The following is a 57,671-nucleotide window of genomic DNA, read 5'->3' on the forward strand; positions in this document are numbered from 1 at the left end:
GTTTCGCGCTACGAGGAGGGCGAGTTACTACTGCTCGGCCCCAATGTGCCACACCTGAGCTACGGGTACGGCCAGGACGACACATTTGAGGAAGTAGGGGTCCTGTTCTCGCCTCAGCTCATCGATTGGGCGCCGGGCGCCTGGCCCGAGCTGGACCCGGTCCGCGCCCTGCTGGCCCGCGCCGCCACGGGGCTCGTCTTTGCAGCCACGGTGCGGCACACCGTGGGGCGACAGGTACAGCGTCTACGGTCCCTGCCGCCCTGGGAGCGGCTGCTGTCGCTGCTTGATATTCTGCAGCAGCTAGCTCTGTGCCCGGAACCCGCATATACTGCCTTGGCCGCTGGCCCGCCCGTTACGGCTTCTCCGGTCGCGCAGGAGCGGCTCAACAGGGTGCTCGCGCTATTGCACCAGCGCCTGAGCGGCCCGGTTAGCGTCCCCGAATTAGCGGCGGAGGCCGCCTTGTCGGTGCCGGCGTTCTGCCGGTTTTTCAAGAAGATGACCCAGCGCACGGTCACTGAGTTCGTAAATGAATGCCGGGTGCAGCAGGCTTGCCGACTGCTACGAGGTACCGATTCCATTACAGAAATCGCGCACGCCAGTGGCTTCCAGAACCTATCCTATTTCAACCGCATGTTTCGACAACTAATGAGTATGAGCCCTTCTGCTTATCGCCGAACCATAGCTGGACCGGGTTGTCTTACGCCCTAGTTATCAAAACGCGGTGGCCCACGATTTTGAGCATTCCCACCCCACCGGAGTCAGCTCTAGCACCTACGTCTTTTCATTGAACGAGGGCTCCCGCTCTAAGAAAGGACATAACTTGGCTTTAGGTAGTTCTTCGAGCGCAATCAGGTCGCCTTTGTGGATGCGCTGGGTAAGAGGTATTTCCTTATCGGTTGACGCCAAACTCGATATAATAGCCTCCTAGAGATGCACGCATTCAAGTAATAGAAAATAGGTAATGCTCCGAAAGGTGCACCTCTACACCAACGGGAGTGCGCAGTGGAAATGGGCCTGGGCTACCACGAAGGGCGCTACACCCAGCAGGGCGATACCCTATGTCTAATCTATCAGGAGGGCCAGCTTCCGAAACTGCCCGCTTGCTGCTCACGCCTCGTTATCTAGTGACCCTGCCTTCCCCAGAATATCTCTGGTCTACCAGTCTAGGCCGGCAATAGGTGACAGTGGTACCAAAAACGACCCTTTTCGTGTATTGGTCGAGCCAGCGCGTTTATTGCTGTACGAACCGGTCAGTCCTTACTTTGCTTGTTGTCCTAGGGTGTATCCACTGTACCCCTGCGAACCGTCCCACGTCGGAAGCGCCTACCACTGGCCCCGCGTCCCCACCTGCGTTACGTCGCACGTACTGGGCGCTAGACCACGAGGTAACCCAACGTGATACTCTGTTGCCTGGGCCTGACCCCTACCACGTGCGCATAGTAACGAGCTGTTTAAACGACAGTGCCGTTATCAACCCCTCACGGAGGATGCCGGCCCTATACTGGACACCTCGCACAAGCTGTTACCTAACGATGGATGTAGCTTCTCCTTGGGAGGTGGAATCCGGGCTACGCATTAAGGAAAAATCCCCATACTGCAAGAAACTCCTCTGGCGAGGGCTATCAAAAGTTGCGTAAAGTGGCGTAAGAGACGTCCCATAGCTTGAGCAGTTGAAGGTAGAACCAGGTAAGCGCAATATTAACATATGGCCGGTATATAGCGAGGACACTGCGGCAGCATAACTCCGCGAAGGAGTTAGGTCTTTAGTGTGGAGTTAGCATCAATAAGCCAGTTAATTATCAATATCTTTCTCCGGATGGCACGTCAGTACTAGCACTCAGACAGGGCATGTGGATGATGAGTAAAGACTCCACCAAACGTGCCGACGAGTTGGTGGCCCTGCAGATAGATCTTAAACTCGGTCTTACGCTCCCCGACACAGTGGAAATGTATGCCGATGGGAAGCGAGTGTCTAGTCGGCGGAGCCATCCGAGGCCGGCACGCGCAGGTATTTTGGTCAGCAAAGTCTACCCCCAAAACGCTTCTCGCCAATGCGTGGCTAAGACATACTTCGCCTATCTTCAGGGTATGAAGCCCTTCTTCGTAATTGCCTTGACCTTAGTTACTACTGCATTGGCTACGAGTTGCAGCCAGTCAGGTGCCGCTGCTCCTGCGAAGGCAGTGGCCCCGGCGAAGGTTGCCGCATTCACCAAAGATTTTGATACCTGGTATCACTACACCTACTACCACCTGCTCCTCTCGCGCGATTTTCAGGCCCGGGATACACTTGGGCAGCCACTAGCTAAACGCGCGTTTCTCGACCAACTTGCCACGGGTAAAGTGTTGGCATTAGTCAACGGCACGGACCAGCAACTGCCGATTTATCAGCTGTGCGCTTTTCCCGCCGGTCATGACCCGGCTATTCGCGCCACGAGCCAGCAGCTGGCCGCAGAGGCGCTCAGTAGCTACAAGCGGGAAGGCCAAGTACTACCTGATTTCAATTTTGTTGACTTAAACGGCGTCACCTACACGAAGGCTAGTACCAAAGGCAAGCTAGTGGTGCTCAAGTTCTGGTACATTGGCTGCGTGGCCTGCGTGGAAGAGTTTCCAGCAATCAATGCCCAGGTGGCCAAGTACCAACGGTCAGACGTGCTGTTTGTAAGTTTAGCCATGAACAAGCCGCAGGACTTACGTAAATTTTTGCAGGACCGAGAGGTGAAGTTCGCGGTCGTGCCCACCAGCAAAGCTTACCTAGTTGATACGTTGCAGGTCCTGCAATACCCCACGCATTTTATCCTAGGGCGGGACGGCAAGATTGTCAAAGCTACTACGCGGGCGAGTGACCTAGCTGTGGCATTGCAAAAGGCGGTGCAGGGCCCCTGACAAGACCGGTCTAGTCGGCCTTAACGTCTGGAGTACCTTGGCTCCGAAAGATGCACCTTACGGGTCCGACATCTACCACCAACTAACGCAAGAAAGTGAGAAGTATACATCTGTAGGCCCGTTTTGAGTATCGGCTGCGATAATGTTAGCGCTTCCGCAACTCGGCTACGCAACCGCTCTACCTAGTTCTACCTAGCTGCCCACCTCCGAAAGCCAGCCGACGGGTGGACACTGAACTCAGTTCCTCACCAGTAGGCGCCCCGCCAGAGCGTAGATGTAGCACTGCCCATCCGGGTAGAAGCCATAGCAGCCGAAAGTATAATCAATGGGCAGCGCCTCTTCTTGCCACGACCAGCGCCCGTCGACCAGTCGTCCATGAAAAAATTTATAGGCATTCAGGTACGCCTTGGCAGAGCTCAGCACCACGTAGGCATTGGCCCGCGAGACGTATACGGCTTCGGCCATCAAGGGCTCCGACTGCTTAAAAACTCCCACTTCTTGGTAGCGGCCGCTGACCCCGTCGCGCGCCACTAGCCGGACCCTGCCCGCTTCTGGAGCAGTTAGAAACCACAGATTACCTGCTGTATCGGCAAAAGAGGTGCTAGCGTGAAAGGTACGCAACGGCTCTATAGTTGTGTCAAAGCTAGTCGCGTCCACCAAAGCCAAGCGGTCCGCGTCAGTGGGCTGCTCGGCCGACGCTAGCAGGAACGCTAGGCTATTGCCGCCAGCGGGGGCGGCTGCCACAAAGCGCGGCAGCGCGTGCTGAAATGCGCGCCAAGTTTTGCCCCCATCCCGCGTTTTGAATAGCACGTTGCTGCCGTTGGCATTTTCGCGGTAGCCTACGGCATAGCCAATATCGCCCACTAGGAGCAGGCTTTTGAGGCCCTCGGCTACTTGCCCTAGTTCCTGCCAGTTAGCGCCCGCATCGTCGGAGCGGTAGATAACTGACCGCTCTTGGCCGGAAGCCCCTACCAATTTAAGCGCATAGGTGCGCGGGCCGACCTGCTGGGCCCAGACAAAACGGCCCCGGCCAAACTGTTGCGCCTGCCAGGAGTTGCCGTGGTCTACCGAGCGTTGAATGAGGGCTTGCTCCTGGGCTGCTACTTTTTGGGCAGTGAGGGGCCCGGCCGGCCATTGGCTGCCCAGTAGCAGACCCGTAGTGCTGGTGGGTAGGAGCAAGGCGCTGAAGTCGTCTTGGCTATCGACTAGCCCGCTGCCTTGCACCACGCGCCAGGCCGGATTGGACATTGTGCAGCTCAGCAGCAGCGACATAACCCCAGCAAGGGAGGTAGCCCTGATGCACCAAGGTCGCGAACACATAGGGGTAGCGGTTGTAAGAAAGAGGATAAATGTATCGGAAAACAACCGGTTGCCGCAGTGGTGGTTACGCCTGCTATGGTCAACTAATTTAGGGGTAGCCCTAGGCCTACCAGTTATACGCTCAATTACGCCCTGGCTCTTCGCGCAAGCATAGTCGGAACGCGCACCATGCTTTCTAAAGAAGGAGCTGATGCAACCCATTGCCGAACCGTTTACGCTTATCTAACTTGACCACCTTATCTTCCGCAGCTTTTCCCCAATCTGCTTCTTCTTGTGGTTACTCGCTACCTTTTACTAGCCGCTTTGCTGACGGGCGGAGGGCTCAATGATTCCGCTCAAGCAGCCCTTACCCAACTCGGCAGCATCGCTGTGCCTACCTATGGCACCACCCTGGCTGTTAGTAATACCACCGCCTACGTACTTACCGCCGCTGCCGGCGTGCAGCACCTGCTAACCTATGATGTGAGCAATGCAGCAGCGCCGCAACTGCTTAGCTCCCTAGTGCTTGATACCGGCGGCGTACCTGCTCGCCATGCAGTGGTTAATGGCACAATGCTCTATGTTAGCACCTTTCCAAGGTTAAATACCTATCCGAGCTCTCCTGCTATACTCACCATCGATGTGAGTAACCCCTCCCGACCAGTCGTGCGCAGCACCACTTATCTAGTGGGGGGCACCGACTTGTTTCTCGCCGCTAGAGGCAATTATCTCTATGCTGTGCTTGACCAAGTACCCACACTTTACATCTACGAAGGCATTCCAGACGGGATAACGCTCTCTTCCATGAATCTACCTTATTCACTCAGTGGCTTGGTCGGGCTGAGTATTAATGGTACCACGGGCTACGTGCAATATGCGAATCCCGCTTTCTCGACACTCGACTTAACCGTACCAAAGCGGCCCGTCAGTTCGCCGGGCACGACGCCAGGCACGATAATGGCCGCCAATGGCACGCGGGCATATGGCCTGCAACAGCCCACTTATGCCGCCAGCGTTCCCAGTAATACCTTATACATTTACGACACCAGCAGCCCGCTAGCCCCCACGCTGGTGCGCTCGCTGCCGGGTACGTTTGGTACGCGCGTAGCGGCGGGCGAGCAATGTGTCTTCACTATCGGGGCGACTAGTCCCTTCGTAGCAGCAGTTGCCAGCAGCAGTGTGCCGCTGCGTGGTTATTACTTACCAGCTGGCGCCGCGTCAGCGGCCCTAGAAGCGGTGGCTGTAACGACACAAGGAGCCAATGACCTAGCCGTCGTCGGCACGAAGGCATATGTGCTCACCGACACCAACTTGGCCATCTATACCTTCCCCTCAACCGTTACCGCAACCCGCGGGCCGGCTGCCCTTGCCCCACTGCCACTTTACCCGAATCCCGCCCATGGCTTGCTCACCTTGCCGAAGCTAGCGGCGGGTACGCTCGTTTCGCTTTACGATGTAACGGGACGCTGCTGTCTTCAGGCTCCACTTTCCGCCAGCCGTTCTCTCGACATTAGCGCGCTCCCCGCCGGGCTCTACCAAGTGCGCGCCGCCGACGCTAGTAGCAAGCTGCTTGTGGAGTAAATATCCTGCTACGAGTAGCCTGACGCCAAGACCAGCTCAAGAAGGTGCACCTTTCTGAGGCATCAGTTTTGAAGTATGTAGTTGTAGCAGGCGGGTTTCCAAATAAACTATGCCTGCATAAGCTAGCAAAGAAGGGCAGGCTTTCTGAGGCGTTAGTCGGAATCACTAAACGATGTCCTTGCCTGCTTTGCTTGATTGCGTAGACCATTTCCTAAGAGACGACCTGTCAGAAGGCAGTTTGCGTGCTACTGCAGTCCCCAGGTTTTGTTGGGAGTACTTCCCATTTCCAACTCAAGCGTGCCCCCGGCGAGGAGCTGCTGGTGGGTGAGCCAACATTTACCATAAGGAACACCATTCAATTTGGCCGATTGAATATACTTATTTGCGCGTGAGTTGTGGCGAGCGCGAATGGTGAATGGGCGACTCGACGTCTGCAGGATTACGTTGCTGAATAGTGGACTACTGATTTCGTAACGCGGCTCGCCGGGACATACCGGGTGCAGGCCGCTGGCGGCGAGTACATACCAAGCCGATAGCTGCCCTACATCATCATTGCCCACCAGGCCTTCCACCGAATTGTGGTAAGCATTTTCACAAATGGTGCGGGACCACTGCTGGGTGAGCCACGGTGTGCCCAGCCGATTGAAGAGAAAAGGCACATGATGGACCGGCTCATTGGCGTGGTTGTAATAGCTGTTCCACATAAAGCTGGCCGGCGTTTGCTCGAAGAACGCTGTTAAATCGGCGAGAACTTTCGCCCGCCCGCCCATGAGCCGGACCATACCCGGTACGTCGTGCGGCACAAACCACCCTTGTTGGTAGGGGTTGCTTTCCACCGTGCCATAGCCATCGGCGAGCCGCCCTTTCGCCGGCCAGGCCCGCCACGTTCCATCGGCCTGGCGAGGCCGAAACCAGCCGTGTTGCGGGTCGAAGATGGTGCGATAGGTCAAGGCGCGCCGCGCATATTTCTGCTGGTCTTGGGGCTGGTGCAAGCTATCGGCCAGCTGGGCCAGGCACCACTCGCCATAGGCCAGTTCTAGAGTCTGGGAAATATCGAGGGCGTGTAGCGTGTCGAGGTTGCCGGTGCGCTCACAGGTAGCTCTGGCCAGCTGGTAAGCTTTGGGTACATCAAAGCTGCGGATACCTTTGTTATAGGCATCGGCGATGACCGACACGGCGGGGTTGCCAATCATGCAGCCGCTATAGGCGTTTAGCAGCTCCCACCGTTCTAAGTACCCCTGCTTGCTTTCCTCGGCCAACGAAACTAGCGAATTAATCATGTCGCTTACCACCGAGGGGTTGATGATAGTTTGCAGTGGAAACTCACTGCGGTACACGTCCCAGCCGCTGAACACCGACCGCTTGGTAAACTGCTCGGCTTGGTGGGCCTGGCCGTCGCCGCCGGGGTAGTGGCCATCCACGTCGGTGATGGTGCGAGGGTCGAGCAGGCTGTGGTACAAGGCCGTGTAGAAGATGGTGCGCTGCTCGGGACTGCCGCCCGCCACCGTGATTTTGGCCAGCGCCTGGTCCCAGCGCGCCGTGGCTTGCCGCCGCAGGCCGGCAAAGTCCCAGTTGGGCATCTCCTGCTGCCGGTTGTTGCGCGCTCCTTCCACGCTCACGAATGAAATACCCGACTTGAGCAGCACCACTTCGTTGGGGGTAGTGGCAAACTCCGTGTAAAAGCCTACGTGGGGGCCCTGCACCTCCTGCGCTTGCGGTAGGAGCTGCGCTTTAGCAATTAGAGCATCATAGCCCGCGCTTTCGATAGCTTCTCTTTTGCGGGATTGGGTGGCCGGGATGTCGGCTCGCCAGGCCCCGTAGCGGCGTAAGGGCTTACTGAACTGGGCCGAGAAATATACGGTGTATGCTGCGTGGCCGTCGCCATTGCCCCAGCCGCCGCCCTCGGGGGTGCATTTCATCCAGCCTTCAATGGTGTAGGGGTCTACGACCTTGACGTACTGCCAGGTGGAGGTGCCGCCAACGCGCCGGGCTAAATCGAACTGAATGCGCGCCTGCTGATGGGCAGGAAAGGTGAATTTGAGCATACCGCTGTGCGGCGCCGCCGTCGCCTCGGCTCGGATGCCATAGTCGGTGAGGGTAGCCGCATAGTAGCCGGCCTGGGCCTGCTCTGTTTTCTTATCGTAGCGCGAGCGGTAGCCCTTGCCCACCGCAGGATGCCGGCCCGAGGTGACTTGGAGCGGGCCCGTGGTGGGCGTCACGAGCAAGTTGCCTAGGTCGCCGTACCAGCCTACCCCACTCATCTGGGTGAAGGCAAAGCCTTCGATATAGGCATCTTCGTCGCTATACCCACTGCCGTTATCACCCCCCGTGATGGTGTTGGGGCTTACCTGCACCATGCCGAAGGGGGTAGTGGCGCCAGGAAACGTCTTGCCCAGCCCATGGTAGACGCCGGCCCTGGCCTCGCTGGTACTAGCCCCGATAAAAGGATTTACGTAGTGAGCCAGGGACTGAGCGTGTGCTAAGAGGCCGTTACCTAGCAGCCAGATACTAAAGATTTGGAACGCAGCAATTACTTTTTTTCTCATAAAGAACTTGCTAGGCAATACAATAAACTGGGTAGGCTGGGCCCGCACTTCATCTATATGCAGGCAGGCCAGCAGTGTTAATGGCTAGCCGGACCCTGGCCACCGCTAAGCCTGACACGAAGTGAAGGTAGGGCCAACGCAACTCAAAGATTAAGGTATCCAGCAAATGCCTTGTGTGGTTGGCGCTGGATGAGCGGCACGATGAACACCCATTCATTAACCAGTTGAGTAGAAAAGGAGGCTTTATCGGATTCCTTACCGTTGGTAAGCGTTTGTTTACATTGCCTAGTAGCTACCTGCGATGAGTCTAGGCTACGACACGCAGGTCGAGGCTTGTTGCGCCTCTACTCGCACAATCGTGCATAATAAACTTTGCTGAGTGGCTATTCGCGAGCTCTATTTTTCAGACTGAGTTCCGAAAAATAGAGCTCACCCTAGGTATGATTTGTGGCATATCACTGACAATAAGAGCAATACAATTTTGTGGATAGCTGGCACCGCTTTGGCCTTTACCGGGCCAAACGTACTGCCATGTTAGACAAACCATTCAAAGTATTTCTGGTCGACGACGACCCCTTCTGTCGCCAACTGATGGAGCAGGCCATTCGTGGCCTTGACTTCCAAGACGTTCATTCTTTCGACAATGGTGCGGCGTGCCTAGATGCGCTCATTGACGAGCCCGATATCATTTTTCTGGACCAGATGATGGGCAGCGTGTCGGGCACCGATGCGCTTAAGGCTATCAAGCGCTTCAATCCCGACATCTACGTGGTACTCGTGAGTGGGCAGCAGCAGGTGCAGGTAGCTGTAGACTCGCTCAAGTATGGCGCTTTCGACTACGTGGTGAAAGACGAGCAACTCCTCGACCGCATTACCGCCGTGCTTACCAAGATAGGGCAGGTACAGGAGCTATTAGCTAGTCGCCAGAAGACAAAATCGAAGTTTTTATCCCTGTTCTCTTTATAATACAGATAGTTACTGCGTGCTGTTGCGTGTGCTGCTGTTATCCGTTATCTAATGAAAAAAATGTTATTCCCGTCGTGGTCGCTGCGCTTGATGACCCTACTGGTGCTGGGTTTACTGAGTAGTTGCACCCAAAATCTGTTCATGACGAAGAAACCCCTGGCTACACCCGCTACGCTGGCCGTGGGGCCCGATTACCAGTACCGCCTACGAAAAGACGATAAACTAAGTATAAGTGTCTTCGACCACGAAGAGCTAAGCGTAGGCTCTATTTATGGCCACTACAGCGTGAATGAAACTGAAGGCAAGTGGGAGCTGGTAGATGCTACCGGCGGCTTGAATGTACCTAGGGTAGGCAATTTTCATGTGGAAGGCCTCACGGTGCCCGAGGCGGAAGACCAGCTTGAAAAGCTGATGGCCAAGTGGATTGTGAATCCACAGATTACGCTGAAAGTACTGAACCTGCAAACCACGGTGCTCGGCGAGGTGAACCTACCCGGCAACCAGCGCCTCGAAAAGGAGCGCAACACGCTGATTGAAGTGCTCGGCAAAGCCGGTGACTTTGGGGTGTATGCCGACAAGCGCCACGTGAAAGTGATGCGTCAGAATGCTGCCGGCACTTACGCAACAGAAATCAACCTCATGAAAATGAGTGGCTTCGAACGCGACAACCTCGTTATTCTGCCCGGCGATGTGGTGTACGTGCCCAGCAAAAACGGCAAGCAGTTCGACCGCAAGTCGCCCTCCATACTAGGGGTGGCTTCCATTATCAGCACCTTCTTTATCGCTATTCGCTTCCTTCAGCAATAAGTTACCAATGAACGAATTAAAGCAAAACCTGCGCGCCTTGCGGCCGCTGTGGACGGGCCTACCTATCGTAGCAGTGTGCACGGGCCTAGGCCTAACTGCCGCCTGGCAATACCTACGGTATGCTACGCCGATGTACGAGAGCACGGCTAAAATCAAGCTAGCTGACGTGAACGAGGGCGTACTCAATACAACGCTGCTTAAGAACCTAGACGCGTTTTCGGGCGACAACCGCACCAGCGCCGAAGTAGAGCTGGTGCGCTCGCCGCTGCTGCTGGGCCGGGCACTCGACCACCTCAACTTCGACCTGAGCACTTACCGGGTCGGCAAGGTGCGCACCACTGAGCTCTACCGCGCTAGCCCTTTTACGGCCGATGTGAAGCTGACCAACCCGAAGTGGACCGAAGAGCCATTTGATTTGCGCATCGACGTGGCGGGCGGTGTACAGTTGATGGCACCCTCGGGCGAAGTAGCCGAGGGGCGTCTTGGCCAGGTGCTACGCTTGAACGGGGCGGAGGTCCGCATCGGCCGCAACGACTCGTTGCTGAAAGCGCGCCCTGACATAGCGTTGGCCGACCATTACCGCCTCGTGCGGCACGACCGCGGCCGGCTGATTGAGGACATCGCCAACCGCCTCGACGTAACCAGCACCGACCGCAATGTACCCGTGCTCCGCATCAGCTTTCAGAGCACGGTGCCGCAGAAGTCGGCTGACCTAGTGAACGCACTATCGGCAGTTTACTTAGATGACTACTTGGCTACCAAGTATAAAGTGGTGAACACGGCAGCCGAGACAATTGGCGAGCGCATCAAGGATGTGAAGCGGACGCTGGCTCACTCGGAAGACACTGTAGAGCAGTACCGCGACCTCAAGCGCATCGTCAACATCAAGCAGGAAACCGATACTGACCTGCACAAAGTAGCGGAGCTGAAGACGCAGCGCTCGAACCTCGATATGAGTCTGGCAGCTGCCAACGACCTCTACCGCTACATGAGCGATGGCAAGCGCAATGCCTTGGAGATGGCCCCGAACTTCGAGGCGTTCAACGACATGCTCTCCACGGATATTATCAAGAAAATCAAGGACCTGCAAGCTGAAAAGCACGATTTGCTGCTACGCTTCACGCCCGAAGATGAAAAGGTAAAAACCGTGGACCTAAAGCTAGCCGACCTCAACAGCTACTTGCTCGAAAGCATCAAAAACACGCGTAATAACCTAACCATCAAGCGCCGCGAGCTGGACCGAGCCATTGCACAGGCCCAGGGGGCTTTTGTAGGCTTGCCCACCCGCGAGAAGAACTTGACCATCTTGCAGCGCGACTTCCAACTCAACGAGAAGCTCTACACCTTCCTGCGCGAGAAGGAGACGGAGGCCGAGATTGCAAAGTCCTCCCCTACCTCCTACCACCGCGTTATCGCCGCAGGCCTGGTGCCCGTGGAGCCCACGTCACCGCACCGCACGTTTGTACTAGTGCTATCAGGCTTTTTAGGAATGCTGTTGGGGGTGCTGCTCGTGTACCTACTCTCCATTATCCGCTCGACGCCCGGCGACGCCGATGGTGTACAGAAGGAAACGCGTACGCCGCTGGCAGCCATCATTCCGCACCTAGGGCGCGGGTTGGCGGGCCGATTGGCCTTCTTCACGCAGCTGGCTACCCGTCTAGCGCTTAAGGGCATGCTAGCGCCGGGCACCAAGCTGGTAGTGAGTGCTTTCACTGACCAGGAAGGCCAAACCTTCTTCTTCGAACACCTGCGCCAGGCGCTGGCCGCCAAGGGCTTGAAGCTGCGTGCGCTTACCCTGCGCGACGCCCAGTCGCCTAACCCCGACGCGCAACCCGACGAGATTTTGCTGGTGCAAAACCTGCCCCTTGACCAGGACAGCCATGCCCTAGCCGTGATGAGCGGGGCCGCCGTGAACCTCGTCGTGATTGACAGCCGCACCACACCGACTAGCCGCCTGCCCGAGCTCGATTTGCTCATTAACGAATTTGGCCTGCCTAATGTGCAGCTGTGCCTGAATCGGGCGGGCTACGCGCCTGGTCCGTTGCAGCTACTGGGCCTACGCCTGCGCCGCCTCTTCACGGTGCGCCGGGCCGCCCGCCCGGTGGCCGAGCCGCTGGCCTTACCCCTAGGGGGCCTAGACCTCCAGTCGTGAACCACGCCCTGACCTTGCCGCCCTGGACCCAGCGTCTGGGGCGGCTTGCGGTGGCCCCGCGCTACTGGGTGGTAGCTGGCCAGGCCACCGTGAGTGCCACCAATTTTTTGACTAATATCTTCATTGCCAAGCTATGCGGCTTGGCTACGTTTGGCGAGTACAGCGCGTGGCAGCTGGTGCTGCTGCTGGCACTGGCTGTGCAGGGTGCCGCCATCACCCAGCCCATGCAAGTGGTGCTGGGTACGCTGTCGGCCCGGCAGCGGGTAGCTTATGGGCAATTGGTGCTGGGCTTGCAGGTGGCCTTTGGCGGGCTAGCTGTAGCAGCCACGGCCCTAGGGGCCAACCTATTGCCGCAAGCGGCTACCGTGCTACCAGCCTTTGTGGTGCTGCTGGCCGCCGCGGGCGGGCAAGACACGCTACGCAAGCTGCTGCTAGCTGAAGGCAAAGTGCAGGCCGCGCTGGCGAGCGACGTACTGTCGGCGGGCGGCCAAGTGCTGGTGCTGCTGGTGCTGGCTTTGCGCCCGGCGCCGACCACGCTGACCGAAGTGATGTGGGCCATCGGCCTGACTACCGTGCCGGCGCTACTGGTAGGCGTCAAAGCCTTAGGAACATGGCCTGCACTGAGCCTGAATGCCTGGCGGCGCTATGGGCGGCGGCACTGGCGGCAGGCCCGCTGGCTGCTGCCCACTGCCCTGCTGCAATGGGGCTCGGCCAACGTGCTGCTGGTATTTGCTGGCTGGGTAGGCTCGCCGGCTATGCTGGGCGTGTTGCGCCTAGCTCAAACGGCGATGGGTATCTTCAACCTAGGTCTGCAAGCAGTCGAAAACTACGCCCTGCCGCGCCTGAGCCAGAGCTTCCATCATGCGCCGGCCGAGTTTGCCGCGCAGCGGGCAGCGTTGACCAAAAAGATGCTGCTGGCCGCTGGCCCATTGCTGGCCTTGTTGGCCGCAGCCGCTGGTCCTTTGATTGCCCAGTTTGGGCCGGCAGGCGGGGCGCAGTACACCGCCTTACTGCGCTGGTGCTGCGTGCTCTACGTGGTTATTCTGCTGGTTTATCCGCTTCGCCTGACGGTGCGGCTGCTGGCCGATTCGCGGCATTATTTCGGTGGCTACGTGCTCAGCATCGGGGCCTCGCTGCTGAGTGTGCGCTGGCTCACGGCGCACTACCAAGCCAGCGGCGTGGTGCTGGGTTGGCTACTGGCCCAGCTGGTACTCGGCGCTTACTGGGTGGTGGCCGTGCAGTGGCGCCGTCGCGTGCACCCTGGCCTTCCGCTCACAATGTAGCGGGCGCCAAACGGAGTATTGCTCCGTATTTATATTAGTTATCTATATGAAAATCATTCATTTAATACTAGGCAAAGCCAACCCCGAGCGCATGAACGGCGTGAATAAAGTCGTGCATGCGCTGGCTACCCAGCAGCAACGCGCCGGGGCCGACGTGGCGGTGTGGGGCATCACGGCTGACCTCAGCGACAACTACCCGGCGCGCGAGTTTGCCACTAGGCTCTTTTTGGCGCAGCGCAATCCGTTTAGCTTGGCTACGGAGCTGCGCGCGGCGCTACGCCAGCAGGCTAGCTCACCCACGGTAGTGCACTTGCACGGAGCGTTTATCCCGGTGTATTTCTCGGCGGCGCGGCTGCTCACTAGCCTAGGCATTCCGTATGTGCTCACGCCCCACGGCAGCTACAGCCCAGCCGCCATGCGCAAGAGCGGCTTCACCAAGCAAGTGTACGGGCGGGTGTTTGAAAGCTACTTGCTGCGCCGCGCCGCCCGGGTGCACTGCCTAGGCCAGAGTGAGATAACGGGGGTGCAGCGCCTCAATGCCAAGCTACCCACCGCGCTGCTGCCCTACGGCTTTGAGCCGCCGCAGCCGGTAGCTGTGGCCACGCCGGCCGCACCGGGCCGCTTCCGGGTCGGCTTCTGCGGGCGGCTCGATGACCACCACAAAGGCCTCGAATGTCTGCTGGCGGGCTTTACTGAGTTCGCCCGCCAAGTGCCCGAAGCCGAGCTCTGGGTAATCGGCGATGGCCCCGACCGCGACCAGGTAACCCAGTGGGCCGCTGCGGCACCAGCCGGCTCAGTACAGCTACTGGGCAGCCGCTACGGCGACGAGAAAATTGGTCTACTTGGTCAACTCGACGTGTTTGCCCACACCTCGCACTACGAAGGCTTGCCCACTGCCGTGCTCGAAGCCGTGGCCCTAGGGGTACCCTGCGTCGTAACCGAGGCCACAAACCTGGGTAGCTACGTGCGCGAGTACGGCTGCGGCGAGGTGCTAGCTACGGCTACCCCTGGCCTGTTGGTGGAAGCCCTGCACCGGCTGCACGCCCGCTGGCAAGCTACGGCCGGTGGGCGCGAGCTAGCCCCGCAATGCCGCCAGATGGTGGGCACGGCCTTCCACTGGCCGGCGCTGCTACCGGCCTATGAGCAGATGTACCGGCAGGCCCTGGCAGCCTAGCAAGCAAGATACTGCGACCGCCTAGCGACCTAGACAACAACTTTATTAGGTAGATATTTATGCAGCAATCCATTATACCCAAACCCCACCAAGCTTTCCTGCGCCTGATGAGCGTGCTACTCACGCTTATTGTGCTCATCAAGCTGGCCGGATTTTTCACCTGGAACGAGGACGTGGGCGTGACGCGCATCCTGAAGCTGGTGAGCCGGCTGGCTATGACGGCGGCGGCCTACGGGGCCTACCGGCTGGTGCTCAAGCGCGGCGCCGTGGACTCGTTTCGCTGGCACAATAGCTGGTCGCCGCTGCTTTACGGAGCCTACCTAGGGCTAGGGCTGGTGTCGCTGCTATGGTCCACTAACCCTGGGTACTCGCTGTTGCAGTGGCTCATGGACCTGGAAACGTTGGTGTTTGCCTTCTACTTCGTCAAGTGTTTCTTATTGCTCGATGAGTTTTTCCCCGACAGCCCACTGCGCTTCTACCATGTACTGGGCAACGCTACTTTCTTGATATTGAGCGTTTTTCTGGTGGGCATGTTTATCTCACCCGAAACGTTTTACCGCCTCACCCACGATGGTGAAGAAGCCCGCCTAGGAGGTTTCATTATGAATCCCAACGAGCTAGGTATGCTCTGCGTGGTGGGCATTGCTTGCCTGATGTTCAATTTCTACCGTCGCCACCGGCTAGCTTGGACGGTCGTGAAGATTGGCTCGCTATTACTGGCGCTCATTCTTACCGGTTCGCGCTCCTCGCTGGTGGGCTTTCTGCTGATTGTATTTTTTCACATTCAGCAGGCGGGTAATAAGCGGTTGAAAATTGCCGCCAACTTGGCCGCCTTATTAGCAGTGCCGGCGCTCGTGCCGCTCGTGTTTATCAAGCAGGGGGGCCTCGATGAGGTATTGAGTATGACGGGCCGCTTGCCTTTCTGGCACGCGCTACTCACCGAAGGCTTGCCCCGCGAGCCGCTGCTGGGCTACGGCTTCATGCGCATCAGCTACGGCGAATACTTTCAAAGCGTGCACACCTACGCCGCCCAGATGGCGCATAATACGTTTATTCAAGTACTTATGAACCTAGGGCTAGTGGGCTTTACCATCGTAATAGTGCAGCTGGTGGCAACCATCCGCGGCTTCGTGCACACGCCTAGCCCTCAGCTGCGATTGCTGGGCGCGGGGTTGCTCATCCCTATTCTCATCAACTCGTTCACCGAATTTGGCATTTTTGGGATGACAAATTATGGCATCCTCTTTTACCAGTTCCTCATCTGCTTCGTGAGCCTGCGTTTCCACGCCCTGCTCACCGACCGCGAGCGGCTGTGGCTGCTGCGCCGTCGCCCCGAGCTAGCCGTTGCTGTGGCTTAAGCTGCCAATCGTGGCTTAATCGGGCCACCTAGTAGCAATTCAAGAAAACATGATGCGAAAAAGCCAGTCCGCTAGGATTGGCTTTTTTCATATGCCTAGCTGCCACGCGGCCTGTTGTAACCGATTAGCCGTGTTTGATAGAGTACCTAGGCATGCGGCACAACTTCCCCTTAGTTCAACAGAGATGGGATAGTAGGCTGGCAGCATGAAAGGAGCAAGCCGAAAAACAAGTGACGTTTCGGGCTTGGGGCTGCCCCAGCATGAATGACAACGCCTTAAAAAGCCAATAAACCGCCTGCATAAGGGGGCTTCCGGCAATCTCTCTATCAGCAGAATGCATTCCAGATGCTGGAAACCTGTTCCAGCGGCTGGAACCACGAGGCCAAGAGCAATATTTTGGTTGCTGATTAACAATTAGTTAAGCTTAGTATTGTCTTTGGCATCCGGTTGGCCTTGGGGCTGGCATGACTGAACAGCTACTATCCGCTACTACTACTGCTATTGACGTACCCACGCTACTGGCCCGCCTAGGGTACGCGCCCGCTACCGAGGGGGGCATTCGCCTGCGCGGTTGCCACAACCCCGATGGCAGCCTGCGCTGGGTGTGGCCTACCACCCTGCGCCAGCCACTGTTTCTAGAATTCTACAACGCGGCTTCGCCCAAGGCGCAGCTCTTTAGTGCGCTGGTGCGGCTAGTGTTTGCGTGCCGGCTCCAAGGGTTGTTTTTCAAAAAGCTGCCGGGGCAGTTTGCCGCCACCGGGCAGCAGGCGTGGCCGGTCGGCGACTTTGCCCTCTTCACCGGCACGCCGGGCCCCAACCGCAAGGCCGTGTGCTGCTACGACGCGGCCCCCGGCCAGCGCGTGTTTGCGAAGCTACCCCTAGGTGCGGCCGCCGCCCAAAAGGTAGCCGCCGAGGCCCATAACCTCGACCACCTAGCCGAATGTGGCTTTACGTCGTTTGGGCTGCCGCGCATCTTGGGCTACGAAGCCAGCCACTTGCTCCAAAGCAGTGTGAAGCCAGTAGGTGCGCAGCGCGCTACGCACTTTGGCGAGGCTCACGCCCGCTGCCTCACCGAGCTGCTGCACGCAACCGAAGTGCGCCAACCGTTGATTGCTAGTACCTGCTGGCAAACCATCGGTGAGCAGATTACGGCCCTCGAAGAACTGCCCGAAACCCGCATTCCTTTCGGCTTGCGTAGCAAGCTGCGCCACCTGCGCCAAGCCATTGACCCGCTGCATCAGCTCTCGTTTGCCTTTGCGCACGGCGATTTCACACCCTGGAACTGCTGGCTTGGGGCCGATGGCCTCGCCATTTATGACCTAGAGATGGCTCAGCCCGAGGCATCGTTGCTCTACGACCTGTTTCACTTCGAAACCCAACAGGCGCTGCTCGTAACGCGCTTGCCGGCCGCCAGCATCCGCGAACGAGTGCTGGCCGTGGCCGCTACGTATTTTTCAGAGGTGCCCGCTACCGACGTAGCGGTGGCCTGGCAGTTGTACTTGCTGCATCAGGTTTCGACCGGGGCGCTGCTCTACCATGCCCAGCCCGACTGGCATCTCCAAATCAGCTGGTTGCTCAATGGCTGGAATGCTTTGCTCACCCAGGAGTTAGCCGCCAGCGTCGAGCACCGCCAGCTGGCCATCTACGACCTGCTTGACTACGTGCAGCTGCTGCCGCAGCCCGGCGTGGTCCTCAAGCCCCGGGCTACCAATGCGTACTATCCAGCTCCTACCTCAGACCTCGACCTGCTGCTGACCCGGCCCGATACCCTAGCCGGGGTAGAGTTTATGCAGCGCTTTTCGCTGGTGCAGTTGGCCACGGTGCGCAAGGCCGCCCACATGGTATCCGTCGATTGCTTATTTCAGGATGGCTCGCTGCTGTCGGTGGACTTGCTGCACCAGCTGCACCGCAAAACGTTGCGCCTACTGGACGCCCCGGCCGTACTGGCGCAGGCCGAGCTGGCGGTAGCTGGCGTGCCGGTACCGTCGCTGCTGCACGACTTTACTTACACCTGGCTGTTTTACTGGCTCAATCAGAGCGACTTGCCCCTCACGCACCTGCGGCATTTTCAGCAGCAGCGCCCGGAAGCCCAAGAAGCCATGTTGGCCCACCTCAACGAAGCCTACGGAATCAGCTTCAACAACATAGCTTGTGCCAGCGTGTATCAGCCCGCCAAGGCAGCACTATTGCACTACGCGCTGCGCCAGCAGCCCGCCAACCATCGCCTAGCCCGCAAGCGCCGCGGCCTGCGCTACCTACTCAGCACAGCAGCCGACTTTGTGCGGCCCGGTGGCTTAGTTATCACGTTCAGCGGTGTCGATGGTGCGGGTAAGTCTACGGTGATTGAACACGTGAAAGAGCGCCTTGAAAAGAAATGGCGCAAGCGCGTGGTTGTCATTCGCCACCGGCCATCGGTGCTCCCCATCCTCAGCGCCTGGAAGTATGGTAAGGAGGGCGCCGAGGCGCGTAGCGTACAAAATCTACCACGCCAGGGCCAGAACTTCAGCCTCAGCTCCTCGCTAGTCCGCTTCGGTTATTACTATCTAGATTATGTAGTAGGCCAGGTTGTTATCTGGCTCAAGCACACCCGCCGCGGCCACGTAGTGCTCTACGACCGCTACTACTTCGACTTCATCAACGACGGGCGCCGCAGCAATATCAACCTGCCCGCTCGCTTCACGCAGGCGCTCTACGCCTTCGTGAGCAAGCCCAAGCTCAACTTCTTCCTCTACGCCGACCCACAGGAGATTTTGCGCCGCAAGCAAGAGCTCTCCGCCAGCACCATCACCCAGCTCACGCAGCAGTACAAGTCGCTGTTTGGAGAACTCGGGGCGCGCTACCGCCGCTCGCGCTATGTGCCCATCGAAAACCAGGATTTGGATACGACCCTGAATCTTATCGGGCGCTACATCCAACAGGAAATATAGGGGTGGTGCGGGCACCTGCTTAGCTTAAAAAAATTACTTAAAATCGATTCGGTACTAATTATTTATGAAATCTATCCTTGAGGGCTGGGTGCGCCGTCGCAATCCGCAGTTTGCGCTGCACCCGGCCATGAGCACCAGCATCTTGCTCAGCTTCGGCGCCCAAACGGCTCAGAGCCTACTGCGCGGCAGCCGCCTGTGGCTGCGGGGCCGGGCCGCGAGCGGGGCCATGCTGGGGCGGGGTGTGCGGTTTCAGCACCTAGGGCGCATCCGCTTCGGCAAGTGGCTGAAGGTGGGCGATTACGCACGCTTTAGTGGCCTTGGCACTGGGGGGCTTACGCTGGGCGACAGCGTGAGTATCGGCGCCTTCAGCCAAGTCATCGTGTCTACCTCGCTGGCCGAGCCCGGCCAGTACATCAAGCTGGGGCACCGCGTGGGCATCGGCGAGTTTGCGTATCTAGGGGGGGGCGGCGGCCTCAGCATCGGCGACGACTGCATTATTGGCCAGTACTTCAGCTGCCATCCCGAAAATCACTTACACGCTGACCACAAGGAGCTTATTCGCCTGCAAGGCGTTTCGCGCAAGGGCATCAGCATTGGCCCTAATTGCTGGATTGGCAGCAAAGTCACCGTGCTCGACGGCGTCATGATTGGGGCGGGCTGCGTGGTGGCAGCAGGCGCGGTGGTTACGCGCTCAGTGCCGGCTGGCAGCGTGGTGGCGGGCGTGCCCGCTCGCATTATTTCGAGCCGCGTGCCTCAGCCGGTAACACCAGAAGCGCTCAACAAAATTCTCGCGGTAGCCTGATTATGAATACAGTACTTATTACTGCCTACGCCGTCAACCCCTACAAAGGCTCGGAAGATGGCATGGGGTGGAATTTTATCTTGCAAGCCGCCCGCTTCCAAAAAGTTGTGGCGGTGACGCGCGAAAACAACGGCCCGCACATCGAGCGCTACCTCGCCGAAAACCCGGCCGCCGCGGTGCTAGCTGCCAACGTGGATTTTCGCTACTTCGACCTGCCGGCCTGGACGCGCTGGTGGAAAAAAGGCCCGCTGCTCTCGCTTATCTACTTCTACATGTGGCAAGTAGGCCTGGCCGTATGGCTGCTCCGCCAAAAGCTAGCGGTGGATTTGGTGCATAACCTCAACTTCCACAACGACTGGACGCCTTCGTTTCTGTGGCTACTAGGTCGCCCACTGGTGTGGGGGCCCATTGGGCACCACCCGCCCATTCCGGCCAGCCACCTAGCGCAATACGGCACCGCCGCCTTCGTGAAAGACCGGCTGATTGGCAGCTTAAAGCACATTTTTTGGGCCCTCGACCCTTTTCTACGGGTGACGCGCCGGGCTTCCGAGCGAGTGCTGTGCATGAATTCGGCCGTGGCCCCCCGCCTAGGGTTACCCGCGAGCCGCTACGAAATTGTGCCTTCCGTAGCCGTCGATTTGCCCGCCGAGTTCCTAGAGGCCGTGCCGGTCCCCAAGGCCCACTTCACGGTGATGATTGCCGCCCGCATGGTGCCGCTCAAGGGCTTCGACATGGTGATTCTGGCCTTTGCCAAGTTCTACCACGCGCTGCCGGCTGATGAGCAAGCAAAAGCCCGTCTGCTGCTCATTGGCAGTGGCCCCGAAGAAGGCCGTTTGCAGCAACTGCTACACGAACACAAGCTGACTGATTGTGCCATGCACCGCCCCTGGCTCGACCGCCAAGAGCTACTCGCTATCTACCACGAAGCCTCGGTTTTCTTCTTCCCTTCGCATGAGGGGGCCGGCATGGTGGTGGCCGAAGCCATGAGCTACGGCGTACCCGTGCTGTGCTACGAAAATGAAGGCCCCGGCGAACTGACGCCCGCCGCCTCCAGCCTGAAAGTGCCCTATAAGTCCTTCAATCACAATATCAAGGATTTTGCCGAACGCTTGCGCTACCTCCACGATTCCCCGCGCCTGCTGGCAGCCGAGGCCGCCCTCAGCCGCCGCCACGTGGCTCAGCACCACACCTGGGAGCGCCGAGGCCAACAGCTCCAGCGCATCTATCAGGAAGCCCTAGCTGCTTAATAAGCCAAAGATTAGAAGTTAACTACATTACTCATAATACCTTGTAATACCTTGATTTACAATTCCTAATTTTTGATTTCTACTTCTATACATGTCCCACATTATCGCCGTTCATCTACTTAACGACCGTAGTGGCAGCCCACTGGTGTTGCGGCAGTCGCTGACGGTACTGGCCGAGGCCGGCTACCGCATCGACCTGCTCACTGCCACGCCCGGCGAACCAGGTTTTCTGAGCGACCTGCCTGGCGTGACCACGCATGCGCTGGCTTACCGCTGGTCGGCAAGCCAGTGGCGCACGCTGCTCCACTTTGCGCTAGTGCAGTGGGTGGTTTTTTGGAAGGTATTGCGCTTAGCTGGCTCTAGTAGTGTGGTCTACGTTAACTCCTTGCTGCCGGCCGGCGCCGCACTGGCCGCTCGCTGCCGGGGTGCCCAGGTAGTATATCATCTGCACGAAGTATCGCTGCGGCCGGCCCTACTGCGGCAAGCACTATGTGCAGTGGCGCAGCGCACGGCGCACCACCTACTATGCGTGTCGGAGCATGTCCGCACTACGCTGGCTCTGCCCGTAGTCCAGCAGCAAGTTGTGTACAATGCCTTGCCTTCTAGCTTTATTGCAGAAGCCAACCGTGCTTCCTTGCCCTACGAAAGCCCCCGGCCCTTTGTAGTGCTAATGGCCTGCTCACTGCGCGATTACAAGGGTGTACCCGAGTTTTTCACCCTAGCGCGCAGTCTGCCCGAAATGAAATTCGAGTTGGTGCTAAACGCCTCGCTTGCTGCCGTAGCTGAGTATACGTCCCAGCATTCCGTGCCTAATAACCTAGCGCTCTTCCCGGCCACGGCCAACATGCACCCACACTACCACCGCGCTGCGGTGGTTATCAATCTCTCGCGGCCTGACGAATGGGTAGAAACCTTTGGCATGACCATTTTGGAGGGCTTAGCTTATGGGCGGCCTGTCATTGTGCCGCCGGTAGGCGGCGTAACCGAGGTTAATGTGCACGCACACACCGGCTTTGCCATCGATGGCCGCAGCCTAGAAGCTCTGCGGCACGCCTTGCGCCTACTGCATCGCAATGGCTCGGTGTACGCTCGCATGGCCGCCGCCGCCCGCAAGCGCGCCGACACCTTCGCTCCCGAGCGCTTCGCCGAACAGGTGCTACACACATTTGGCAAGCTGCTGCCACTGGCTCCCGAGTTCGTCTCGCCAACTGTACATGAGGCGACCCAACCGGCCTGCACTCCGCACCGCGAGCTAACCCAGGCCTAGGGAGAAAATCCACTTAAATACATTGCTAACAAGCTATTTGCAATAACTTACCTACTATGTCCACCTCTAAAAAAGTCGCTGTTATTGGGACTGTTGGCCTACCTGCGTGCTACGGCGGCTTCGAAACCCTGACGGCCTACCTCGTCAAACACCTGCACCACGAGCACGAACTTACTGTGTATTGCAGCGGCAAAAAGTACCCTAAGGCTGAGCGACGCTCGCACTACGAAAGTGCCAAGCTCGTGTACCTGCCCTTTGAGGCCAACGGCGCACAAAGTATTATCTACGACTGCCTTTCTATTCTGCACGCGTTATTTTTTGCCGATGTGCTGCTGATTTTGGGCGTACCCGGGGGTATTCTTTTACCCTTCGTGAAATGGTTTACCAACAAGAAAATCATCATCTCTATTGATGGTATCGAGTGGCGGCGTGATAAGTGGAACCGCTACGCCAAATGGTTTCTGCGTTGGTCGGAAAACTTGGCAGTGAAGTACTCGCACGCTGATATTTCTGATAACGACGCTATTCAGAACTACACGGCCCGCGCCTACAGTACCCGCAGCCGTGTGATTGAGTACGGTGGCGACCATGCGCGCAAGCAGCCCATCACCGAAGCTGCCCGCGAGAAATATCCTTTCTTGGCGCAGCCCTATGCCTTTAAGGTATGCCGCATCGAACCCGAAAACAACGTGCACCTCGTGCTTGGCGCGTTTGCTGAGTTGCCTAGCTACCCGTTCGTGCTAGTGGGCAACTGGAACAATAGCACCTACGGTCGCCAGTTGCGGCAAGAATACGGCAACTGCCCCAATCTACACCTGCTCGACCCCATCTACGACCAAACCCAGCTTGATGTACTGCGCAGCAACTGCTACGTGTATGTGCACGGCCACAGCGCGGGCGGGACTAACCCTTCGCTAGTAGAGGCTATGAGCCTAGGGCTGCCCGTGCTGGCTTTCGATGTGTCGTTCAACAAAGCCACTACTGAGCACAAAGCTATGTACTTTACCGATAAATCGGAGTTAAAAAAGCACATCAATGCTACCCGCATTGGTACCTGGAAAGTCTTAGGTCAGGAGATGCAGGCTATCGCCGACCGCCGTTATAACTGGGCAGTTATTGCGCGTAAGTATAACTACTTGATAAATAAGGTATCCATAATCGAGCGTTCGGGCGCAAAAGCAGGTTTGCATCCTCAGCTCAGCAGCCTTTCTTCCAGAGAGCTGTTGCAGAATCAATTAGGCCAATATGGGGCACTGCGTATGTTTTATGAAGAAGAACGATAGGCGCTACTATAAGCAGACACTTAATCGCAGACAGGACCTAATTTACGTAGATAAAATAAGAAGAATCTAAGTAGTTAGACTAGCTGCAAAATCACTTCACTTTATAAAGTACAAATTTAACTTTCGCATTACTAGTACACACCAAGTGGAGGAGACATGCCTTTCGATACGCTAAGAGAAAAGTTAAAATTGTAATTTAACGATAGCAAATTCTTTTTTACGACTTTTTAAGCGCTTTTTCGTTAAATTAAACCAGAGCGGACTGCCTCGAGGCTGTTCGCTCTGATTATTTAATACTCAGTCCTTTTGTTTATGTATTACTCTTTGTCTTGTAATAACAGTTTCACCCTAGGTGCCGGTGATTCTCTTTGGTGGTCAGGTGCTGTTGAGCAATCTAAGACCATGTCTTTTTGCAGCTTTTTTCCTATTTCAAATACGAACACACTTTAGCGCTGCTCTTGCATCGAATAGCTAGTAGGCAGCAGTTTGACTATTAGCTCTCATGGCCAGCCTATTAGTTGGCTGCTCAGCTTGTTGTTTCGTTTATCAAGGAATTAGGTTAAAAATGGATGCTCCCTTTACAATATTCATTGTAGAAGATGACCCCTGGTATGGTCAGCTTCTACATTATCACTTGTCGCTCAATCCGGAGGACACGGTGCAGCTATGGTCTTCGGGCCAAGAGTGCTTAGATAATATGCACTTGCGACCAGATGTGGTCACAATCGACTTTTCGCTGCCTGACATCAGCGGCGATAAGCTGCTAGCCCGCTTACGCCAGCGGTGGCCCGAAATTCCCGTTATCATCATCAGCGCCCAAAATAAGATTACGACGGCTGTGCAGTTGCTTAAGGCCGGTGCAACTGACTATTTGGTAAAGGATGACAACACCAAAGACTTGCTTTGGAATGCCATTCAGCGGCTACGCGAAACCAGTGCCTTGCGCGAACAGGTAAAGCGCCTCGAAGACCAACTGGTGAGTAAGTACGACTTCAGCAAGATTCTTAAAGGCCACAGCCCCGCAATTGAAGGGCTATTCGGCCTAATGGAAAGGGCTGCGCTAACGCCCGTAAACGTTTCCATAACTGGTGAAACGGGTACGGGCAAGGAGCTAGTGGCTAAGGCCATTCATATGAAGTCGGGGCGGCACAAAAAGCCGTTTGTGGCGGTGAATATGGCCGCCATTCCGGCGGAGCTACTCGAAAGCGAGCTGTTTGGGCACGAAAAAGGCGCCTTCACTAGCGCCGTAGTCCGCAAAATTGGCAAGTTTGAAGAAGCCCACGGCGGCACGCTATTTCTGGATGAAATAGGAGATTTGAACCTCGCCATTCAGTCTAAGTTGCTGCGGGTGCTGCAAGAACGCGAACTGCAGCGTGTAGGCGGCAACGAGCGCATCAAACTCGATGTGCGCCTTATTACAGCTACTCACAAGAGTCTGTCAGAAGAGGTGCGCAACAATAATTTCCGCGAAGACCTCTACTACCGCATTATTGGCTTGCCCCTGGTGCTGCCCCCCTTGCGCGAGCGTGGGAGCGATGTGCTCTTCTTGGCCAAGCACTTCGTAGATGAATTTTGCCGCGAGTATCAAAAGCCCCCTATCAGCCTGACGATTGGTGCGCAGGATAAGCTGCAAGCCTACAACTACCCTGGCAATGTGCGCGAGCTAAAAACTATCATAGAACTAGCAGCGGTGCTTAGTAATGGCCACGAGATAGAGCCTGCCGATATCCTATTTGCGCCAGCTGGCCGTGAGGCAGGATTCCTTGATTCGGAGCGCACACTACGCGAGTACACTCGCACCATCGTGCGGCACTACCTCAGTAAGTACCAAGATAATGTACCGCTGGTAGCGCAGAAGCTAGATGTTGGGAAGTCTACCATCTATAAGATGATACAGGATGGCGAAATATAACGTCAGTCAATAGAACGGTTCACTGTTATCTCTTCCCACGACATGCTTTCCGAAGCTTCCGACGAGGATTTGCGTCACGCGCTACGCGAGCGTGATGCTGAAATTGCGACCCTGCGCCGCCAGTTAGCCGTTGCGCACCTAACGGCTACCAGCTCGCACCTAGGCGACTTACCCAACTTTGTTGCCCAAATGCAGGACCTGTTTGTGGGGGTTATTACAACCGACACGCAAGGTCATCTTACCTGGGCCAACTCACTTTTTCAAGCGCGGTACAAGCTTCCATTGGCCTCTTTGCTAGGGCAGCCGTTGGAAACTATACTGGGCACTACCCCGCTCAACGAAGCTACCCAATTAGTGATAAAGATGGGGTTGGCGGGCAGCCTAGCCTTTCAGTTTGACATACCCGACCCGAGCCCGACCCACACAGGCGGCTGGCTACGCGTGCGCATGCAGCCGTTGCGCCTGCCCGCGCCAGCCCCCCTACTGTTTGTAGGTATGCTGGAGGATATTTCGGAGGAGAAGCGCGCGCAGCTTGCCTTGGCCGAAAGCTTGCAGCGCTACCGCGAACTGGCCGAGCAGGTGCCGGGTGTACTCTTCCGCTGGCGCAAAAATCCGGACGGCAGCTTTACCTCGCTCTACGCCAGCCCCAAGATGCACGAGCTGTTTGGGGTAACGCCTGGCGAAACGACCAGCCTACTTCCACTTATCCACCCCGAAGACCGCTCTCGCTACATCGCGTCAATAGCCGCTGCTACTGCTGACGATAGCACGGAGCCCTGGAACTTTGAGGGGCGCCTGCTAGTGCCTGGGCGGCCTATTATTTGGTGGCGTGGCAACGCAGCGCTGTCGTATCGCGATGCACAGGGGGCCGTATACAGCGGCTTTATTGAAGACATCACGCTGCTCAAGCAAGCCGAAGAAACTGACCGCCGCCGCGAGTTGCGCAAGCAATTGGCAATGGATGGCCTAGGTGACGGTACCTGGGAATACAACTGTGAAAAGCACGCCACCCGCTTGTCGCCCGAGCTACTGGCTATGCTGGGCTACCCGCCCGCCGAGCAAGTAGACAAGTACCAGGGCCTGAGCGACGGTACGCACCCAGATGATATGCCGCAGCTGATTTGGCGCTTGGATAGCTACCAGGCGGGCAGAACATCTATTTTCAGCAGCGAACACCGGATGCGCTGCTACGATGGTTCGTACCTGTGGGTGCTTAGCCGTGGCCTCATCACCAAGCGTGACGCCGATGGCGAACCTCTACTGATAACGGGTATTTCAATCAATATTTCGGCTAATAAGAAAGCAAGCAATGCGCTTTTGGCGGCGGCTCTGCGTCTGTCGGCCACTATTGATAGCCTGAAACGGGGTATTCTATTAGTAGATGAGCAGCAGCGCATTGTACAAACCAACGCGGCCTTCGGTCGCATTTTTGGCCTAGATGTGTCCCCCGAGCGGTTGGTTGGCCTTCACGAATGTGAAGTGGCCCAACGGGTGAAGCATCTGTTTGCGGGCGAGCAAGACTTAGTTGAGCATATGGCCTCTACTATCGCGCGCCAAAAACCCTTTTTCGACGAGCTAGTGACACTGCGCGATGGGCGCGTTCTGCAGTGCTCTTTCGTGCCCGTATGGCAAGAAGAAAATAGCATTGGGCACCTTTGGAAGCTTGAAGATATTACCGAGCGCTATCAGGCCGAGCAAACCCTAAAGAGGCAGGAAGAAAAGTATCGTAACATCATCGATAACATGCAGTTGGGACTGGTGGAAATGGACCTCGACTACCGGGTGCTATACGCCAACCGAAGCTACTGCCAGATGATAGGCTACTCGCCCGAGGAATTGTTGGGCCAGCAGTTGCACCCCCTCATTTTGTCGTTGCCCGAAGTCGATGCCCTGCGCGATAAGTTCGCCGACCGGCGGCGGGGCATTTCGGGGTCCTACGAACTCGAGGTCACTACCAAGCAAGGCGAGCGCAGATGGGTGTTTGTGGGCGCTGCCCCGATGCTCAATGAAAATAAGGAGCCGATGGGCACCATTGGCATCAATCTCGACATCACGCATCAAAAACACCTAGAGCGCAATTTGCGCGAAGCCAAACTGCAAGCTGAGAATTCTGCGCGCGCCAAAGAGCTATTTCTGGCTAACATGAGCCACGAGATTCGCACGCCCATGAATGCTATTCTGGGTATGAGCCAGCTACTAGCTCAAACTATGCTGGCCCCGCGCCAAAGCAACTACTTGCATGCCATCAGCACTTCAGCCCAGAACCTACTAGTCATTATCAACGACATTCTGGACATTTCGAAGCTTGATGCGGGCAAGATGACCATTGAGCGCGTGGGTTTCAACGTGCAGCGCCTCTGCGAACAGGTCGAGAAAACGATGCTTTACAAGGCTGAGGAAAAAGGCCTGCGCTTTGTGACCAAGGTGAGCCCCCTTGTGCCTAATGTGGTACTTGGCGACCCGCACCGCATTACTCAGATTTTGCTGAACCTAGCCAGCAACTCGGTGAAGTTTACCGAAAAAGGGGAAATAACAGTAGAGAGCGAGGTAGCTGGCTACTTCAACGGCCAGGTTATTATTTCCTTTTCTGTGTGCGATACGGGGGTGGGCATCGACTCTGCTTATTTGACTTCTATATTTCAAGAGTTTAGCCAAGAAGACACTTCCATCACGCGCAAGTTTGGTGGCACGGGCCTAGGTCTAAGCATCAGCCGCAGCCTGGCGCGGCTCATGGGCGGCGAAATCTACATTGAAAGCGAAAAAGGTAAAGGGACTAGCAGCCACTTTTGCCTCTTCCTGCCCATTGGCACAGTGCAAGACTTGCCGCAGCCCAAGTCAGTAGCCATCACCAATCACCAAGAGCTACGCGGCAAGCGGGTGCTGTTAGTGGAAGACAATGAATATAACCGCCTGCTAGCCCGCACTTTTCTCACCAATGCGAACCTAGAGGTGACGGAAGCTGAAAATGGCGAATTGGCCGTGGCCTGCGTGCGCGAGCAGGAATTCGACCTTATTCTGATGGATGTGCAAATGCCGGTCATGGACGGATTTGAGGCGACTCGGCACTTGCGCCAAGAGCTAGAGTTGAAGACCCCTATTATCGCTCTTACGGCTTCAGCCATCAACGGCGAAAAACAAAAGTGCCTAGCCGCTGGCATGAACGACTACCTCACCAAGCCTTTCTTCGAAGATGAGCTCTTGCAATTGGTGCATGCTTGGGTGCTGCGGCCACTAACTACGCCAGATGCCCCTGTAGAGGCCGTGGCTCCACCGCCCAGCCCCGAGCCTAACCAGGCCCTCTATAAGCTGGATATACTGATGAACACCGCCCGGGGTAATCAGAAATTTGTGGAGTCGATGCTCAAGACCTTCATCGACAGTACTTACAATGCCTTGCGCGATTTGAATCGCGCTCTTGAAGTAGGCAACCTGGCGGGCCTGCAGGCCACGGCGCACAAGCTGCGACCTAGCTTGGTTCACTTGCAGATTCAACCCGTGGTAGGTCTCATTGACCAGCTCGAAAACTGGGAAGGTGCGTTTAAATACGATGATTTACAGCCACTCGTAGAGCAAAGCAACCACCTACTGCGACAGGTACTAGCTAATATGACAACCGAGCTGGAGCTGCGCCGCCAATCGGCAACCGAATAACTACCTACTAGCTTCCAAATTTCAGACTGTCACTCTGAAATACAGAGCGTAGCAAGTAAGTGTGCAAGTGTAATATTCTTATTACGAGCCTTTTAAAACAGAGCGGTCGAGTTGGTACGCCGCTGGCATAAGGAAGCAAAAATCTTCATTATGCCAGCAAGTATACCTACTTCTCCTGCTTACGCGTCACAAGGACCTTCTACTAAAGCTTGGCTGCTCCTGCTGAGCCTATTAGCTGTGCTCTTAACGCTGGGCCACCAACTCCAGTCAAACGCCGCAAAGCTACCGATTCAGGCGGTAGCTCCGGTACCCCGCACCGCAGCCTCTGCGCACCGCCTAGCACTAGAGCGGTCTGCCAGTACCCATGGGTCAGCCGCGCATGGCAAGCTCGCCTCGGCGACCGCGCTCTAGAGTCAGCTACCAGCTAAATAGCTACCTCTACCTCCGCTGCCTTAGTCAATCTGCTTGTCGCGAGCGCGTTAGCGCCACTTCGGATTATGCCCAGCATCGAGCCAGACGCCAGCGGGCGCAGCCTTGACGCTAGGCAATCCCTGCGGCCACCTAGGATGCACCAACCTATTCTTTTACATATATTCTTACCGTATTAGTGGTTACTCTTTACGCGTTTTGCCAAAAACTTCGTCGGTACCGTTGGGGGCTAGTACTAGTGCTAGCTGCGGCTACCCACACTGCATCTGCCGCCGACTACTACTGGGTGGGAGGAAGTGGGCAATGGGACGACCTCAGCCACTGGGCTACAAGCAGTGGGGGTACTAGCACCTTCGACCAAGTGCCTCAAAGCACCGACAACGTGCATTTTGATGCTAAATCATTCACGGCGGCCGGGCAAACGGTGACTATCGGCGCCATAGTTACCTGCCAAGACCTAGACTGGACGGGGGCGGTGCACAAGGCTGGCACTGCTACCATTAGTGGGATGCGATTGGTAGGAGCTGGCACGGTAGAAGTAAACGGCAACCTACGGCTAGCCGCCGGCCTAGGTCGACAAGATGCCAACTTTCGGCTATTAGCGGCGGGCGCGGGTTATGAACTCGATTTGCAGGCCGTACCCCTCAACGGTTGGCTAAGCTTTGATAGTGAGGCTGGGGGCTGGACGTTTACCAGCGATGTGAATATGGTGCAATACGGTGCCACGCCGAGCTTGCTCCTTGGCGCGGGTAGCGTAGACTTTGGCACCGTCACGGTCAATTGCTATGGCGTGCGCAGTGCGGGGGCGCTAGTGCGCGACATCTACCTAAATGCCAGTACCATCAACCTGCTAGGGGCGGTGAATGCGTGGGAAGTATCAGGCTCGAACCTGACGCTGGAAGCCGGAATCAGCACCCTGCGCTTGGGCGCTACCCCACGTAGCACGGCTAACAGCTACTCATTTCTGAGTTCGGCTCAGGTGTACAACGCGGTCGAAGTAGCAGCCGGCGCTAGCGCTACGCTCGGCGTAGCAGGCTCCACCTTTAACACGCTTTCGGTCAAGGGCAATGCTACGCTTACGAGCGGCGCCACTATCACGGGCACGCTGAGCATCGGACCGGAGGCTGTGCTGCGGGCGGCAGGTGGCCAAACGCTGATGCTCGGCGCCCGGGCTACACTAGCGGCCAGCGGCACCTGCGCGGGTCTGGCGCACCTGCAGTCGAGCGTGCCGGGGCAGGCTGCCGTGTTGCAGCGGGCGGGCAGCTGGAGCAGCACGGTGCTGACCTACGCGGCGGTGCAGGATATTACGTTCAGCAACGGGTCGGCTACCAGTACTGGCGGTGTGCAGGCTAACGCTTCACTAGACCGGGGCAATAATCAGAATATCAAATTTTTGACGCTGCCCGTGAGTGACTTGTACTGGATAGGCGGCACTGGCAACTGGCACGACGCCAGCCACTGGGCAACCAGCAGCGGCGGCGCAGCCGGTAGTGGCTGCATTCCCTCGCTGGCCACCAATGTGCATTTCGACGCCAGCTCATTTTCAGCCAGCGGCCAAGTAGTAACGCTCGACGGTCCTAATGCTTTCTGCCGCGACCTAGACTGGACGGGGGCCAACGCGCCAACCTTTAGCACGGCGGCCACTGACCTAGGGCAGAAGCAGCTGGGTATCGGCGGCTCGCTCACGCTGACGGCTAGTTTGAATCTGGCCCTTAAGGCCGACCTAGTATTTTATGGTCACGAGGCCGGTAGCCCTAGCGCCACAGTAGCCTCGGCAGGCCGGGTGCTGGCTGGCAATGTGTATTTCCGGGCGCCGGGCAGCACCTACACACTGCTCGACGCCCTTACGCTAGCCCCCGACGCAACCTCGCCCAATGGCCGGCTTTACGTGGAGGCGGGTACTTTTAATACGAACAACCAAGCCGTTGCTTGCCAAGGCTTCACCAGTGGCTACGTCGCTACGGGGTCGGTTTTTACCACGGGCAGTGGGGCAAACGGGCCCGTAAGCGTAGCGCCCGTACGGGTGCAGCTAGGCAGCAGTGTGCTTACGCTCATCCCGGCCTCGGGGGCGAGCGATGTAGGTGTGCGCCCGACTTATACCTGGGACGTAGCGGCGGGCGTGACGCTTGACGCGGGTACCAGCACCATCAACATTGGCTCTAACTCGACCCGCAACCAGCCGGCTGTGTTTCGGGCGGGGCTTGGCATGCAGTACTACCGTGTCGCGTTTACCGACGCGGCTGCGGGGTCGCTGCCGACGGTCATTTCGGGGGGCGGAGTAGCCGCCACGTTTACGCGGCTCACCTTTGCTGGCTCGGCCAATGTGAGCGCCAACAACACCTTCACCGAGCAGCTAGGGTTGACGGCGGGCCACGTTTATAATTTCTACAACTCGGTTCAGACCTTCACGGCCGAGGCGCAGCTAGTAGCGGGGGGCGACTGCTCGGGCTACGTCACTATTAATGGAGGCACGGGCACGGCACGGGTAAAGTTTACGAAGCCCGCCGGCGGCACCCTGCCCAACCAACTAGTGCGCTACGCTACGCTGCGCAACGTCACGTTTGGGGGCGGCAGCCAGTGGACGGCTACGCAGAGCTTTGACAACGGCGGGAACACGGGCGTTGAGTTCACAAATTCACCACTACCCCGCACGCTGTACTGGGTGGGCGGCACGGGGCGCTGGAGCGACCCCGCCCACTGGGCCCTAAGCAGTGGGGGAGCTACTGGCTTCTGCGTACCCAATCTGTTGGATGACGTGCTATTTGATGCTAACTCCTTCACAGAAGCGGGCCAGGTAGTAACGCAGGATGCCGTACTGGCCACCTGCCATAGCCTCAGCTGGGCCGCTGTCACCAATGCGCCTACTTTCAGCGGCAGCACGGCCAATGGCCTGCTCGTGGGCGGCTCCCTCACCTGGAGCCCCGCTATGAGCCAGCAGCTGCTCGGCGAAATTCAGTTAGTAGGTGGTGGCCAGCTCACTAGCGCGGGCCAGCTCTTCGGTGGTGCTCTCACCATCAACGCCCCCAACGCTACTATTACCTTGGCAGATGCCTTGCGCCAGCCCCGTACTGGTGGCAGTGGCCTAGCCCTGACGGCTGGCACGCTGCTTACTAATAACCAGCCAGTGCAGGTGCGCAGCCTTACGAGCGCCCCCCTCGACGGGGCCGATATTCCGCCCAGCCGCACGCTGCGCCTAGGTGCGTCAACGGTAGAAATTACGGCCGGAGCGTGGTCGCTCAGCCAGCCTGCTTCACTCACGTTTGAGGCCGGCACGTCTACGATTAACCTAAGCACTGGCTCCGCTTTCAATGGCAACGGCTTCGTCTACAACGCAGTGCAAACAGGTGCCGGCGCTACCCACACCATAGGTGGTAGCAGTACTATCGCCGTACTATCCTTGGCGGGCGTTAATTCTATAACAGGCAGCAACACTATCGGCCAGCAGCTGACCCTCGACCCAGGCTCGACATATCAGTTTGGGGCGGGTACCACCACCACCTTTGCGGCGACGGCGGCCGTGCAGGCCAATGGTACGGGTGCCAGGGTCATTACCCTACAAAGCACCATCAATGGCCAGTACTTCACCTGGACCAAGCCAGCTGGCACCGTGTGCGCCAGCTACATCTACCTGCGCGACAGCCATGCCCAGGGTGGGGCGTACTTTGAGGCCGGCCAAAACGCCAACAACCAAGGCAATACCACCGGCTGGAGCTTTGCCTCGCTTCCGCAGGCCAGCTACGCCAGCCAGCAGGTGTGCCCGCAGCTAGGCGCGCATGCGCTACGCTTCACGTTTAAGGGCCTCGATCGGCTCACGCACCAGGCTACTACCCTAGCGGCGGCGCAGTTTCCGCTCACAGTAGTTCTTAAAAACCTGACTGCTGGTACCACCGAGACACTTACCGTCCCCGGCCCTACCTACGACTACCAAGTACCTACCAGCACCAGCACCACGCAGTACCAAGTACTGAGCGTAGCTACCAACAGCGCTAGCTGCACCCCGCTCACCAACACTGGTACATTCCCCGTGGCTACCGACGCGCCCTTGAGCGGCACGCCTGGCCAGTGGACCGGTGGGGGCGCTACAGCCAGCTGGCTTGACTGCCAGAACTGGGCCAGCGGCACCGTGCCTACTGCCACTACCGATGTTACGGTGGGGGCCGCTCCCGTGGCTCCCGTTATTACGGCGTCTGGGGCGGCCGTGGGCACGCTGCGCATCGCAGCAGGTGGCCAGCTGACCCTAGACAACGCCGCCGAGCTAGCCGTGAGCGGCGATTGGCTTAATAATGGTACGGCCAGCGTGGCGGCCGGCAGTCTAGTGTCGTTTGTAGGCACGGCGCCGCAGTCGGTCAGCCGCGGGGCATTTGGCCGAGTAGTAGTAAATGGCGCCGGCCTCACGTTGCTGAACGATGCCAGCTCTGCTACTAGCCTCACTCTCACGGCGGGCGTGGTAAACACGAGCAGCTACAAGTGGGTGCACACCAGCGTTAGTGGCAACAGCCTCAGCAGCAGTAGCGCTGGCTACGTGGCTGGTACTCTGCGCCGCTACTTAGCGATGGGCAGCACCGAGGCTTACTCCTTCCCGGTTGGCACGGTCACCCAATATGCCCGCCTCGACGTGCGCAGCAGTCAGCTGGCCGGCACGCAGTACTTAGACGCCAGCTTTGGCCCGAAAACCGATACCGACGAAGGCCTGAACTGCAGCGATACCAGCCCGAGCGCTCTGCGCTACGTATCGCTACACGCAGCTGGCCGCTGGGTACTGACTCCCGACGCCCAGCCTACTAGCGGCACCTACGCCGTGCGGGCGTACCTAGCTCCTTTTGCTGACCTAGAGGACAACTTGTTCGGTATTCTCAAGCGCCCCGATGCGAGTACGAGCGCCACTGACTGGACCACCGGGGGCGGCAGCCTTAGCGCTGCCGATGGCGAAGGCCGACGCGTGGCCGACGGCTACGCCTTGCGTACTGGGCTCAGCAGCTTCAGCCAATTTGCTATTGGTCAGGCGGTAGCGGTAGCGCCACTGCCCGTTACACTAGTTTCGTTTAAGGCGGCGGCTCAGGGGCAGCTTGCTCTCCTGAGCTGGGCAGTAGCCCAAGAGCAGGGCTTGCGTAGCTACGCAGTAGAGCGCAGCACCGATGGCCGCAGCTTTCAGCAAATAGGGCAAGTGGCCGCCAGTGGCAGCGCTAGCCATTATTACACGTTCACCGATGCCCAGGTAGGGCAGTTTGCTGGTACTCAGCTTTACTACCGCCTACAGCTGCTGGAGCCTGGCAAAGCTGCCACCTACAGTGGCGTGGCTACGCTACAGCTGGTGGCCAGCGGACCGGCGCTCGCCGTGTGGCCTACTATCTTCTCAGCCGAGCTGCACCTCGATGGCCACAACTTGCCTGAAGACCTGCTGCGAGTAGAGCTGCTGGATGCCCAAGGGCGGGTAGTGCGCACCCAGGCATTGCCCCTAGGTAGCCGCACGGCTACCCTAAGTGGCCAAGGGCTGGCCGCCGGCCTGTACCTACTGCGCACCATCACGGCTACGCAGCGCTACCAGCAGCGAGTGGTGCGTGAGTAGGACGGCAGTTTCTGAACCATCATTCCGACTGTAACTATCTATCTAACGAAAACTTATTTCTATTGCAAGCATGAATACAACGTTGAGTATTGGGCTAGTACTGGCCACCCTATGGGCCTTGCTGATAGCCTTGTTCGCAGTACCATCCATCGTCTACATAGCGCACCTCAAAAACCTGCTCGATGCGCCCAACAATCGCTCCGTGCACGTGTCACTAACACCCCGCCTGGGGGGCGTGGCCGTGCTAGCGGGCTTTTTCTCAGCTCTCACCATCTTCGCCCCTTTAGCCAATGGTGTGCAACAGTTGCTGGCCGGGTGCATCTTGCTCTTCTTTGTGGGCCTGAAAGATGACCTAGTGACTATTTCAGTGGCTAAAAAATTCTTAGGTCAGTTGCTAGCCACTGGTGTCGTGATGTTGATGGCCGACGTGCGCATCACCAGCTTGCAGGGCATCTTTGGTATTGGCACCCTGCCCATTGGCCTCAGCTATGGTTTCACCTTCGTGGTTATCGTAGGTATTACAAACGCTATCAACCTCATCGATGGCCTCGATGGCCTGGCGGGCACCATTGTGCTCATCATCAGCGGCACCCTAGGGTACTATTTCTACCAGTACGGTGGCAGCACCTACAGCAACTACGCCTTTGTAGCAGCTTGCTTAATGGGGGGCACCCTAGGCTTCCTGCGCTACAACTTTCACAAGGCCAGCATCTTCATGGGCGACACGGGCTCATTGGTATGTGGCTTTATTTTGTCGATACTTGCCATTCAGTTTATTGAAATGGGCAATGCTGCTGGCCTGCCCTCACTGAGTGCGTCACCGGCTATTGCGTTGGGCATTCTATTCGTACCGCTTTTCGATACCTCGCGCGTATTTCTCTTGCGCATGCTGGCCGGTAAATCTCCATTTGCCCCCGATAAAAACCACGTTCATCACCGCGTGCTCGCGCTGGGTTTATCTCAGATAAACACCGTGCTACTGCTGGGATTGCTCAACGTGCTAGTTATTGTGTTCGTTATCAAGTTTAGCTACCTAGGTAACCTGGCGCTTATTGGAGGGCTACTAGCGCTTGGCCTGGCGCTTAGCACGCTGTTAGGAATCTCACAGGAATGGAAAGAACGACAGCAAATCGTGGCGGCGTAAGTAGGGCAGTAAGTGTGGCGCTAATATCCTCTTTCGGAGTTACGAGGTCAGCGTATGTCTCAGTCTAGCAGTAAGCAGCGAGCAGTTATCCCCTACCAGCGGACTGACGGCGATGACTACTCGCCTTTAGTCGCTACTTGCTTACTCGCCTCCAAGACGGCCTGGTTAACCGCCCGCAGGCGCGCCAACTCTAGCTTCTCTACCGCGCGGTCATAAGTGAGCAGGCCGTTGACCTCGTGCTCGACGTCCGTGGTTTGGGTATAGATAGCCACGCTCAAGCCCCGATAGCGCAGCAGCTGTTCCACTTGAGTGAGTAGCAGCACGTAGCGGTCAGTCAGCGTCGCCGACGTGGGTTCGTAGGCATAGGCGTTGTTTTCTACTGGCCACATGTGGCCAGGCACAAATAGACCCACGCCCCCAAACTCGCCCAGCGACGCTGCCCGCTTGCCGTCCGGTTCCGATGCCTTGTAGGGTCCCACGTAGATGTGCGTATCCACAAAATCGCCGTTTTTTGGGTCGCCGTACGCCTGCTGGTAGGGCGGGTTATTGTTGAAGCCCGAGTTGCCATTTACCAGTCTAGACGGGTCATAAGCTTTGACCCAGGCAGTGATGGCCTGCACGTCGAACGCGCCCCAATTCTCATTGAACGGCACCCAGGCGATGATAGATGGCGAGTTGTAATGCGCGTCAATCAGGGCTTTGAGCTCGCGGCGAAACGCAGGGCGGGTGGTGAGCGTGTCCTCGTCGGGATACCAGATGGCGGGCATATCCTGCCACACTAGCAAGCCCATCTTATCAGCCCAATAATAGAATTGCTGAGGCTCCGTTTTCATGTGCTTGCGAATCAGGTTGAAGCCCGCCTTCTTCGTAAACTACAGGTCCGACTTGAGCGCTGTCTCGGTGGGCGCCGTCAAGACGCCATCGGGCCAGTAGCCCTGGTCGAGTAAGCCCAGCTGCATCACAAACTGGCCATTGAGCAGTGGCCGAACCACACCGTTGACTTTGCCTAGGGCCACGTCGCGCAGTCCAAAATAACTCTGCACTTCATCCGTACCCTTCCCAGTGGGCGAGTGGAGGGTTAGCTGCACATCATAGAGGAAGGGCGAGTCGGGCGACCAAGCTCTAGGATGAGCCAGCGGTAGGTAAAAGGCTGTGCCGGCCGTGCCCACCGCCTGGGCCACCACTTTCTTGCCCTCTAGCACGCGCGCAGTAACCTGAGTGCCGGCGCTGGCCATCACCTCCAGGCGCACGCGCTTACCGGCCAAATCAGGCAGCACGCGTAGGGCCTGGATGTGGTCTTTCGGAACGGGCTCCAGCCACACAGTCTGCCAAATACCAGAGCTGAAGGTATAATCACCGCGCAGGCCGTTCTTGCCCGACGGCGTACGGCCATCATTGGCATCGTAAGCAGCCACCACGAGACTATTCTCGCCCGGTTTGAGGAGGGAGGTGATGTCAAAGCAGAAGGCATCGTAGCCGCCCGAGTGGCTCCCCGCTCGTTGGCCATTAACGAAAACGGTGGCCTGGTAATCGACCGCCTCAAAATGCAGGATAATCTGCTGGCCCTGCCAGGCCGCGGGCAGCGTGAAGCCACGCCGATACCACATGTTCGTTTCCTGCTTGCGCATAATGCCCGAGAGCACCGATTCTGGGCAATAGGGCACTCGAATTTGCGCTGGGTTCGCCGGGAAAGTAGCGATTGCGGTCGGGTTGCGGGCCGCCGCCACGGTGGAGCCACCTTGATACTGCCAACTGCCATTCAAACACAGCCACTGCGCGCGCCGCAATTGAGGCCGGGGGTAGCTGCTCCAAGGCACGGGCTCGGCCAAGGCTGCTTTGGTCCACCGCGTGGGCAGGGGCCCTAGTTGCGCTTGGGCAGCAGAAATAGGGACTAGCCAGCAAGTGCCCAGCATGAGCAACGCTACTAGGTAGTGTAAGACAATGTTCATGAGATAACAGGCTAACAGGCAATAAGGAAGGCGGCTCCGCCGGCGCACAAACCTACGCTGAGTACCGGCTTGTACCTGAAGGAGTTCATCAGCCAGCTGCCTGGTCGGTGCTGTAGCGCCTAGGTGCTAGCGCTGCTCAGAGGCTTCCTTGTCTCGCCAGATTGAGACCCTATAGTGACACTGCTACCTACTGCAAGCGGGCTGCTGCCAGCTCCGCTTTCACGTTGCAGTTCACTGTTTATAATGCGTGAATAATTCGGCCTATTCAGTCACGCAAAGGTTCTTTTACTGGCTGCAACTTCACCTTTTTATAAATGCCAATGTCAGATAGGGAGACCGCTCTAACCGTTTTTCGCGGATAGAACCGGAATGTCGTCATACCCACAATAGGTTGGTTGGAAACTAATTGAAAGGGCTTCGGCGATTGGTATACACTGCCCCTACCAATGAAGGCCCGGTTAATTTCCAGGTATGCCACGGTGTCCCCGGCGAACTCCACTGCCTGAATATTGCCTTTTACAAAGGCCATGGCCGGGGCTGGCGCGCCACCGTACCTGTTAGTCACGCTGTAAAATATCAGACTGTCCGGCGTCTCTTGGAAGCGCTCGAATCGGTACTGCTTCAACCCGGTATCTAGTGTAGCGCTGCCGTAGGTATGCTTGTATTCTGTCACGGCAACCTCTACCCCATTGTACTTCTTGGTGTATTCTCGAACAGGCGTTAAGGACGTATCCTTGGGGGACTCCCGGCCTTGCCCGTAGTTCAACAACAGTAGGTGGAAGCGCTCAGCTACAGGTTTGCCTACGAAATACGAGCTAGGCAACTTATCAATTTTATCTCTTGAAAAGACGGCACTAGAATCCAAGAAAGTTAATCCTCCATAATCTAAGGAAGTCGCAAAGTCCCCCGCATAATTGAAATCATAGATGACGTACTTGCTGTTGGAAATCCGCTGGCGATAGAGGCTATCCAAGTGGTCTTCCGGCGAATCTCCTAGGCCACAGCTAGAGAGGAAAAGCGGGACAAGCAGCAGTAGGCGTTTCATGTCATACAGTCGAATAAAGCACCGCAAACGTAGCGCTGATTTACTCACCCCTGAGTTGAAGCTGACGCTTCTACGCTCCCTATTAGCTGACCACTGCAGTTGCTTGGCACTAAGGTCACTGCAGCACGCATAAGTTTACAGAACTCGTCAAGCAGAGGAGCTTCGTAAAATTCAAACAAGAATCTAGTCCTTCGCTAAAGTAGTATGCCAAGCGCAACCTTGTTCGAGAAACTGTCTTATAGTATTAAGTAAAAAGCAGCAGTGGTACTGTCTCCGGGAGAATAGCTATTCTGTCTTTTATTCAATCGCGTTACGTCTTGCTGGTTATCTTCTGATAAATCAGATTCTTACTTAGCGGCTCGCAACGTGTGCGCTATATTGGGCAAGAACATTAATGTTAGCGTCGTATCAAGAGGGCTCTTTAGTAGCTGCGCGTAAGCGGCGCGCGTCCAGAGCTTGAGATGAAACATCGGCTGGTCGGGGTGCTGCGTATGGGCGCGGTTGTAGTTCTTCATAAACGCCGCAATGTCTGTTCGCTGGTAGCTGTCCAAGGGGTGTTGCAAGGGTCGCTCATCTACCCAGACAGCGTATTTGGACTGCGCTTGCCACTGGGCCCACTGAGTAGGCGTCGGAGTCCGGCGCGCAGGGTGAGCCTGGCGCACGACCAGCACCCATTGTTTATCGGCCGCTGATAAGGAGGAATACGGCTTCTTTAGCCCTTTTCCTACTAGTACGGGCTTATCGCCCTCGCGCCGAATGATGGCTTCGGCCTCTCCACCGGAGATGGAATAGGGGTGCGTAGGGGCGGCTTGGACCGCCGTAGGTGGGGGAACTACCTGCAGGGCCGTCGTGCCAAACAAGAGGATTAGCAGGCCAAATAAGGCTGTAGTGCTACTGCCGAGCAGCCAGCGCGTGGCGTCCGAAGTGTGCTTGGTCATCATGAGTAACCGTTGCTTAGTGGCGTGAAAAGTTAGCGTACTGGTCAGTGCCGGGGAGGTAGCAACCGCCAGCTTGCGCAGCAAGAGCTGCTGGTACTTGGGCACGTTGTGGTAGCACTGATTGACAGCCTCGTCAGCTAGAAACTCATGGTTGAGCTGCATCGCCCGCTTAAGCCAGTACAGTAGGGGATTAAACCAGCCCACGCACAGGATTACTTCCAGCAATAGAATATCCAGTGAATGATACTGCCGCACATGGGCTAATTCGTGCGTCAGCACTTCCGCCTCTACTTCCCCCTTGCGATAAGCTGTCTCCGATACAAAGAGGTAGTGCAAAAAGGCATAGGGCAGGCCTTGTCCGGGAAGCAGGACAAGGGTCGCGCTGTGAAACGCGTGCTGAGGATACGTGGCAATTTGACGGCGCAAGCGCAGCAGGTTGCTACTGAATCGGCCGATGAAGAGCAGCGTCATGACGCCATACAGCAAGGCGATACCTTGGCCAGCGTCTGGTAAAGTCTGTGGGGAACTGGAGGTAGGAACCGTTGGCGCAGCAGTACTAGCGGTTATAACCGGCAGCGAGCGGGGAGGTGAAACCGGAACAACGGCGGCATAGTCCACTTCGATTGAGAGTAAGGGAAGCAGCGCGGAGCCTAGTAAGCTAGCCAGTAAATAAAACCGCTTGAACTGCGGCACCCGCTCGGTTTCGAGCACGAGCTTATAAAAACCTAGGGCCAGCAGCAGGCACCCACTCGCTTCGACCAGATACACCATCATGGTTTTTTGTCGGCTAGCTGCTGCTCTATAATTTTTTTTAAGGCCTCCAGCTCGTCAGCGGATAAGTCGGTTTGCGTCGTAAAAAAAGAGGCAAACTGGGCGGCTGAGTTGTTGAAGAACTTCGTGATTAAGTTCTTGACATGGGTGCCAAAGTAGGTCTGCTGACTAACGAGCGGGTAATACTGCCGCGAGTTGCCGTACTCCTGATAGCCGACCAGGCCCTTATCCGTCATGCGCTTGAGGAGTGTCGCTACAGTGGTGGCAGCGGGCTTAGGGGCAGGGTAAGCCTCCAATAGCTCCTTCATGAACGCGCGCTCTCGCGTCCAGAGGTAATGCATGAGGGTTTCTTCTGCCGACGAGAGCTTCATTCTATGTATGTAGATTTTCTTCTACAAACATAGAACATAAAATCCTAACAAGCAAGCCTCTTCTGGCATTAGTTGTTGCAAGTGCCGAAATTCCAGCGTTACAAACCGAGCTTATACCTTTTTCTAAAAGAAGCTTAATCAACGCTCTCTACTCGGCCGCCGGTGTTTTACAAACGAAGGACTACCTATGCCTTTTAGAAATGGGCACGTTTATTCAAGTAAAAGCATCACCAATGCAACTGCTATAAGGGGTGTTGAAGCACAATAGTGTTGCGTCGTGCTTGCTTTTAGTGTCAAACCAAGCTAGGTGTAGTACACAAGTTGGCTACCCATTACTTACGCGTTAGCCCCCGCTGCTTTGGCCCCCGCCGCCCTTGATGTCGTCATTGCGGATACTCTTGCGCTGGCGCGTGGCCTGCTGCTGCCCGAAGCGGTAGGTGAAGCCCACCCGAAACTGACGCTGTTGGTTGGTGAAGCGGCTGTTCTGCGAAAAGGCGGGAGTAGTAGTCGCGTATGCAAACGTGCGACGCGCCGTGAAGGGGTACTGGGCATTAAACGACAAGTCGGCGCGGCCCTTAAGCAGTGTTTGGCGCAAACCTAGTCCGTAGTAGATAAAGCCACTGCTGCGCCCTTGCAGCACTGGCCGCGCTAGGCTGTGGTAGAGGTTACCTTGCAGCGTTAGTGTCTTGGTCGCCTTGTAGGAGGTGTTGACGTTGTAGTTGCCTGCGAAGCCGCGCCGCGTCAAATCCAGGGCGGTACTGCGCAACATTAGATACTCTAGGTTGCCGCCTAGGCTGAGGCTCCATTTCTCGGTCGGCTTGGCTGACATGTAGCCGTTGAGCTGGAAGGCGGTATTGCTGGCCACGTTGGCGCTGGTTTCCAGCACTAGGTTAGGGGCAGGCACAATTTCGTCGGGCACGGGTAGCAGCGGCTGAGTGCTGGCAAAGCTTACCCGCTCAATGGAGTTGCCGGTGCGCAGCACCGACAGGGCTATGTTGAAGGACGTCGTTTTGATGAAGTTGTTGTAGCTCAGCTCGACCGAGTGCGTCAGTTCGGGGTCCAAGTCAGGGTTGCCGTAAGAGTAGTTGATAGGATTGCTGCGGTCGACGTAGGGGTTCAGGTAGTAGATGTAGGGTCGGCTGATGCGGCGGCTGTAGGCTAGGCGTAGGCTACTGGTTTTGCTCAGCGTGTAGCTCAGGTTGGCGTTGGGCAGTGGTGTCACGTAGCTGCGGTAGGGAATACCAGTGTTGGTATTGGCAAACTCGGCCCAGAGGCCTGTGCGCTCCACGCGTCCGCCCAGGCCTAGGTGCAGCTTTTCCGTTGCGTTGAAGTTGTAGGTGGCATATACCCCCTCTACATCCTGGCGGTAGTCAAAGGAAGTGCCGCGGTAGCGGGAGGGGACAAAATCGGCGGTCTGGGCCGGAAACAGCGTGTCGACCTGCGCCTGTGAGCCCGTTAGGCGCACGATGCCCTTAACGCCAAACTCCAACGTTTTCTTCTCACCTAGGGGCAAGGTGTAGTCGCTTTGCAGGGTATACTCGTGGCCCGGTAGGCGCGTGAGGCTGCGTTCGCGGTAGCTGGCTAGGCCCACGTCGAGCGGCTGCTCGGAATTATTAAACTGGTTGAATTCGTATCCATTGCGATTGCCGTTGTAGGCATACTGCAATATTGTGCTCCACTCGCGCCGCTCCTGCTTGTAGGTGCGGGTGTAGGTGCCCGTCACTTCGGCGTTGCCCCCATTATAGGTTGAGCGCGTGTCGCGCAAAAACAGGGGGCCGAAGCCCGGTAGCGGCGTGGTGTAGCGGTTCACGTTGCCGGACTGGCCGGTGCCGCCGTAGCTAAAAAACGAGCCGTTGAGCGACAAGCTATGGTGCTCGGCGGGGTCGTAGTCGAGCCCCAGCGAACCCGAGCCGTAGTAGCCGGTGCTGCGACCAGAACCGTCTTGGCGCAATGTATCGTTGCGGGTGCTGCGGTAGGTCACTTGTTCGCTGCTCGACGAGCTACGGTTGTTGTAGTTCAATCCGCCATTGAGCGAGGAGGTGAAATTAAACTTGCCCTGGCGGAAGTTGAGCGAGCCGTTGCCGTTGCTACCACGGGTGCCCGCACTGGCTCCTACCGTGCCGTTGAGCCCCTGTTTAGCCCCCTTCTTGAGCACGATGTTAATAATGCCGGCCGTACCCTCTCCATCGTACTTGGCCGGCGGGGTAGTAATGACCTCCACTGATTTAATCTGGTCGGCTGGAATACTCTTGAGGGCTTCTTTCAGGTTGGCAGCCAGAGTGGGCGAAGGCTTATTATTAATCAACACCTTGAAGTTGCTGTTGCCGCGCATCGTCACGTTGTCGTCGCCATCGATAGCCAGCAAGGGAGCTTTACGCAGTACGTCCTGGGCCGTGCCGCCAGCGTTTGTTACGTCCTGCTCGGCGTTGTAGACGAGGCGGTCGGGCTTCACCTCCATGAGCGGCTTTTGAGCCACCACTACCGCTTCGCCCAGTTTTTGGGCTGTGGTAGGCAGCCGGATAGGCCCAAGCACCAGCCGGCCATCAGTTATCGTGACGGCCTGCGTCCGTACGCCGTAGCCGACGAAGCTGACGCGCAGGCGATACGTGCCGGCCTTTAGCTTAGTGAGCTCGAAGCGCCCCTGCTCGTCCGCCGACTGTCCTGCGGCGGCTTTCTCGGCAGGAGCCGGCAGTAGGAGCACGACCGAGGCGAACGGGACCGGCTGCTGGGTGAGTGAATCGAGCACTAGGCCCGTGAGCGAGCCGCTCCCCGAACTAAGCCCTGGCGCTTGGGCGGCTGCCCGCTGGCCAAGCAGCAGCAAAAACAACAAGGACCACAGCCCACAAACACCAACGTGCTTCATGAAAAGAGAAAGGAAATAGAATTAAATTATTTATAGTCAATATGTTAATTCTATATCCCGTTACTTATTGGCAAAGCTAGCTACTGGCGCAGCAATAACTAAGTGTTTAGATAAATATTGTATTATTTACATGGCATATAGCAGTGTAGCGCCGCTCAGAAATTGATAGTCCTAGTTTGCGTAAGTTGCTGCTAGCTTCCCTCACTGAAAGACTATCCTCGCGGGTGTGTCCTGGAAGGCTTGGTGCAGCGTGCGTTGTGCGTCCGGCTTGATAGTTGACGCTAACGCGTTGCAGGGCAATAGCAAAGGCATCTCACATCGGTACTTGCTTCACCTGTACCTAATTCGGTAGCAATAGTCTCCTCCCCCACACCACCTAAAGCTTCTGAGCGCGCAACCTATTTCCACTAAAAGCGCTCCTACCTATATGGCTCGATATAGATGGTACATAGGGTGGCTCGTACTATTGCTGCCCATCGGGGCGCTTGCGCAGGTGCCCGTGGGCAATGGGCTACAAGGCACCTATTATGCGGGTCATGACTTTGAGTACCAGTTGCTGACGCGCCGGGACGCGACGCTCAACTTTGACTGGCACGAACACCGGCCGGTGGCTGGGGTTGAAGCCGAACAGTTTTCTGTGCGCTGGACGGGCTGGCTAGTACCACCCATCACGGGCCGTTATGTGCTGCATCTCAGTATTGATGATGGCATTCGCTTGTGGGTCAACGGGCGCTTGCTGCTCGATGATTGGCGCGACCAGGGACTCAATTATTATCAAGTAGCCGTTGACTTGCACGCCGGGCAGGCCTACCCTGTGCGCCTGGACTATTGCCAGGCAACTGCCGCCACTCGCGTGCGCCTGGCGTGGGAACTGCCCCCTGTGCCAACTGCCCGAAGCAAGGGATACATCCCGCGTAAGGCGGCAGCGGACAACGTAGAAGCGGTTGTCATTCCCACCCGCTATTTATTTAGCTATGCCCCCACCCTGCCACCGGTTCCGCTGCTAGCTGAGGCGGTAGCTCCTAGTTCTTCACCAGTTGCCCAGCCGGCCGCCCCCACTAGCGTCCTGCTGGGCCGCTCAAGTGCTGGCCCCCTGGCAAAACCCCGGCCGCGCAGCTACTTACCTTTGCTGGAACGGGCCCCGCTCGCGTCCCCTAGGCCTACGCCGGTTGATTCGACGCGGACTTTGGCGATAGCCGCGCGCTTAGCAGCGGGTCATAAGGTGACGCTACCGGCACTCTACTTTGCGCAGGGCCAAGCTGATTTACTGCCAACCGTGCAGGCGAGTCTGGACACCCTGGCGCAGGTGCTAGGGAGCCATCCGACTTTGCGCTTGGAAGTGCAAGGCCACACCGATAACCAGGGCGACCCAGCCATCAATCAGCGACTTTCCCGGCAGCGCGCCGCGGCGGTGTGCACCTACTTAACGGCTCACGGTGTCGCCGCGAGCCGCTTGCGTGCGGTCGGGTATGGGGGCTCGCGCCCGGTGGCGGATAACACCCAGCCGAACCAGCGGCCCCGTAATCGACGCGTCGTCTTGCAGCCACTCGAGCGGTAGTAGCCTATGTTGAGCCATCTTTTTAGCACAGACATGACCCCTGCTAAGTGCTAGAAATACATTCTCTGTGAATTCTCCCCAGTCCCGCGAGATAATTTCTGAACCCGTAGCTTACAAAAGAGCGGTAGCAATCCATTTATCGTCTGTCCGCTGGCAATTGCCGTCAGAAACATTTCTGGTAAGGAGTCCGATAACGCACGTTATGAGGAGTAGCACGATGATTGACAACCACCTGATTTCATGATGTTTATTAAAAAACCATTTAATAAACGTTATAAGTTCGACTATCTCTCTTTGGGTCGGCTACCATTACAACCCTTATGAAGCAGCCGGACCAGGAAACCACAATTGAAATGCACTACCCGCCCCCTCCACAGAATGAACCTGAATGCTGCCCTGGTGCAACTGCATAATCTGCTTGGCTAGGCTCAATCCAATACCGGAGCCGTTGAGGCGGGTGGTGAAAAAAGGAATAAAGATGCTGTCTAACATATCAGCGGCAATACCAGTCCCGTTGTCTTTCACCTCAATAACCACTCGTTCCTGTTCATCGAGCCAGGCCAGCAGGTTAATGCGAGGATTGGGGTTTTGGGTGACTGCTTGCGACGCATTGAGCACCAGATTGATGAGCACTTGCTCCAGCAGGTGGCCGTCGGCGTGTAAGGTGAGGTGGGCGGGCCGGACGCTGAGGGTGACCTCAACGCCTTGCGCAGCCAGTTGTTCCGCTAGGAGTTGCCGGGTGGTCTGCAGTAATTCCTGCACGTAGAGGGTAGTGCGCTGTGGCGAGGCCAGGGTGCTAAAGTCTCGGTATACCTGAGCGAAGCGCAGCAGCCCTTCGCTACGCTGCTGGATGATGCGAATGCCGGTGCCCACGTCGTCCAGCAACTCGCTGGGAACCTCCTGCTGCCAGGCACTCTGTACGTGGCGGCCCAACGAATCCGCCAGTGAAGCAATAGGGGCGACTGAGTTCATGATTTCGTGCGTCATCACCCGTAGCAGTTGCTGCCAGGCAGCCGTTTCGGTATCCGCCAGGGCCTGACTCACGTTCTTGAAGGCCAAGAGGGTAAACGCTTCGCCTCGTAGCTTAAACTGGGTAGCCGACACGAGCAACTGCACCGTATGGGGACCCACTGTCAGCTTTACTACCGTGGGGTGGCCGGGTACCGCTCGGCAGATGGCTTCGTACAGGACTGGCTGCCGGGATTGCAGCGCCTGGATGTTTTTCAGGTACGGCAGATGCAGCGTCTGTTTAAATGCCTCGTTCACCCAGGCCACGGTGCCCGCCGCGTCGTAGGACACGATGCCGGTATCGAGCAGCGCTAGGATGGTTTGCAGATACTGAAACTGCCCTTCCTGCTCGGCCCGCAGCTCTCGAAATGTGGCGTTGACCTGGTTGAAGGCCTCGTGCAAAGGCCGCAGCGCCACCGGAACGGACTGGGCCGGGTAGTGCCGCGAGAAGTCGCGGTACTTAAGGGCCAGGGTGAAGTCGGCCAAGGCCTGTTGGTCGCGCGTCAGGTAACGGGCCAGTTCTAAGACTAGGATTAGCAACAGTACTAGTGCCGCTATGGCTAGCCCGTAGGCGTGGTGCAGCGCAGCGTATCCACCCCCGCCTAACACGGCCACCAACAGTACCAAACGCCCCAGCAGGCGCACATCCAGGCTATTAAATATCATGCTTGTCGAGCCGACGGTAGAGAGCGGTGCGAGTGAGGCCTAGCTCCTTGGCCGCTTTGGTGAGGTTACCCTGGTGGCGCTCAATGGCCTGCTGGATGGTGTTTTTTTCTACTTCCAGCAGTGGCAGCGGCTGCTCAGCTACTGTCGCAGCTGGCGCTGTCGCTATGGAAGCAGTGACTGATTCGAGGTTCCGAAACGAAAAATCGGCCGGCAGTAGCACGGGGCCAGTTCCTAGGATAACGGCCCGCTCCACAGCGTGTTGCAACTCTCGCACATTCCCGGGCCAGGTGTGTTCGCGGAGCTTACGCAGGGCAGCGGCACTGAATTCTGGCACGGATTGCCGGTTGCGAACAGCATATACTTGCGCGAAATGCTGGGCCAGTAGCTGCACGTCGTCGCCCCGTTCGCGCAGGGGCGGCAGCGTGATTTCGACTGTGTTGAGGCGGTACATCAAGTCCTGGCGGAAAGCACCGCGGGCTACTAGGGCGTGCAACGGGGCATTAGTAGCCGACAACAGGCGGATATCTACTGGTATGGGGGTATTGCTCCCTACGGGCACCACTTGGCGGTTTTGCAGGGCCGTGAGCAGCTTGGCTTGCTGCAGCAGGCCAATGTTACCAATCTCATCCAGAAACAAGGTTCCGCCGGTGGCCCCCTCAAACCGGCCCACGCGGCTGGCCTGTGCATCCGTGAACGCGCCCTTGGTGTGGCCGAACAACTCACTTTCAAACAACCCCTCGCTAAGCGCGGCTACGTCGGCGGCCACAAAGGGCCGGGCAGCGCGACGCGACTGCTCGTGCAGGGACTTGGCGACTAATTCTTTGCCGGTACCATTCTCACCGAGCAGCAGCACGTTGGCTTCAGTCGGGGCAACCTTTTCAATGATAGCGCGCACTTCCTGCATGGCAGCCGACTCGCCCAGTAAAGCAGTAGTTACGGCTGGCTCAGGTGGCTTTTTCGGGCTACCCCCACTTTTGCTGCCGGGTTTAGGTTGGAGGGCGGCCAGCGTTTGCAGCAGCTGCTCATTGTGCCAGGGCTTGAGCAGGAAATCGGTGGCGCCGGCTTTGAGGGCACGCACCGCCGTGCGTACGTCGCCGTAGGCCGTCATCAGAATAACGGCGGTGGTGGGGTCGTACTCCCGGATGCGGCCCAGCCAGTAGAACCCTTCGTTGCCCGTCGCCTGGCCGCTGCGGTAATTCATGTCGAGCAGCACGGCGTCGAAGTGCTGCTGGCGAAGCAGGGAGAGCAGCAGCTCCGGGTTTTTCTCCGTTACCACTTCCCGCACCTCGGTTTTGAGCAGCAACTTGAGGGCGAACAGCACATCGGGCTCATCGTCCACCACCAGGATGCGGGCATGCTTAAGAATCATGAAAAAAGAATGGGTAGAACGTAAAAGTCGGGGTTCTCTGGTCCCCGTACCAACCCAGGCCACATAAACCGTGCAGGCTTCTGAAAATACTGGATTTGACCCGGCTAAGCCGTTTGCTGCTCGCCAAACGCTTTGAACTGTATCAGAACCGAACGGTCAAGTGTATCAAAACCGGACGCTTGGTGGCAGCTGGCAAACAAGGTTTAAATACACACTTTTGATTGTCAATTATTTATGAGTAAGGCATTGTTCTTGGCATTTCCGGTCAATAGCTTTTGCGACTAGTGCCTGCGCCGAATCGAATGGATGTCCTGATACCTAAGAATAAGTGGTCGTTTGTTACCCGCTGGTGGTGGCTAGGGGCCCTGCTGCTGGCGGGCATGGCCGCGGCCAGGCTCTACTGGCCGCGGCCGGGCCAGCGGCTGCACGTCGCGGCCAGCCGGCTGACCATCAGTTCTGTCACCCGGGGCAACTTCCAAGAATTCACGGCCATCGACGGGGTCGTGCAGCCGCTGCACACCGTGTACCTGGACGCGGCCGAGGCAGGCACGGTGCAGCAAGTACTAGTGGAAGAAGGCACGACCTTAACGGCGGGCCAGCCCCTGCTCCGGCTGGCTAACCCCGACTTGCAGCTGGAAATGGTGAACCGCGAAACGGCCGTGTACGACCTGATGAACAACCTGCGCAACACCCGCAACCAACTGCTGCAAAACCGCATTCTGCGCCAAAACCAGCTGGCCGACATCGACTTCCAATTGGCCGAGGCCCGTCGGGTGTTTGACACCAACCAAGTGCTCTACGACCAGAAGGTGATTGCGCGGCAGGATTACCTGCAAAGCCAGAACGCCTACCGCTACCAGCGACGCCGGCGGCAACTCACGCAGCAGACCCTGCGCCAGGATTCGGTGGCCATGCAACAGCAGCTGGGCACCATGCAGGAGTCGGTGCAGCGCATGACCAGTAACCTGGCCCTGATGCGGCGCAAGATGGACGACCTGCTGCTGCGGGCCCCGGTGGGCGGGCGGCTCAGCTCGCTGGCCGCGGAAGTGGGCGAGGCCAAAACGCGGGGCCAGCGCCTGGGGCAGATTGATGCGCTGGCGGGCGTGAAACTGCACGCCGCGGTGGACGAGTTTTACATTGCCCGCATCGCGACTGGTCAGGTGGGCGAAGTAGTTGTGGATGGCCAGGCGTATGCTTTGCGCGTGACCAAAATCTTCGCGCAAGTGGCCAAAGGCGTACAAATCGACTTGGCCTTTACCGGTGCCCTACCACCGGGCCTACGGCGGGGCCAGACCCTACCCATTCGGCTGGCGCTGAGCGCAAAGGCCCCAGCGGTGCTGCTGCCCAAAGGGGGCTTTTACCAGCAAACTGTGGGCAACTGGGCGTTCAAGCTAGCGGCCGACGGCACCCGGGCCGAGCGGGTAGCCATCCGGCTGGGCCGGCAGAACCCCGACTACTACGAGGTGCTGGCCGGCCTGCAACCCGGCGACCAGGTCGTGACCTCCAGCTACGAAGGCTACGCCGACCAGCAGGAGCTGGTACTGGACAATGACCGCCCCTAGGTAACTAAAATTGACCATCAAAGCATGAACCTCATGATTAAGACCGACAACCTGGAGAAGGTGTACCGCACCGAGGAGGTGCAAACCAAGGCGCTCAACCACGTCTCGCTGACGGTGGAGCAGGGGGAGTTTGTGGCCATCATGGGTCCCTCAGGTTGCGGCAAATCAACGCTGCTCAACCTGCTGGGCCTGCTCGATGAGCCCGACGGCGGCAGCCTGCAACTGCTGGGCACCGAAACCAGCCGCTACTCCGAGCGGCAGCGGGCCGAGCTGCGCAAACGCAGCCTGGGCTTCGTGTTCCAGAGCTTCAACCTGATTGACGAGCTGACGGTGTTCGAGAACGTGGAATTGCCCCTGCGCTACCTCGGCGTGGGGGCAGCTGAGCGGCGGCAGCGAGTGGAACAAGTGTTGGAGAAAATGCAGCTGCTGCACCGGCGCAACCACTTTCCGCTGCAACTCTCGGGTGGGCAGCAGCAGCGCGTGGCTGTGGCCCGCGCCGTGGTGAACGCCCCGCCGCTGCTGCTGGCCGACGAGCCCACCGGCAACCTCGACTCGGCCAGCGGCCACGACGTGCTGGGCCTGCTGACGGAATTGAACGAGGCGGGCACCACCGTGCTCATGGTCACGCACTCTGAGCACGACGCCCGGTACGCCCGGCGCGTCATCCGCTTGCTCGACGGGCAGGTAGTGCTGGAAAACAGCCGCAGCCAATTCTAACCGATTCCTCCTCCTTCGGCCATGCTTCCCTACCCCCTGCTGCTCCTCTACCGCAACTTTAAGCGGTTCAAAAGCACGTTCTTCATCAACCTGATTGGCCTCTCGACTGGCCTGGCCTGCGCGCTGCTCATTTACCTCTGGATAAGCGACGAGCGCAGCTTCGACCGCTACCACGCCCTGGACGGCCGGCTCTACCAAGTGATGGAAAACCGCCGCACCGCCGCCGGCATCGAGACCCAAGGCGGTACCATGCCGCTGTTGGCCGAGGCCCTGCGGCGGGAAATGCCGGAGATTGAATTAGTGGCCACCACCACGCCGGTCCCGTTTTTCCCCCCTTTCACGCTGGCGGCGGGCGGCCGGCAGCTCACCGCCGTCCCCAAATACGCGGACCCAGCCTTCTTCCAGCTGTTTTCCTACCCCCTGCTGGTGGGCACCCCCGCCACGGTGCTGCAAGATAAACATGCTATGGTGCTTTCCGAAGCTCTGGCTACCAAGCTCTTTGGGTCGGCGCAGCGCAGTCTGGGCAAAGCTGTGAAATGGCAAATGGCCGCCGATAGCATGCAGACCAGCCTGGTGGCCGGGGTGTTTGCCGGGGTGCCGCGCAACTCGTCCGAGCAGTTTGACTTTGTGCTGCCGTTTGCCTCTTTCAAGGACCGGATGCAGATGAGCGAGACCATCAAGTGGGACGACGACGGCCCCTTTACCACCTACTTAGCCTTGAAGGAGGGGGCCGACCCCGCGCAGTTTCAAGCCAAGTTGGCGGGGTTGTTGAAAACCAAAAGCGCGCAGGCCCAGGCTCAGGGGCGCACGCTGTTCATGCGGCCGTTCGCGGCGGGGTACCTGCACGGCACCTACGAAAACGGCGTCGCCACCGGAGGGCGCATTGTCTACGTGCGGCTGTTTGCCCTGATTGCCGGGCTCATTCTGGTGATTGCCAGCATCAATTTCATGAACCTGTTCACCGCCAAGGCCTCGCGGCGGGTAAAGGAAGTGGGCATTCGCAAGGCCCTGGGGGCAAGCCGCGCCGCGCTGGTGGGGCAGTACCTGACCGAGTCCGTGGTGATGGCCTTACTGGCCTTGGTCGTGGCCGTGGGGCTGGTGCAGCTCGTGCTCCCGCAGTTCAGCGAGCTGACGGGCAAGCCGCTAGCCTTGCGGTGGGAGCCGCAAGTAGTGGCAGCCGGCCTGGCCTTGGCGCTGGGTACGGGGCTGCTGGCGGGCAGCTACCCCGCATTCTACCTGTCGGGTTTCCAGCCGGCGGCCGTGCTGAAAGGCAAGCTGCCAACCAAAGCCGGCGACGTGTGGACGCGCCAGGGCTTGGTAGTGCTGCAATTCACGCTTTCGGTGCTGTTCATCGTAGCCGTGGTAGTGGTCAACGCGCAGCTAGCGTTCGTGCAGCGCCAACCGCTGGGCTACGACAAGGCGCACGTGCTCCGCTTTGATACGGGCGGCAAGGCGGCGCGCCAGCAGACGGCGTTTCTGGCCGAGGTGAAGAAATTGGCCGGCGTCGTGCAGGCGTCTACCGTCTTGGGCGGCTTCCTGGGGGGGCGCCACGTGGAGGAGATGAGCTGGCGGGGGAAGCGCTTGCCAGTGGGGACGATGCTGGTCAACTACGACCTGTTGGAAACGATGGGCATGCACCTGGTAGCCGGCCGCAGCTTTGCGCCGCAGTTCCGCGCCGATAGCGCCGCCATTATCGTCAACCAGTCCCTGGTGGCTGGCCTGGGCATGCCGGACCCCGTGGGCCAGCAATTCGACGGGCGCCGCATCGTGGGCGTGGTCCGCGACTTCCATTACGAGTCACTGCACGAAAAAATCAAACCCCTGCTCCTCCAACTCGACCCCTCGATAAATACGGTGCTAGTGAAGCTCCAGCCGGGCGCGGAGCAGGCCACGATTGCGCGGCTTCAGCAACTGTACGCCGCCTACAACCCCGGCTTTACGCTCGACTACACATTTCTGGACGCCGACTACCAGGCCCAGTACGTGGCCGAGCGGCGGGTGGCGGTGCTCGCCCGCTACTTTGCTGGGCTAGCCATTCTCATTTCCGCCCTAGGCCTGCTGGGGCTGGCGGCCTTCACCGCCGAGCGGCGGCGCAAGGAAATCGGTATCCGCAAGACCCTAGGCGCGAGTGAGCTGGGCATCGTGTGGCTGTTGACCGGCAGCCTGACCTGGCTGGTTGTTGTGGCTATCGTCTTGGCGCTGCCCCTGAGCTACCTGCTGATGCAGCGGTGGCTGGAAGGCTTTGCCTACCGCGTGGCGTGGCAGTGGTGGTACTTCGCCGCAGCCGGCCTAGGGGCCCTGCTCATTGCCTGGCTCACCGTGAGCGTGCAGGCCTGGCGAGCCGCCCGCCGCAACCCCGTGCTGAGCCTGCGGGCAGAGTGATAGGGAACAAATAGGCTGTCTGCTCTGAACTATTTAACGCCAATGTGTTACTCTCGTAAATTAGGAAATATTGTTCAACAATGCTGCCTATCAGTATTCTCTATTTATACTACTCGCTGCCTCAAAAGCACCACACTAGACCCAGTGGTTATATAACCTACTTAAACCATAATTTTCTAAATCATACTCTAAATCACTGATTATATAATTGAACAAAAGAGAGAACAGCTGCTAGCTCAGCATTGACAGCCATCCTCCTTTTGTTCAAATTTTAATTTTTTTGCATTTTAATAACAATTATTTATACTGTTTGAGGCCGATTAGAATAAACTCTTGTAAGGATAGATGTCGCAAATTAATTTTAACTACTTCCCATCAATGCCTCGCATATAGTTTGGGTACCTTAGTTACGCCGCTTAGATGCAATTTCGGGATGGCTACATGCCAATGAACTCGCAACTTTTCATTGGCATGTCCCTGTCATAGCTAGCCGTGTCCAAATATGACCCTTCCATACAGCAAATCGCTATTTTCTATAGTATTATACAATCCCGGTACTCGGCAGCGCTAGGGCCGCTGAGGCCTGTAGTCAGGAAGTGCTCATAGGAAGTAAGGAGAACGGGTGGAGTAGTCACCAGCCGCGCCAGCGTAAAGGGCGAAATTGTCAGCCCCACGAGCAACCCAATGGCCACCTGATGCGGAGTGGCTAGCGCAGCCCGGTTGCTCATCAACTCGCCGTCCCTGATAGCCTCCTACCTCTACTCTGTCAGTAAACACCTGCTCGACTGTCTAAGTTTGCTGTGGGTGTTGGTTACGAAGCACCTACCAGTGCTAGCTTGACAGCTCCGCTTCTTTGGTTGGGGCTGTTGCTCATTGCCGATTTCGTTTGCGCAGGACTATTAAGGCCAGGAGCACGACACGCAGCAAGGCAATACCCGAATAACATTGTGAATTGTAAGCACCTTGATTTTCTGCTTGAGAAGCAAGTGGCACTCTTAGTTCAACAGTAGCTCGGCTTCCAGCTTTTGGAATTGAACTGGGAGATTATCTCTTGACTGCTACTTCCAATAGGTGATGGCGACCGGTGCTGTGAGAAATTTCTGCGCAAAGACTTGGCGCATTTTGCTGTCCTTGTCCTAGTCGAAAAATGTTCTAGCGAAGAATTCTACTTTGAAGGCTTTGGCATATTTCTCCTGACCCTACTTTGGACAGCCTACTTAGGCCCACTGTACGCAGGTAACTGATGTAGGCCTTAGTGTGGGGCATAGAGCGAAAAGATACTGATACAGAGATTTTTCTTTAGCTCTTCTTCACATAATGATTGCCACTTGCAGATGTTAGCAAGGACGCCAACTATGCTTTGGGCATCGTTATAGTCCCACACGAATTTGGTAATAAAGAAGGGACTAGGCGCAGTTTACGTCAGACTCGACTATCGGCTCCTTGTTGAAGAGCAGAAAGGGATGCAGAAGGCTGAGCAACGCCGTTACCGAGCTGAAGTCCTAGCCCGTGACTTCGCGGTGCTTGAAGCAAAACCCTAAGCTATGATGCGGTCGATAAGGTAGAACCAGAGTAGATAAACCTTTTTGTTGACGATTCAATTGCGAAACTTGGCCTATCTTTTCTGGTTACCAGCTCCTTCTGGCCAATGGATTTATCCTTCAGCTTCACGACGTCCCTTTCGAGTTGGCCTATCAACTCCTCATAATTGAACCTGAAATTAGCACAGTGAGCTCCAACTTATGGGTTTCAAGTCGTTTAATAGTATCCTAGAACTGGGAACGTACTAAGTCGATTTTCTTGTTTTCAACGGCTGAGCCTTTTATCCTAATTTTGACGAGCCCGGCGTCTTTCAGAGTGGTACGTGAACCGGACCATAACAGCCATCTTCGCCTTATCAAAACCTCGCAATACGTAGTTGAGCTTTGTTATATAGTTGCATTAAATGCAGATTACAAGAGCCGCTGCTACTAATGTAACACGTCACAACTTCTTCTCAAAAGGTGCCTCATTATACCAAAAAGGCACTTTTATTCACCATATGGATTTTCCTTCCAAATTGATTGAAAACGCGGTAGTGGAGCTGTCGCGCCTGCCCGGTATTGGCAAAAAAACGGCCCTACGCCTGGCTTTGCATTTGCTCAAGGCCGAAACCGACACCACGGCCAACCTAGCCGAGGCGCTGGCCAAGATGCGCTTCGACATCACGTACTGCGGCACCTGCCACTCCATTTCCGACAGTGCCGAGTGCAGCATTTGCGCCAACCAGCTGCGCGACCACAGCACCGTGTGCGTAGTGGCCGACGTGCGCGACGTGATTGCCATTGAAAACACTGGCCAGTACCAGGGCGTGTACCACGTGCTAGGGGGCGTTATTTCGCCCATCGAGGGCGTGGGACCGTCCGACCTGCACATCGATTCGCTAGTGACCCGCACCACCGCCGAGGGCTCCGAAGTCCGCGAGATTATCCTGGCTATTTCGCCCACCATGGAGGGCGACACCACGGCCTTCTACCTGTCGCGCCGCCTGCGCGAAGTCGAGCACTTGAACATCAGCACCATCGCCCGCGGCATTCCGATGGGTGGCGAGCTAGAGTACGCCGACGAGATTACCCTAGGTCGCAGCATCGTGGAGCGCCAGCGCCAAGCGCGCTAGATGCACCTACGAGGCCAGCATCTGAAGCCACCAAGCAGGCCCGCCCAGTCGGCGGGTTTTGCTCGGTGGCTTCTTCGCGTTTGTCCCTTGCGCAGGCAAGTCTGGGCCTAACTTCGCCGCCCCGTGGTGAAGCTCTCCATTATTATTGTTAATTACAATGTTTGCTACTTTCTGGAGCAGGCGTTGCTGTCGGTGCGCAAAGCGGCGGAGCGCCTAGGGCAACCTGTTGAGGTCTTTGTAGTTGACAATAACTCGGCCGACAACTCGGTGGCAATGGTGCGCACCCGTTTCCCAGAAGTCATTCTGCTGGAGAACCACGATAACCCGGGCTTTTCGAAGGCTAACAACCAAGCTCTGCGTCAGGCCACAGGCCAATATCAGCTACTGCTTAATCCTGACACGCTGGTAGAAGAAGATGTCTTCCGGCGGTGCTGCGCATTCATGGACGAGCACCCGCACTGTGGGGGCCTAGGCGTGCAGATGCTTGATGGCCAAGGTAAGTTTTTGCCCGAAAGCAAGCGCGGGCTGCCCACCCCTAGGGTGGCGTTTTACAAGATTTTTGGGCTAGCCTGGCTGTTTCCGCGCTCGCGCACGTTTGGGCGCTATCACCTTGGCTTTCTCGACCCCAGCCAGCCACATAAAGTAGCAGTGCTCAGTGGGGCTTACATGCTGCTGCGCAAGGTCGCTCTCGACCAGGTAGGCCTGCTCGATGAGGACTATTTCATGTACGGCGAGGACATTGACCTCTCGTATCGCCTTACGCAGGGCGGCTGGCAAAACTGGTATTTTCCCGCCGCTCGCATCATTCATTATAAGGGCGAAAGCACTAAGCGCACGAGCGTCAACTACGTGTTCGTGTTTTACCGGGCCATGGCCATCTTTGCCCAAAAGCATTTCGCGCCGGGCCGGGCTGGGCTGTTTACCAAGCTGATAAACCTAGCCATTTGGCTGCGAGCCAGTGCGGCCGTGAGCCAGCGCCTCGCCACGCGCGCCGCCCCCGTGCTGCTCGATGCAGCCCTGCTCTACGCAGGTATGGCGGCCCTGAAAGTGTATTGGGAAGCTACTTTCAAATACGAGCCCACTCCTTTCCCGCCGCAGTACATGTTAGTGGCCGTGCCAGCTTACTTAGTGGTGTGGCTGGCGGCGACTTGGCTCAGCGGGGGCTACGACCGCAGCATGCGGGCCAGCCGCGTAGTGCGCGGCATTTTGGTGGGCACAGTGCTCATTTCGGCAGCGTCTAATTTTCTAGATAGCTGGCGCTTTTCGAAGGCGCTAATTCTCCTAGGTGGTGCCTGGGCGGTGGTGGCGCTGGTGGGCCGGCGGCTGCTCTGGCACTGGCTGCGCCACGGCCACCTGCGCCTCAGCGAGCCGCGCACCAAGATGCTCGCCACTGTGGGGTCGGCCACGGAAAGCCAGCGCGTGCGGTTGCTGTTAACTGCTGCCCGGGTACCTGCTAGCGTAGTAGGCTACATTGCCCCAGTAGGCGCTGGCCCGGCTGTACCCACCCGCGACTACCTGGGCGAGCTGAGTCAACTGCCT

General features: G+C 57.4%; 34 protein-coding genes (2 of these 34 only partly in view). 24 read left to right on the plus strand and 10 right to left on the minus strand.

Going from position 1 to position 57,671, the window contains the following annotated elements; genetic code table 11:
• Together FNT36_RS05600 and FNT36_RS05605 are read left to right on the plus strand one after the other, a co-directional pair.
• A protein-coding gene (locus FNT36_RS05600; protein ID WP_144845177.1) for a helix-turn-helix domain-containing protein crosses the window boundary here: on the plus strand, window positions 1-708 show its 3' portion. Its footprint begins 162 nt before the window's first position; only the last 708 of its 870 coding nucleotides appear in the window; its start codon lies beyond the left edge, outside the window; the stop codon is at window positions 706-708.
• Window positions 709-2,088: 1,380 nt separating this feature from the next.
• On the plus strand, window positions 2,089-2,883 hold the full coding sequence (locus tag FNT36_RS05605) for a TlpA family protein disulfide reductase (RefSeq protein ID WP_233635697.1): 795 nt from the start codon (window positions 2,089-2,091) through the stop codon (window positions 2,881-2,883).
• A gap of 237 nt (window positions 2,884-3,120) precedes the next feature.
• Here the strand turns inward: FNT36_RS05605 and FNT36_RS05610 are convergent, their stop codons facing one another.
• Window positions 3,121-4,155, minus strand: a complete 1,035-nt coding sequence (locus tag FNT36_RS05610; protein ID WP_144845181.1) for a WD40/YVTN/BNR-like repeat-containing protein — start codon at window positions 4,153-4,155, stop codon at window positions 3,121-3,123.
• A gap of 321 nt (window positions 4,156-4,476) precedes the next feature.
• Here FNT36_RS05610 and FNT36_RS05615 point away from each other — a divergent pair, with 321 nt between their 5' ends.
• Entirely contained in the window at window positions 4,477-5,763 is a 1,287-nt protein-coding gene (locus FNT36_RS05615; RefSeq protein WP_144845183.1) for a T9SS type A sorting domain-containing protein, read from the plus strand.
• A gap of 245 nt (window positions 5,764-6,008) precedes the next feature.
• Here the strand turns inward: FNT36_RS05615 and FNT36_RS05620 are convergent, their stop codons facing one another.
• Complete coding sequence (locus tag FNT36_RS05620) at window positions 6,009-8,309, minus strand: GH92 family glycosyl hydrolase (protein ID WP_144845185.1); 2,301 nt, start codon at window positions 8,307-8,309, stop codon at window positions 6,009-6,011.
• 531 nt (window positions 8,310-8,840) lie between these two features.
• On the opposite strand from FNT36_RS05620, the gene FNT36_RS05625 reads away from it, so the two are divergent.
• The 15 genes from FNT36_RS05625 to FNT36_RS05695 all read left to right on the plus strand — a co-directional run bounded on the left by FNT36_RS05625 (window position 8,841) and on the right by FNT36_RS05695 (window position 36,277).
• Window positions 8,841-9,275 (plus strand): response regulator, encoded by a 435-nt coding sequence (locus FNT36_RS05625; protein ID WP_144845187.1) that lies wholly within the window; start codon window positions 8,841-8,843, stop codon window positions 9,273-9,275.
• A gap of 51 nt (window positions 9,276-9,326) precedes the next feature.
• Complete coding sequence (locus FNT36_RS05630; RefSeq protein WP_144845189.1) at window positions 9,327-10,082, plus strand: polysaccharide biosynthesis/export family protein; 756 nt, start codon at window positions 9,327-9,329, stop codon at window positions 10,080-10,082.
• Between the two features lie 7 nt (window positions 10,083-10,089).
• Window positions 10,090-12,234, plus strand: coding sequence for a GumC family protein (locus FNT36_RS05635; RefSeq protein WP_144845191.1), 2,145 nt, complete (start codon window positions 10,090-10,092; stop codon window positions 12,232-12,234).
• Entirely contained in the window at window positions 12,231-13,517 is a 1,287-nt protein-coding gene (locus FNT36_RS05640; RefSeq protein WP_144845193.1) for an MATE family efflux transporter, read from the plus strand. Before FNT36_RS05635 ends, FNT36_RS05640 begins: the two co-directional genes overlap by 4 nt.
• Window positions 13,518-13,563: 46 nt before the next feature.
• Window positions 13,564-14,691 carry a glycosyltransferase family 4 protein gene (locus FNT36_RS05645; RefSeq protein WP_144845195.1) on the plus strand — a complete coding sequence of 376 codons (1,128 nt, stop codon included), beginning with the start codon at window positions 13,564-13,566 and terminating at the stop codon, window positions 14,689-14,691.
• Window positions 14,692-14,750: 59 nt separating this feature from the next.
• Window positions 14,751-16,049 carry an O-antigen ligase family protein gene (locus tag FNT36_RS05650; protein WP_144845197.1) on the plus strand — a complete coding sequence of 433 codons (1,299 nt, stop codon included), beginning with the start codon at window positions 14,751-14,753 and terminating at the stop codon, window positions 16,047-16,049.
• Window positions 16,050-16,513: 464 nt separating this feature from the next.
• A complete protein-coding gene (locus FNT36_RS05655; protein ID WP_144845199.1) occupies window positions 16,514-18,976 on the plus strand; it encodes a nucleoside/nucleotide kinase family protein in 2,463 nt (820 codons plus the stop codon).
• Window positions 18,977-19,040: 64 nt separating this feature from the next.
• On the plus strand, window positions 19,041-19,778 hold the full coding sequence (locus FNT36_RS05660) for an acyltransferase (protein WP_144845201.1): 738 nt from the start codon (window positions 19,041-19,043) through the stop codon (window positions 19,776-19,778).
• A 2-nt stretch (window positions 19,779-19,780) separates the two neighbouring features.
• Complete coding sequence (locus FNT36_RS05665; RefSeq protein WP_144845203.1) at window positions 19,781-21,025, plus strand: glycosyltransferase family 4 protein; 1,245 nt, start codon at window positions 19,781-19,783, stop codon at window positions 21,023-21,025.
• Window positions 21,026-21,116: 91 nt separating this feature from the next.
• On the plus strand, window positions 21,117-22,292 hold the full coding sequence (locus FNT36_RS05670; RefSeq protein ID WP_144845205.1) for a glycosyltransferase family 4 protein: 1,176 nt from the start codon (window positions 21,117-21,119) through the stop codon (window positions 22,290-22,292).
• Between the two features lie 56 nt (window positions 22,293-22,348).
• The gene (locus FNT36_RS05675; RefSeq protein WP_144845207.1) at window positions 22,349-23,575 is read left to right on the plus strand and encodes a DUF1972 domain-containing protein; all 1,227 of its coding nucleotides are present in this window, start codon (window positions 22,349-22,351) and stop codon (window positions 23,573-23,575) included.
• A gap of 565 nt (window positions 23,576-24,140) precedes the next feature.
• The gene (locus tag FNT36_RS05680; protein WP_144845209.1) at window positions 24,141-25,487 is read left to right on the plus strand and encodes a sigma-54-dependent transcriptional regulator; all 1,347 of its coding nucleotides are present in this window, start codon (window positions 24,141-24,143) and stop codon (window positions 25,485-25,487) included.
• Window positions 25,488-25,529: 42 nt separating this feature from the next.
• Window positions 25,530-29,138, plus strand: a complete 3,609-nt coding sequence (locus FNT36_RS05685) for a PAS domain S-box protein (RefSeq protein ID WP_144845211.1) — start codon at window positions 25,530-25,532, stop codon at window positions 29,136-29,138.
• A 667-nt stretch (window positions 29,139-29,805) separates the two neighbouring features.
• Window positions 29,806-35,133 carry a T9SS type A sorting domain-containing protein gene (locus tag FNT36_RS05690; RefSeq protein WP_233635698.1) on the plus strand — a complete coding sequence of 1,776 codons (5,328 nt, stop codon included), beginning with the start codon at window positions 29,806-29,808 and terminating at the stop codon, window positions 35,131-35,133.
• Window positions 35,134-35,203: 70 nt separating this feature from the next.
• Entirely contained in the window at window positions 35,204-36,277 is a 1,074-nt protein-coding gene (locus FNT36_RS05695) for an MraY family glycosyltransferase (RefSeq protein WP_233635699.1), read from the plus strand.
• Between the two features lie 116 nt (window positions 36,278-36,393).
• Here the strand turns inward: FNT36_RS05695 and FNT36_RS25390 are convergent, their stop codons facing one another.
• From FNT36_RS25390 to FNT36_RS05720, 6 genes are all read right to left on the minus strand, one after another.
• Complete coding sequence (locus FNT36_RS25390) at window positions 36,394-37,110, minus strand: glycoside hydrolase family 2 TIM barrel-domain containing protein (RefSeq protein ID WP_233635700.1); 717 nt, start codon at window positions 37,108-37,110, stop codon at window positions 36,394-36,396.
• A gap of 39 nt (window positions 37,111-37,149) precedes the next feature.
• A complete protein-coding gene (locus FNT36_RS25395; RefSeq protein ID WP_233635701.1) occupies window positions 37,150-38,226 on the minus strand; it encodes a glycoside hydrolase family 2 protein in 1,077 nt (358 codons plus the stop codon).
• Between the two features lie 265 nt (window positions 38,227-38,491).
• On the minus strand, window positions 38,492-39,271 hold the full coding sequence (locus FNT36_RS05705) for a hypothetical protein (protein ID WP_144845215.1): 780 nt from the start codon (window positions 39,269-39,271) through the stop codon (window positions 38,492-38,494).
• Window positions 39,272-39,618: 347 nt separating this feature from the next.
• Window positions 39,619-40,983 (minus strand): M56 family metallopeptidase, encoded by a 1,365-nt coding sequence (locus FNT36_RS05710; protein WP_144845217.1) that lies wholly within the window; start codon window positions 40,981-40,983, stop codon window positions 39,619-39,621.
• Window positions 40,980-41,351, minus strand: a complete 372-nt coding sequence (locus tag FNT36_RS05715; protein WP_144845219.1) for a BlaI/MecI/CopY family transcriptional regulator — start codon at window positions 41,349-41,351, stop codon at window positions 40,980-40,982. The genes FNT36_RS05710 and FNT36_RS05715 overlap by 4 nt, the downstream gene beginning before the upstream one ends.
• Before the next feature lie 343 nt (window positions 41,352-41,694).
• Window positions 41,695-44,214 carry an outer membrane beta-barrel family protein gene (locus FNT36_RS05720; RefSeq protein ID WP_144845221.1) on the minus strand — a complete coding sequence of 840 codons (2,520 nt, stop codon included), beginning with the start codon at window positions 44,212-44,214 and terminating at the stop codon, window positions 41,695-41,697.
• 427 nt (window positions 44,215-44,641) lie between these two features.
• Between FNT36_RS05720 and FNT36_RS05725 the strand changes: the two genes are divergently transcribed.
• Window positions 44,642-45,772 carry a PA14 domain-containing protein gene (locus FNT36_RS05725; RefSeq protein ID WP_144845223.1) on the plus strand — a complete coding sequence of 377 codons (1,131 nt, stop codon included), beginning with the start codon at window positions 44,642-44,644 and terminating at the stop codon, window positions 45,770-45,772.
• A 318-nt stretch (window positions 45,773-46,090) separates the two neighbouring features.
• On the opposite strand, the gene FNT36_RS05730 is transcribed toward FNT36_RS05725, so the two are convergent.
• Window positions 46,091-47,446, minus strand: a complete 1,356-nt coding sequence (locus FNT36_RS05730; RefSeq protein ID WP_144845224.1) for a sensor histidine kinase — start codon at window positions 47,444-47,446, stop codon at window positions 46,091-46,093.
• Entirely contained in the window at window positions 47,436-48,815 is a 1,380-nt protein-coding gene (locus FNT36_RS05735; RefSeq protein WP_144845226.1) for a sigma-54-dependent transcriptional regulator, read from the minus strand. The genes FNT36_RS05730 and FNT36_RS05735 overlap by 11 nt, the downstream gene beginning before the upstream one ends.
• Before the next feature lie 302 nt (window positions 48,816-49,117).
• Between FNT36_RS05735 and FNT36_RS05740 the strand changes: the two genes are divergently transcribed.
• From FNT36_RS05740 to FNT36_RS05760, 5 genes are all read left to right on the plus strand, one after another.
• Window positions 49,118-50,377 (plus strand): efflux RND transporter periplasmic adaptor subunit, encoded by a 1,260-nt coding sequence (locus FNT36_RS05740; protein WP_144845228.1) that lies wholly within the window; start codon window positions 49,118-49,120, stop codon window positions 50,375-50,377.
• 33 nt (window positions 50,378-50,410) lie between these two features.
• The gene (locus tag FNT36_RS05745; RefSeq protein ID WP_144845230.1) at window positions 50,411-51,094 is read left to right on the plus strand and encodes an ABC transporter ATP-binding protein; all 684 of its coding nucleotides are present in this window, start codon (window positions 50,411-50,413) and stop codon (window positions 51,092-51,094) included.
• A 21-nt stretch (window positions 51,095-51,115) separates the two neighbouring features.
• Window positions 51,116-53,476: an FtsX-like permease family protein gene (locus FNT36_RS05750; RefSeq protein ID WP_144845232.1), complete on the plus strand. Its 2,361-nt coding sequence runs from the start codon at window positions 51,116-51,118 to the stop codon at window positions 53,474-53,476.
• Between the two features lie 2,041 nt (window positions 53,477-55,517).
• Window positions 55,518-56,132, plus strand: a complete 615-nt coding sequence (gene recR, locus FNT36_RS05755) for a recombination mediator RecR (protein WP_144845234.1) — start codon at window positions 55,518-55,520, stop codon at window positions 56,130-56,132.
• A 126-nt stretch (window positions 56,133-56,258) separates the two neighbouring features.
• Window positions 56,259-57,671: the 5' portion of a glycosyltransferase gene (locus tag FNT36_RS05760; protein ID WP_144845236.1), read on the plus strand. Its footprint extends 549 nt past the window's final position; the window shows 1,413 of its 1,962 coding nt (coding positions 1-1,413); the start codon lies at window positions 56,259-56,261; the stop codon falls past the right edge of the window.

Origin of the sequence: Hymenobacter setariae, assembly GCF_007713685.1 — a bacterium.
Classification (GTDB): Bacteria; Bacteroidota; Bacteroidia; order Cytophagales; family Hymenobacteraceae; genus Hymenobacter; species Hymenobacter setariae.

What these genes read in the sequence shown, in the direction of transcription:
- FNT36_RS05605 (WP_233635697.1), top strand. Translation starts at nt 2,089, where the DNA reads ATGAAGCCCTTCTTCGTAATTGCCTTGACCTTAGTTACTACTGCATTG.
- FNT36_RS05610 (WP_144845181.1), bottom strand. Translation starts at nt 4,155, where the DNA reads ATGTCGCTGCTGCTGAGCTGCACAATGTCCAATCCGGCCTGGCGCGTG.
- FNT36_RS05620 (WP_144845185.1), bottom strand. Translation starts at nt 8,309, where the DNA reads ATGAGAAAAAAAGTAATTGCTGCGTTCCAAATCTTTAGTATCTGGCTG.
- FNT36_RS05625 (WP_144845187.1), top strand. Translation starts at nt 8,841, where the DNA reads ATGTTAGACAAACCATTCAAAGTATTTCTGGTCGACGACGACCCCTTC.
- FNT36_RS05630 (WP_144845189.1), top strand. Translation starts at nt 9,327, where the DNA reads ATGAAAAAAATGTTATTCCCGTCGTGGTCGCTGCGCTTGATGACCCTA.
- FNT36_RS05635 (WP_144845191.1), top strand. Translation starts at nt 10,090, where the DNA reads ATGAACGAATTAAAGCAAAACCTGCGCGCCTTGCGGCCGCTGTGGACG.
- FNT36_RS05645 (WP_144845195.1), top strand. Translation starts at nt 13,564, where the DNA reads ATGAAAATCATTCATTTAATACTAGGCAAAGCCAACCCCGAGCGCATG.
- FNT36_RS05650 (WP_144845197.1), top strand. Translation starts at nt 14,751, where the DNA reads ATGCAGCAATCCATTATACCCAAACCCCACCAAGCTTTCCTGCGCCTG.
- FNT36_RS05655 (WP_144845199.1), top strand. Translation starts at nt 16,514, where the DNA reads ATGACTGAACAGCTACTATCCGCTACTACTACTGCTATTGACGTACCC.
- FNT36_RS05660 (WP_144845201.1), top strand. Translation starts at nt 19,041, where the DNA reads ATGAAATCTATCCTTGAGGGCTGGGTGCGCCGTCGCAATCCGCAGTTT.
- FNT36_RS05665 (WP_144845203.1), top strand. Translation starts at nt 19,781, where the DNA reads ATGAATACAGTACTTATTACTGCCTACGCCGTCAACCCCTACAAAGGC.
- FNT36_RS05670 (WP_144845205.1), top strand. Translation starts at nt 21,117, where the DNA reads ATGTCCCACATTATCGCCGTTCATCTACTTAACGACCGTAGTGGCAGC.
- FNT36_RS05675 (WP_144845207.1), top strand. Translation starts at nt 22,349, where the DNA reads ATGTCCACCTCTAAAAAAGTCGCTGTTATTGGGACTGTTGGCCTACCT.
- FNT36_RS05680 (WP_144845209.1), top strand. Translation starts at nt 24,141, where the DNA reads ATGGATGCTCCCTTTACAATATTCATTGTAGAAGATGACCCCTGGTAT.
- FNT36_RS05685 (WP_144845211.1), top strand. Translation starts at nt 25,530, where the DNA reads ATGCTTTCCGAAGCTTCCGACGAGGATTTGCGTCACGCGCTACGCGAG.
- FNT36_RS05695 (WP_233635699.1), top strand. Translation starts at nt 35,204, where the DNA reads ATGAATACAACGTTGAGTATTGGGCTAGTACTGGCCACCCTATGGGCC.
- FNT36_RS25390 (WP_233635700.1), bottom strand. Translation starts at nt 37,110, where the DNA reads ATGAAAACGGAGCCTCAGCAATTCTATTATTGGGCTGATAAGATGGGC.
- FNT36_RS25395 (WP_233635701.1), bottom strand. Translation starts at nt 38,226, where the DNA reads ATGAACATTGTCTTACACTACCTAGTAGCGTTGCTCATGCTGGGCACT.
- FNT36_RS05705 (WP_144845215.1), bottom strand. Translation starts at nt 39,271, where the DNA reads ATGAAACGCCTACTGCTGCTTGTCCCGCTTTTCCTCTCTAGCTGTGGC.
- FNT36_RS05710 (WP_144845217.1), bottom strand. Translation starts at nt 40,983, where the DNA reads ATGATGGTGTATCTGGTCGAAGCGAGTGGGTGCCTGCTGCTGGCCCTA.
- FNT36_RS05715 (WP_144845219.1), bottom strand. Translation starts at nt 41,351, where the DNA reads ATGAAGCTCTCGTCGGCAGAAGAAACCCTCATGCATTACCTCTGGACG.
- FNT36_RS05720 (WP_144845221.1), bottom strand. Translation starts at nt 44,214, where the DNA reads ATGAAGCACGTTGGTGTTTGTGGGCTGTGGTCCTTGTTGTTTTTGCTG.
- FNT36_RS05725 (WP_144845223.1), top strand. Translation starts at nt 44,642, where the DNA reads ATGGCTCGATATAGATGGTACATAGGGTGGCTCGTACTATTGCTGCCC.
- FNT36_RS05730 (WP_144845224.1), bottom strand. Translation starts at nt 47,446, where the DNA reads ATGATATTTAATAGCCTGGATGTGCGCCTGCTGGGGCGTTTGGTACTG.
- FNT36_RS05735 (WP_144845226.1), bottom strand. Translation starts at nt 48,815, where the DNA reads ATGATTCTTAAGCATGCCCGCATCCTGGTGGTGGACGATGAGCCCGAT.
- FNT36_RS05740 (WP_144845228.1), top strand. Translation starts at nt 49,118, where the DNA reads ATGGATGTCCTGATACCTAAGAATAAGTGGTCGTTTGTTACCCGCTGG.
- FNT36_RS05745 (WP_144845230.1), top strand. Translation starts at nt 50,411, where the DNA reads ATGATTAAGACCGACAACCTGGAGAAGGTGTACCGCACCGAGGAGGTG.
- FNT36_RS05750 (WP_144845232.1), top strand. Translation starts at nt 51,116, where the DNA reads ATGCTTCCCTACCCCCTGCTGCTCCTCTACCGCAACTTTAAGCGGTTC.
- recR (WP_144845234.1), top strand. Translation starts at nt 55,518, where the DNA reads ATGGATTTTCCTTCCAAATTGATTGAAAACGCGGTAGTGGAGCTGTCG.